This window comes from Paenibacillus sp. FSL A5-0031 (assembly GCF_001956295.1).
Classification (GTDB): domain Bacteria; phylum Bacillota; class Bacilli; order Paenibacillales; family Paenibacillaceae; genus Pristimantibacillus.
Window position 1 is genome coordinate 749,731 of sequence record NZ_MRTD01000001.1, and the last position, 57,671, is coordinate 807,401.

The 57,671-nt window shown below is 41.0% G+C and carries 52 protein-coding genes and 1 pseudogene (2 of these 53 only partly in view); 51 read left to right on the top strand and 2 right to left on the bottom strand.

The window, feature by feature from the left end:
* The 36 genes and pseudogenes from BK120_RS03305 to BK120_RS03480 all read left to right on the top strand — a co-directional run.
* On the top strand, positions 1 to 1,065 hold the 3' portion of the coding sequence (locus BK120_RS03305; protein WP_083681541.1) for an NAD(P)-binding domain-containing protein. 279 nt of this gene lie to the left of the window's left edge; the window shows 1,065 of its 1,344 coding nt (coding positions 280–1,344); the start codon falls outside the window, past its left edge; the stop codon is at positions 1,063 to 1,065.
* Positions 1,066 to 1,367: 302 nt separating this feature from the next.
* Entirely contained in the window at positions 1,368 to 1,700 is a 333-nt protein-coding gene (locus BK120_RS03310) for an ArsR/SmtB family transcription factor (protein ID WP_076266011.1), read from the top strand.
* Positions 1,697 to 3,133: an arsenic transporter gene (locus BK120_RS03315; protein WP_076266012.1), complete on the top strand. Its 1,437-nt coding sequence runs from the start codon at positions 1,697 to 1,699 to the stop codon at positions 3,131 to 3,133. Before BK120_RS03310 ends, BK120_RS03315 begins: the two co-directional genes overlap by 4 nt.
* A gap of 13 nt (positions 3,134 to 3,146) precedes the next feature.
* A complete protein-coding gene (arsC, locus tag BK120_RS03320) occupies positions 3,147 to 3,572 on the top strand; it encodes an arsenate reductase (thioredoxin) (RefSeq protein ID WP_179089730.1) in 426 nt (141 codons plus the stop codon).
* 567 nt (positions 3,573 to 4,139) lie between these two features.
* Positions 4,140 to 5,663, top strand: a complete 1,524-nt coding sequence (locus BK120_RS03325) for an MDR family MFS transporter (protein ID WP_076266139.1) — start codon at positions 4,140 to 4,142, stop codon at positions 5,661 to 5,663.
* Positions 5,664 to 5,936: 273 nt separating this feature from the next.
* Positions 5,937 to 6,341, top strand: coding sequence for an Rrf2 family transcriptional regulator (locus BK120_RS03330; RefSeq protein WP_076266014.1), 405 nt, complete (start codon positions 5,937 to 5,939; stop codon positions 6,339 to 6,341).
* A 177-nt stretch (positions 6,342 to 6,518) separates the two neighbouring features.
* Positions 6,519 to 7,390: pseudogene (locus tag BK120_RS03335) on the top strand (NAD(P)/FAD-dependent oxidoreductase).
* 43 nt (positions 7,391 to 7,433) lie between these two features.
* On the top strand, positions 7,434 to 7,856 hold the full coding sequence (locus BK120_RS03340) for an RrF2 family transcriptional regulator (RefSeq protein WP_076266015.1): 423 nt from the start codon (positions 7,434 to 7,436) through the stop codon (positions 7,854 to 7,856).
* 37 nt (positions 7,857 to 7,893) lie between these two features.
* Positions 7,894 to 8,214 carry a thioredoxin gene (trxA, locus tag BK120_RS03345; protein ID WP_076266016.1) on the top strand — a complete coding sequence of 107 codons (321 nt, stop codon included), beginning with the start codon at positions 7,894 to 7,896 and terminating at the stop codon, positions 8,212 to 8,214.
* Positions 8,215 to 8,310: 96 nt separating this feature from the next.
* Complete coding sequence (locus BK120_RS03350) at positions 8,311 to 8,799, top strand: SRPBCC family protein (protein ID WP_076266017.1); 489 nt, start codon at positions 8,311 to 8,313, stop codon at positions 8,797 to 8,799.
* A gap of 392 nt (positions 8,800 to 9,191) precedes the next feature.
* Positions 9,192 to 11,585: a polyprenyl synthetase family protein gene (locus BK120_RS03355; protein WP_076266018.1), complete on the top strand. Its 2,394-nt coding sequence runs from the start codon at positions 9,192 to 9,194 to the stop codon at positions 11,583 to 11,585.
* Positions 11,586 to 11,742: 157 nt separating this feature from the next.
* On the top strand, positions 11,743 to 11,970 hold the full coding sequence (locus BK120_RS35855) for a hypothetical protein (RefSeq protein WP_256710767.1): 228 nt from the start codon (positions 11,743 to 11,745) through the stop codon (positions 11,968 to 11,970).
* Positions 11,967 to 12,665, top strand: coding sequence for a GNAT family N-acetyltransferase (locus BK120_RS03360; RefSeq protein ID WP_256710768.1), 699 nt, complete (start codon positions 11,967 to 11,969; stop codon positions 12,663 to 12,665). The genes BK120_RS35855 and BK120_RS03360 overlap by 4 nt, the downstream gene beginning before the upstream one ends.
* Positions 12,666 to 12,825: 160 nt before the next feature.
* Positions 12,826 to 13,158, top strand: coding sequence for a hypothetical protein (locus BK120_RS03365; protein ID WP_083681545.1), 333 nt, complete (start codon positions 12,826 to 12,828; stop codon positions 13,156 to 13,158).
* 742 nt (positions 13,159 to 13,900) lie between these two features.
* Positions 13,901 to 15,400, top strand: a complete 1,500-nt coding sequence (locus BK120_RS03370) for a malate:quinone oxidoreductase (RefSeq protein WP_076266019.1) — start codon at positions 13,901 to 13,903, stop codon at positions 15,398 to 15,400.
* A gap of 253 nt (positions 15,401 to 15,653) precedes the next feature.
* Entirely contained in the window at positions 15,654 to 16,133 is a 480-nt protein-coding gene (locus BK120_RS03375) for an RNA polymerase sigma factor (RefSeq protein ID WP_076266020.1), read from the top strand.
* A gap of 2 nt (positions 16,134 to 16,135) precedes the next feature.
* Complete coding sequence (locus BK120_RS03380; RefSeq protein WP_076266021.1) at positions 16,136 to 16,720, top strand: hypothetical protein; 585 nt, start codon at positions 16,136 to 16,138, stop codon at positions 16,718 to 16,720.
* 491 nt (positions 16,721 to 17,211) lie between these two features.
* Positions 17,212 to 18,282, top strand: coding sequence for a polysaccharide deacetylase family protein (locus BK120_RS03385; protein ID WP_076266022.1), 1,071 nt, complete (start codon positions 17,212 to 17,214; stop codon positions 18,280 to 18,282).
* A 258-nt stretch (positions 18,283 to 18,540) separates the two neighbouring features.
* The gene (locus BK120_RS03390; RefSeq protein WP_076266023.1) at positions 18,541 to 19,482 is read left to right on the top strand and encodes a hypothetical protein; all 942 of its coding nucleotides are present in this window, start codon (positions 18,541 to 18,543) and stop codon (positions 19,480 to 19,482) included.
* Positions 19,483 to 20,126: 644 nt separating this feature from the next.
* On the top strand, positions 20,127 to 20,651 hold the full coding sequence (locus tag BK120_RS03400) for a GNAT family N-acetyltransferase (RefSeq protein ID WP_076266025.1): 525 nt from the start codon (positions 20,127 to 20,129) through the stop codon (positions 20,649 to 20,651).
* A gap of 22 nt (positions 20,652 to 20,673) precedes the next feature.
* Entirely contained in the window at positions 20,674 to 21,120 is a 447-nt protein-coding gene (locus BK120_RS03405; protein ID WP_076266026.1) for a DinB family protein, read from the top strand.
* 222 nt (positions 21,121 to 21,342) lie between these two features.
* Positions 21,343 to 22,611, top strand: a complete 1,269-nt coding sequence (locus BK120_RS03410; protein WP_083681547.1) for a glycosyltransferase family 39 protein — start codon at positions 21,343 to 21,345, stop codon at positions 22,609 to 22,611.
* A gap of 42 nt (positions 22,612 to 22,653) precedes the next feature.
* Positions 22,654 to 23,139, top strand: coding sequence for a DUF5412 family protein (locus tag BK120_RS03415; RefSeq protein WP_076266028.1), 486 nt, complete (start codon positions 22,654 to 22,656; stop codon positions 23,137 to 23,139).
* Between the two features lie 384 nt (positions 23,140 to 23,523).
* Positions 23,524 to 24,792 carry an FAD-binding protein gene (locus tag BK120_RS03420; protein ID WP_076266029.1) on the top strand — a complete coding sequence of 423 codons (1,269 nt, stop codon included), beginning with the start codon at positions 23,524 to 23,526 and terminating at the stop codon, positions 24,790 to 24,792.
* Positions 24,793 to 24,866: 74 nt separating this feature from the next.
* Positions 24,867 to 25,346: an SRPBCC family protein gene (locus BK120_RS03425; RefSeq protein WP_076266030.1), complete on the top strand. Its 480-nt coding sequence runs from the start codon at positions 24,867 to 24,869 to the stop codon at positions 25,344 to 25,346.
* A gap of 92 nt (positions 25,347 to 25,438) precedes the next feature.
* Positions 25,439 to 25,753, top strand: coding sequence for an ArsR/SmtB family transcription factor (locus BK120_RS03430; protein ID WP_076266031.1), 315 nt, complete (start codon positions 25,439 to 25,441; stop codon positions 25,751 to 25,753).
* An 815-nt stretch (positions 25,754 to 26,568) separates the two neighbouring features.
* Entirely contained in the window at positions 26,569 to 27,000 is a 432-nt protein-coding gene (locus tag BK120_RS03440) for a hypothetical protein (protein ID WP_076266033.1), read from the top strand.
* A 159-nt stretch (positions 27,001 to 27,159) separates the two neighbouring features.
* Positions 27,160 to 27,300, top strand: a complete 141-nt coding sequence (locus BK120_RS35140; RefSeq protein ID WP_179089731.1) for a hypothetical protein — start codon at positions 27,160 to 27,162, stop codon at positions 27,298 to 27,300.
* Positions 27,301 to 27,317: 17 nt separating this feature from the next.
* The gene (locus BK120_RS03445) at positions 27,318 to 27,917 is read left to right on the top strand and encodes a dienelactone hydrolase family protein (RefSeq protein WP_076266034.1); all 600 of its coding nucleotides are present in this window, start codon (positions 27,318 to 27,320) and stop codon (positions 27,915 to 27,917) included.
* Between the two features lie 416 nt (positions 27,918 to 28,333).
* Positions 28,334 to 30,949, top strand: a complete 2,616-nt coding sequence (gene ppsA, locus BK120_RS03450; protein WP_076266035.1) for a phosphoenolpyruvate synthase — start codon at positions 28,334 to 28,336, stop codon at positions 30,947 to 30,949.
* A 47-nt stretch (positions 30,950 to 30,996) separates the two neighbouring features.
* Positions 30,997 to 31,626, top strand: a complete 630-nt coding sequence (locus BK120_RS03455; protein ID WP_076266036.1) for a class I SAM-dependent methyltransferase — start codon at positions 30,997 to 30,999, stop codon at positions 31,624 to 31,626.
* 258 nt (positions 31,627 to 31,884) lie between these two features.
* Positions 31,885 to 33,228 (top strand): FAD-binding oxidoreductase, encoded by a 1,344-nt coding sequence (locus tag BK120_RS03460; RefSeq protein ID WP_076266037.1) that lies wholly within the window; start codon positions 31,885 to 31,887, stop codon positions 33,226 to 33,228.
* A gap of 293 nt (positions 33,229 to 33,521) precedes the next feature.
* Positions 33,522 to 33,851: a PadR family transcriptional regulator gene (locus BK120_RS03465; protein WP_076266038.1), complete on the top strand. Its 330-nt coding sequence runs from the start codon at positions 33,522 to 33,524 to the stop codon at positions 33,849 to 33,851.
* 13 nt (positions 33,852 to 33,864) lie between these two features.
* Positions 33,865 to 34,731 (top strand): pentapeptide repeat-containing protein, encoded by an 867-nt coding sequence (locus tag BK120_RS03470; protein WP_076266039.1) that lies wholly within the window; start codon positions 33,865 to 33,867, stop codon positions 34,729 to 34,731.
* Between the two features lie 14 nt (positions 34,732 to 34,745).
* Entirely contained in the window at positions 34,746 to 35,507 is a 762-nt protein-coding gene (locus BK120_RS03475) for an ABC transporter ATP-binding protein (protein WP_076266040.1), read from the top strand.
* A complete protein-coding gene (locus tag BK120_RS03480; RefSeq protein ID WP_076266041.1) occupies positions 35,508 to 36,275 on the top strand; it encodes an ABC transporter permease in 768 nt (255 codons plus the stop codon).
* A 113-nt stretch (positions 36,276 to 36,388) separates the two neighbouring features.
* Here the strand turns inward: BK120_RS03480 and BK120_RS03485 are convergent, their stop codons facing one another.
* Positions 36,389 to 37,741: an MATE family efflux transporter gene (locus BK120_RS03485; protein WP_076266042.1), complete on the bottom strand. Its 1,353-nt coding sequence runs from the start codon at positions 37,739 to 37,741 to the stop codon at positions 36,389 to 36,391.
* A gap of 139 nt (positions 37,742 to 37,880) precedes the next feature.
* Between BK120_RS03485 and BK120_RS03490 the strand changes: the two genes are divergently transcribed.
* From BK120_RS03490 to BK120_RS03515, 6 genes are all read left to right on the top strand, one after another.
* The gene (locus BK120_RS03490; RefSeq protein ID WP_076266043.1) at positions 37,881 to 38,561 is read left to right on the top strand and encodes a TetR/AcrR family transcriptional regulator; all 681 of its coding nucleotides are present in this window, start codon (positions 37,881 to 37,883) and stop codon (positions 38,559 to 38,561) included.
* Positions 38,562 to 38,742: 181 nt separating this feature from the next.
* Positions 38,743 to 38,928 (top strand): hypothetical protein, encoded by a 186-nt coding sequence (locus BK120_RS34790; protein ID WP_144376669.1) that lies wholly within the window; start codon positions 38,743 to 38,745, stop codon positions 38,926 to 38,928.
* Positions 38,929 to 39,069: 141 nt separating this feature from the next.
* Positions 39,070 to 39,639: a cysteine hydrolase family protein gene (locus BK120_RS03500; RefSeq protein ID WP_076266045.1), complete on the top strand. Its 570-nt coding sequence runs from the start codon at positions 39,070 to 39,072 to the stop codon at positions 39,637 to 39,639.
* Positions 39,640 to 39,671: 32 nt separating this feature from the next.
* Positions 39,672 to 40,730: a M56 family metallopeptidase gene (locus tag BK120_RS03505; protein ID WP_076266046.1), complete on the top strand. Its 1,059-nt coding sequence runs from the start codon at positions 39,672 to 39,674 to the stop codon at positions 40,728 to 40,730.
* A gap of 228 nt (positions 40,731 to 40,958) precedes the next feature.
* The gene (locus tag BK120_RS03510) at positions 40,959 to 41,558 is read left to right on the top strand and encodes a TetR/AcrR family transcriptional regulator (RefSeq protein ID WP_076266047.1); all 600 of its coding nucleotides are present in this window, start codon (positions 40,959 to 40,961) and stop codon (positions 41,556 to 41,558) included.
* 33 nt (positions 41,559 to 41,591) lie between these two features.
* The gene (locus BK120_RS03515) at positions 41,592 to 42,722 is read left to right on the top strand and encodes a cytochrome P450 (RefSeq protein ID WP_256710769.1); all 1,131 of its coding nucleotides are present in this window, start codon (positions 41,592 to 41,594) and stop codon (positions 42,720 to 42,722) included.
* Between the two features lie 377 nt (positions 42,723 to 43,099).
* Here BK120_RS03515 and BK120_RS03520 read toward each other — a convergent pair whose 3' ends face one another.
* Positions 43,100 to 44,341, bottom strand: a complete 1,242-nt coding sequence (locus BK120_RS03520) for an MFS transporter (RefSeq protein WP_076266049.1) — start codon at positions 44,339 to 44,341, stop codon at positions 43,100 to 43,102.
* 244 nt (positions 44,342 to 44,585) lie between these two features.
* On the opposite strand from BK120_RS03520, the gene BK120_RS03525 reads away from it, so the two are divergent.
* The 9 genes from BK120_RS03525 to BK120_RS03565 all read left to right on the top strand — a co-directional run.
* Complete coding sequence (locus BK120_RS03525) at positions 44,586 to 45,350, top strand: DUF4304 domain-containing protein (protein ID WP_256710770.1); 765 nt, start codon at positions 44,586 to 44,588, stop codon at positions 45,348 to 45,350.
* Positions 45,351 to 45,626: 276 nt separating this feature from the next.
* Positions 45,627 to 46,574, top strand: coding sequence for an ABC transporter permease (locus BK120_RS03530; protein WP_076266050.1), 948 nt, complete (start codon positions 45,627 to 45,629; stop codon positions 46,572 to 46,574).
* Between the two features lie 13 nt (positions 46,575 to 46,587).
* On the top strand, positions 46,588 to 47,457 hold the full coding sequence (locus BK120_RS03535; protein ID WP_076266051.1) for a carbohydrate ABC transporter permease: 870 nt from the start codon (positions 46,588 to 46,590) through the stop codon (positions 47,455 to 47,457).
* A gap of 65 nt (positions 47,458 to 47,522) precedes the next feature.
* Positions 47,523 to 49,112: an extracellular solute-binding protein gene (locus tag BK120_RS03540; RefSeq protein WP_076266052.1), complete on the top strand. Its 1,590-nt coding sequence runs from the start codon at positions 47,523 to 47,525 to the stop codon at positions 49,110 to 49,112.
* 77 nt (positions 49,113 to 49,189) lie between these two features.
* Entirely contained in the window at positions 49,190 to 50,929 is a 1,740-nt protein-coding gene (locus tag BK120_RS03545; protein ID WP_076266053.1) for a sensor histidine kinase, read from the top strand.
* Positions 50,929 to 52,551: an AraC family transcriptional regulator gene (locus BK120_RS03550; RefSeq protein WP_076266054.1), complete on the top strand. Its 1,623-nt coding sequence runs from the start codon at positions 50,929 to 50,931 to the stop codon at positions 52,549 to 52,551. Before BK120_RS03545 ends, BK120_RS03550 begins: the two co-directional genes overlap by 1 nt.
* A 99-nt stretch (positions 52,552 to 52,650) precedes the next feature.
* Entirely contained in the window at positions 52,651 to 54,876 is a 2,226-nt protein-coding gene (locus tag BK120_RS03555) for an FAD-dependent oxidoreductase (RefSeq protein ID WP_256710771.1), read from the top strand.
* A gap of 7 nt (positions 54,877 to 54,883) precedes the next feature.
* Positions 54,884 to 56,092 carry an SGNH/GDSL hydrolase family protein gene (locus BK120_RS03560; protein WP_076266055.1) on the top strand — a complete coding sequence of 403 codons (1,209 nt, stop codon included), beginning with the start codon at positions 54,884 to 54,886 and terminating at the stop codon, positions 56,090 to 56,092.
* A gap of 338 nt (positions 56,093 to 56,430) precedes the next feature.
* Positions 56,431 to 57,671, top strand: partial view of a golvesin C-terminal-like domain-containing protein gene (locus BK120_RS03565; protein ID WP_076266056.1) — the start only. The gene runs 4,405 nt beyond the window's last position; 1,241 of the gene's 5,646 nt are visible here — the first part of the coding sequence; it begins with the start codon at positions 56,431 to 56,433; its stop codon lies beyond the right edge, outside the window.

The window sequence follows — 57,671 nt, forward strand, 5'->3', positions numbered from 1 at the left end:
CAAAATACGGATATTCCAACTGGGAAAGAACTCGTAGAACAATATTTAAAGCCTCTGTCAGCGCTCTCTGAAATAAATCCATCTATTCATTTGAATATGAAAGTGACTGCCATTAGCCGTAAGGGTTTAAGTAAAGTCAAAACGAATGGTCGTGGTGATTTGCCTTTTGCCATTCACGCCACCCACAATGGCAGCCACCATCTTTTTGAAGCAAGAGCGGTTATTGATGCTACGGGAACATGGTCAAATCCAAACCCGCTTCGTTCGGATGGTGTGTTCTTAATAGAAGAAAAAGCGCTTAGCAATCAAATATATTATGGTATCCCAGATTTGCTCGGAAAGGATGAAGAACGTTACCGCGGAAAAAAAGTCCTTGTCGTTGGAAGCGGTCATTCCGCTATTAATACACTTTTGGAACTTGGCGAACTTCAAAAGCAAACTAATGAGACTGAAATTGTATGGGCAATACGAAAACATAATCTTGAGGATGTTTATGGCGGACGTGAGTTAGATGGATTACCGGCTAGGGGTGAACTCGGAAAACGAATTCAAAAATTAGTTGAATCGGGAATCTTGAATGTGATGACCTCGTTTTATATTGAAGAATTAAAACAGAGCAACGGGAAAATTCATGTTATCGGTACGGTTGGATCAGAGAAAGCTTTTATTGACGGTGTCGACGAGATCGTATGCAACACGGGCTCACGTCCTGATTTATCATTTGTCCGTGAAGTAAGAGTGATGATGGACCCGAGTCTTGAAAGTACATATGAGTTAGCGCCACTAATCGATCCAAACGTTCATAGCTGCGGTACAGTTAGACCTCATGGTGAACTCGAATTACGTCAACCTGAAAAAGATTTTTACATTGTTGGTGCCAAAAGCTATGGAAGAGCACCCACCTTCTTAATGGCAACCGGCTATGAGCAAGTTAGATCGATTGTAGCCGCTTTAGTGGGGGATATGGAGTCTGCTCGTAAAGTAGAGCTGGAATTGCCAGAGACAGGTGTTTGTAGCATTGGTGTCGGCGGCGGAGACAGTTGCTGTGGACCAGATCAAAAGTAGAAATAATATACGATGTTCCAGCAAGTAATTTGCCAAGTATTCTAGAAGTACCGAAATGTTTCCGTCTACTTTCGTAGCCAGTATGAGCAACGTTCTACTTCAAACAACCTAAAACAAAGGGCATTTATTCAATCTAATGCCCTTTGTTTTGTTTATTTAGGAAGAAGGGGCGACTTTGAATGGTTATAAACACTCAAAATTTTCAAATCGGATTATATTCGCCATTGATTATATAAGTAGTTGGTTATATAATTACGAGGTCGAAAGAAGCCAACGGGGGAAAACAGAGGGAGGTACTACATATGGAGCAAAAGATACAGGAAATGGCCGAGGCTTATAAATTATTAGCCGATAAAACGCGGTTAACCATCGTGGCACTGCTCAAAGAAAAGGAACTATGTGTATGTGATATCACTGATATTATCGGGATGTCTCAGCCAAATGCCAGCCAGCATCTACGAAAATTAAAATCAGCCGGACTTCTAAATGAAAAGAAAAAAGGGCAGTGGGTATATTACTCCCTTAATCCGGATGTGGAAGCCTATGTACAGTGCGTGTATCCGTACCTGCCTTCCATGAAAGAAAAAATAGCAGGCTTAAAAAATAACAGCTGTGATGCACAGGGGGAAGTATGACACTCATTGCCGTTTTAATTTTTTTGCTTACACTCACGTTTGTAATCTGGCAACCGAAAGGACTTAGTATTGGTTGGTCAGCAGCTGCCGGAGCTATTCTGGCACTTCTGTTTGGCGTCGTAAACTTTGCTGATGTTGGTACGGTTACGGGTATTGTATGGAATGCTACCCTTGCCTTTGTTGCTATTATCGTAATATCGCTTCTTTTAGATGAAATCGGCTTTTTTGAATGGGCGGCGCTTCACATGGCGCGGCTCGCACATGGCAATGGAAAACTTATGTTTGTTTATGTCGTTCTTCTTGGTGCAGCAGTATCGGCATTCTTTGCCAATGACGGCGCGGCGCTTATATTAACACCTATTGTGCTTGCGATGGTGCGTGCACTCAAATTTGATCAGAAAATGATTTTGCCTTTCATTATGGCCAGCGGTTTTATCGCAGACACGACTTCGCTCCCTTTTGTAATAAGCAACCTCGTTAATATCGTTTCCGTTGATTTTTTTGAAATCGGCTTTATCGAGTATGCTAGCCGGATGATTATTCCGAACTTTTTTTCGCTGCTGGCGAGCCTTCTAATCTTGTATTTGTTCTTCCGTAAAAGCATCCCAGGTCATTACGATTTAAAACAGCTCAAAAAGCCGTCTGAAGCCATAAAAGATAAGAAACTGTTCCAAATTTCGTGGGTAATCTTAGCCATGTTACTTCTCGCATACCTTGTAATTCAATACATTCATGTTCCAATTTCCGTCATAGTAGGCGTCGCTGCAATCTTGTTTATTTTAGCTGCTCGCCGCAGCCCGGCTATTCAAACTTGGAAGCTGGTCAAGGGCGCTCCTTGGGCAGTTGTCATCTTCTCCATTGGCATGTACGTGGTTGTTTACGGACTTCGTAATGTGGGACTGACAGATGAACTAGGAAAAGTCATTCAAGCCATCGCCGACAAGGGACTATTCATCTCCACTATCGGTATGGGATTCCTTGCTGCGATATTGTCTTCGGTCATGAACAATATGCCAACCGTGATGATCGATGCTCTAGCCATAAAAGGAACAGCAACGCAAGGCGTGATTCGTGAATCTTTGGTGTATGCCAACGTTATCGGCAGTAATTTGGGACCTAAGATGACACCGATCGGCTCGCTCGCGACACTTTTGTGGCTGCACGTATTATCGCGTAAGGATGTAAAAATCACATGGGGAAATTATTTTAAAACGGGTATTATTCTCACGATCCCAACGCTCTTTATCACGTTAACAGGGTTGTATTTGTGGCTGCATTTCATCCATACAACAAGCATTAATGTATGGGTGTTGATTGCCGTAATTACAGCAATATTGGTTCTAATCGCCATATTAATAAATGCTTGGATTAGCTCGAAAATGGGCAAAACGAAATTTCAAGAAGAGATCGTAAAAGTTAACTCGAGAATATAGGAGACCGATTATAATGAACAACAAACCACTCGTTTATTTTTTGTGTACTGGAAACTCTTGCAGAAGCCAGATCGCCGATGGATTTTTGAAGGCACTGGGTAGCGATAAATATGAAGTGAGGAGTGCCGGTCTAGAAGCTCATGGCTTAAATCCCCGTGCGGTTCAAACCATGAAAGAAGCAGGCATCGATATCTCCAATCATACTTCGGATGTCATTGATCCTGAGATTTTAAAACAAGCAGATTATATCATCACGCTTTGCGGTCATGCTAACGATAACTGTCCGGTTGTAAGTAACGACAAAGCGCAAAGATGGCATTGGGGCTTCGACGACCCCGCAAAAGCGACAGGTTCAGAAGAAGAAATCAAAACTACATTCGCAGAGGTCCGTGATTCGATAAAAAATCGAGTTGAGTTGTTTGTGAAAGAAGGGAAGTAACAAACCGTAATAGTTATGTACTTACGAATATATTCGATGATTTAGGAACTGTTTTTGTGCCATTTATAACTATAATACAAAAGAAGCAAGCCCTCAGGGCTTGCTTCTTTTTCATTTAAAATTGCTAATTATTTGGTCTTGCTGAATTTCGTCATCTCTAATGATACCTACTCCTGCGTATAAAATATAAATAATGCCGCCAACGAAGCACGCACATAAAGTTAAGAAGGAAATCATATGTTGTCATCCTTTCTAATCGTGATTACATCAATCGTACAGTGACCCTCAAGCCTTGTGACCCTCCAATCCAATCTGATATCTCCCATCCAATAAAATTCAACGTTTCGAATCCAGATAATTGAATTGAAATATTCATATTGATCTGACGGTGGATACTGATTGCTTGACACAAAAATGAAACTTCTCTCCCTATAATTTTATCTTGATAATCAAGATACTTATAACTATAATTAAAATAATTCAAGACAATTGGTTGTCGAGATAAACAATGGGAGTGGCAATTACATTGTCAATTAAACAAAGTGGAGGGAACGAGAAACAATGGAAATGGCAAAAGGAAATAAAGTAGGTGTAATCATTGCAGCACTTCTGCTGGCTACACTTATGGCATCGATGGATAACACCATATTAGCAACTGCGATGGGAACAATCGTAGGGGACCTTGGCGGGTTTGACAAATTAATGTGGGTGACTTCTGCTTATATGATCGCAGAGATGGCTGGTATGCCGATATTTGGTAAGTTATCTGATATGTATGGTCGCAAGCGTTTCTTTGTATTCGGAATTATCGTATTTATGATCGGTTCAGCTTTATGCGGTACAGCGGAATCTATTGTACAGCTGAGTATTTATCGCGCGATACAGGGTATTGGCGGCGGAGCTCTAGTACCTATTGCATTTACAATTATGTTCGATGTGGTAGCACCTGAAAAACGGGGGAAGATAGGCGGATTATTTGGCGCTGCATATGGTATTTCAAGCATTTTCGGGCCTCTAATTGGCGCTTATATTGCAGATTATGTTCATTGGTCCTGGATTTTCTACATCAATTTACCAATAGGAATCATTGCATTTGTAATGATTGCTTATTTTTACAAAGAGTCTGTTGAGCATTCTAAACAAAAAATCGACTACATGGGCGCAATAACGCTCGTAACTTCAATTCTTTGTCTCATGTTCGCGCTGGAGCTAGGAGGTAAAAAATACGACTGGGACTCCTTCACGATCGTAGGTTTGTTTTTAGCTTTTGTCGTATTATTGATCACTTTTATCTTTATTGAACGGCGCGCACAAGAACCAATCATCACTTTCAGCATGTTCAAAAATCGGCTTTATTCCACAAGTAATTTAATGGCTATTTTTAGCGGCGCAGCGTTTATAACAGCTTCCGTCTATATCCCAATCTATGTTCAAGGGGTACTTGGAGGCTCAGCTACCAACTCGGGGCTCGTGTTGCTTCCAATGATGGTCGGATCTGTTGTTACCGCTGCTGGCGGCGGTATTCTGCTCTCCAAGTTTAGTTATCGCTCCATCATGATTTCGACGTTGTTTCTGCTAGTGGGCGGCATGGCTCTACTGACTACTTTAACACCCGATTCATCCCGATTTATGGTTACAATCTTTATGATTTTAGTTGGTCTTGGCATCGGCTCATCGTTTTCTGTGCTAAGCAATTCCGCCATACATGGATTTACTGCTAGGCAGCGAGGATCTGCAAGCTCTACACTTAGCTTCACTCGGGAACTGGGAATGACGCTTGGGATTACGGTATTCGGTATTATTCAAAGTCACTTATTTGCAAATAAACTTTCTTCATCGTTCGGCAGCGGCGGTCAAACGTCGGAGTTCATTGATCTAAATGATCCAAGTAAAATTTTAACACCTGAGACAAGGGAGAACATTCCTTCTCAGATTCTTGATAAAATAACTGAATCACTGTCCTCGTCACTCGTTCATACTTTTGCTTGGGCTATTATTCCATCCGTCATTGCTCTGTTAGCTGCCTTTGCGATGAGCAAGGAGAAGTTTGATCCAGCTTCCGAGCTAGAAGAATATTCGGCATCTCATTAAAAAAAAACCTCGTTATTCGTAGCGAGGTTTTTCTTTTGTACATTAAACTTTTGCAAATAAATCTCTAATGACGCTTGCGTCAAGCTCATTCGTTATTTTATAGAAATTAGCAGCATTTTTTGAAGCATTGTAATTAAATACAACTACAAAATGATAATCATAAAATGTAATAACCAAGAGCCTACTTTATTACATCATAATATTTCACAACTTGACATATTAGCGACTTCGTAGGTATTATAGACACAATAAGTCTGTAATTGAGGTGAGAACATGAAATTTTCCAAAGCGACCAATTATGCACTTCACACCATGCTCATGCTTGTAGAAGCTTCTAATTTGAAGCCCATAGGCGTCAAGCAGCTGGCGGAATCCCAAAACGTTTCACCTACTTATCTTTCCAAAATTTTAACGAGACTCGTCAAAGCTGGGATGATTGAATCCGTTTCTGGGGCAAACGGAGGTTACCGGCTATCACGCAAAAAGGACGACATTACGTTTTTGGATATTATCCACGCTATTGAAGGAACAACATCATTATTTGAATGTGATTTTGTTCATGGTGAAGAATGCTTGATTCAAGCTGCAATGAAAGAAGCGGAAGAGAAGATGGAACAACATCTGAAACAAACGAAATTAGCTGACGTTGCAAAAAAACAAACCAAACTTAAAAGTTAAGAACATTTTTCTGAAAAAGGAGAAGTACAATTAACATCGTATTAAATCCTTTTTTCGAATCAATTGTAGATATAGCGAGTCTTCAATGTCGTATTTAAATTTGATAATAAGCGTTTTTTTTCGCATTATTATAGATATAAAGAGTCTTTAATATCCCATTAGTAGGAGATGAGCTACATGAATTATGATTGTGCCATTATTGGCGGAGGACCAGCAGGGTTAAATGCCGCACTTATGCTTGGCAGGGCAAGGAGAAGCGTTGCTTTGATCGACAACAATCGTCCAAGAAATGCTGTTACTCATTCATCGCATGGCTTTATAACAAGAGATGGCGTTACACCAGCTGAGTTTCGCCGCATTGCTTATGAAGAGGTGCTGAGTTATCCATCAGTCGATCATAGGCAAGATGAGGTGATTTCGGTCAGCAAAATTGAAGCCGGATTTGAGCTTTTGATTCATCTGGATTACGCATTCCTACACGTAAATTGATCTTGGCAACAGGAGTAAAAGAAATATTTCCTGAGATCGAAGGCTTTTACCCGCTTTATGGAAAAAGCTTGTTTAATTGCCCTTATTGCGACGGTTGGTCGGAATATCCGGCTGTTTTTCATACAGCGAAGCTGCTTCTCAATTGGAGCAAGGATTTAGTTGTCTGTACAAACGGGAATGAAAACCTGTCGAACGAACAAAAAAAACAGCTCCAACGAAAGGGGATCGCAATCATGGGGCAGCCCATTGCAGCATTCGTCGGACAAAATGGGAAGCTTGAGCATATTCGTTTCTCAGATGGGACTACCATCGAAAGAGCTGGTGGTTTCGTTACTCCTAAGTTTATTTCAAGCACGCGGTTCGGAGAACAATTGGGCTGTGATAAAACGGAGTTGGGAGGAATTCAAACGGATGGAAAGGGAAAAACCTCAGTACCCGGTCTTTATATCGCTGGTGATGCTTCCTATTTCATGCCATCCCAATTGGTTTTTGCTGCGGCTGACGGCAGTCGAATAGCGATGAGCGTAAATTTGGAGTTAGCAGAAGAAGACTTCATTTAACGAAACTTAAATGCAGTCACACTACGATAGGAGGGAGCACTATTTGCAAATAAAAAATCATTTGATTGGGTCTTCAAAATTTCGGGCAGCTTTATGTGTCATCTTGCTACTTACAGAGCATGGTGGAACGTTGACTAGCTCAGAAATGGCACAACAGCTGAATGTCCATGCCGCTTATTTACGAAAAATCATGTCCGCATTGCAGAAAGCTGGGATGGTTGAAGCTAAGGAAGGTCAAGACGGCGGATATAAACTAAAGCATCCTGGATCTGATATAACATTGGCTGATGTTTACGATGCAGTAAGAGAGGTAAAGAAAAGCCAAACCGTTACATTCTGTCAATGGACAACATCTATAAATGACAGCTTAGCGAAATTAATGCTTGGAGTCGATGAATGTACGATTTCATACTTAAAGGAAATTAAAGCAACTGACATGATAAGCAGCTTAAGCAATTCGAATTAAACAAATCTATCATCTAACTGGAGAGGAAGACATAACCATGACAATTATACATGGAACGGATACAACACTAAAAAATGAAATTCAAAACGAGGGGCTAACCATAGTTAATTTCTGGGCTCCTTGGTGTGGACCATGTTTTATGTTCGCGCCCATTCTTGAAACATTTAATTCGGCAGGAAGCCATAATGTAAAAATTGTGAAAGTAAATGTGGATGTTAGTGAAGCGATGGCTTCACAATTTGGAATTATGAGTATACCTACTACAATCCTCTTTAAAGATGGAATACCTGTTGATAAAAGGAGCGGAGTCCTTACAGTAGAAGGCTTGGAACAATTTATTTCTGGTTATATTAAATAATAGCCCGCATTATAGGCTTAATCGATCATGATAGAGGAAACAGGTGTGTAGTACTCACCTATCAAAAGGTTAATATAATCGCAATGGAGGATTCAGATGACTACAAAAATTAAAATGACTCATACATTTAATGCTCCTCGTGACCTTGTTTTTAAGGCTTTTACAGAATCAGAACATTTACTGAATTGGTGGGGACCAAAAGGATGGGCTTTTGACATTAAAAAATTCGATCTCCGCCCAGGTGGTTTATTTCATTACAAACAGACCGCACCAGACGGAACCGAGATGTGGGTCAAGTTTATCTATCATGAAGTTAATTCACCTGAGAAAATTGTGTATACCAATTCCTTTTCCGATGAGAAAGGTAACACCGTGCGTGCACCCTTTGACGCCAATTGGCCTCTTGAATTTTCAGTCACTTTTATTTTCAGTGAAGATGGAGACAAAACCATTCTTACTATGGAAGGGGCAGCAGTATCTCCAACTGAAGAGGAAGCCAAAACGTTAGAGGCATCACAAGATATGGTTCACGAAGGATATAAAGTGACGTTTAATCAACTGGCAGATTACTTATTAATGGTATAAACCAACTAGTTAACGTGATACAAAAAAAACTCTTAACGACAAAGGTTAGTTTGATCTCACATTGTTGATGATCATCCTGACCTTTGTTGTTTTTTTGTTAGTTGGGCTCAAATGGAACGGGGTCGAGCCTTTTTGCGTAATGTATCTCAGTACTTTGTACAACATGTGCAACTTGATATTCTCGCTACATATTTTTACCAAAAAATTGTTGAACCACCAACAATCGTGTAAAATATAACTTATTTGCTCGACGCATATAGTTCCAAATTCCTCGAAGGAAGTGAGTCAACATAATTTTTAGTCTTATGTGCTTCAGGAAACTATACTAAGGCTTCAAATCAGTTATTTTGTTACATTTCCCAGTCATTTTATTATAACTATAAGTCGAGGTTATGCGTCGTATGAATGATAAGTATACAGCTCAAGCAGATACTTGGTACCAGCTTGCAGAGCAAAAGGCAGCCCAATATTTTGAAACATTGAATGAACAAGTGAAAAATAAAACTTATGTAACTACACTAACCGAAGATATTCAATTGTGGAAAAAGAACCATATCCAACATTATTCATTGTTATCCTTTTTTTCGAAAGGAAAGAAAAAACCGGATTCTCGGGATTATCATAGATACATATGGTGGCTGAATTATTCGGGAAAACTGGATGAATATTTGGATCGAAGCGTTTCCTATATTTATATGAGGGATTTAGGCAAAGCTTTGGATTCTCCAGAGACACAATTGAGAATTCAACGAGTGATTGCTGACGTCAAAAGTCACTTTATTCAACCCTCTTCAACTAACGGGGGAGAGCAGCCTGATTTTATGACCTTGGCGGGGCTGTATCGGTGGGCACAGAAGGAAGGCATAGAAAACGCCATAATCTGGGTAATAAATAAACTAAAATCCGTATCCTCTAATATCCCAAAGGAAATGAGTTCCGAGCATGCGGTGCGCAAGCTGATCAAAATCATAATCGGCGTAATGCTTCATGTAATTGAAGAAATGGATGATCAAGTATTGCCTGCTGAGCGTGCCCGGAGACTAGACGAATCCGTCAGACTTGGTTACTCCTATGGACTAACCTATCCTTTTATCGACGATCTGCTTGATTCTGGTGTCCTAAAGGCTGAGGAGAAAGAACAATATTCCACTATGATCCGTACTTCACTTCTAAGCGGATCTGTTCCACAATTAGGTGAATGGTCCGGCAATAACTTTAAATTTGTCCAATACGTACACGCGGAGCTTAGTGACGCTTTTGAGTATATTAAAAAATATCAACGACCTGAAACACAACAAACCTTTTTCGAGCAATCTTACGTGTTTTTTCATTCTCAGGATTTGGACCGTGTCAAGGATCTAACGAATGTAACTTACACCAACAAAGACCTTTACCTGCCTATCATTTTAAAATCCTCATCTTCAAGGCTCATCGTCCGTTCTGTCATTAGCGCTTCATTGGATGAAGGCTTTGATAATCGAACATTTTATTATGGCATTTATAATCAGCTGGCAGATGATTTAGCAGATATGTTTGATGATATGAAAGACGGGGCGGTAACACCCTATACCTATTATTTGAAATACCATGAGCAGCGCTCAGATCTAATCAATCCCTTCGAGTTATACTGGTCCGTCATCTCTTATTTAATTCACAGCGTATACTACTCCGATGCCAAAACCCGAGAAGTGATTCTTGATCGTGCCTTCAATGGTCTAAAGAGGTTGAAAGAACGTATAGGTACTGAGAAATATAACGAAATTATGGCGGTGTTTGCTTCAGGAGATCCAGACTTCAATCGTCTTATCCAACATGTGGTTCAAAAAGCGGATGATGTGGATTTCTTCGATAAACTGCTCCGGGATCAGATGGTAACGGTGTTAAAAAGCAATCGCAATGAAAAGGAACAATTCCTTTCAACTGTCAAAGCTGCTCGCGAGCAAATCAACAATCTATTGCCGATTCACAAAAGTAATGAAATACCTCCAATGAAAGAGCTGCTTATTGATGCTGCAAACTACAGTCTTGAAGGAGATGGCAAACGATTACGGCCAATATTGGCTTGGGTCATGGGTATAAATGAATATGGACTGCATGCTTCGACGATCGTGCCGCTTTTAAAATCATTAGAGTATATGCATACCGCATCTTTAATCTTCGATGATCTCCCAACGCAGGATAATGCCTCTACTCGCAGAGGGCGTCCTACGCTGCACCAGGTCCATGATAGTGCCACCGCGGAATTAACCGGCCTATTTCTTACCCAGAAGGCGATTGAAGAGCAATCATCGCTTGAACAGTTTGATCCTAAAACCGTACTTACTTTAATGCAATATTCGTCCCAAAGAGCTGGAGAAATGTGCATGGGGCAGGCGATGGATTTGCATTCCAAAGGAAAAGCATTAACATTGGAGCAGCTGAATATGATGTGCTTTTACAAAACCGGAATTGCATTTGAAGCTTCACTTGTTATGCCTGCTATTCTCGCTCAGGTTAAACCGTCAGAAATTGCGATTTTGAAAAAGTACGCCTATCATGCGGGCATAGCCTTTCAAATTAAAGATGATTTGCTTGATTCGGAAGGAGATTTACAGTTACTCGGTAAACCTATTGGCCAGGATGTAGAGAACAACAACTCGACTTTTGTAACCATCCTTGGTCTTGATGGAGCTAGAAAAGAGATGTGGGAACACTTCTGCCTTGCAATGGAAGCATTAAAGGAGATGCCACGTAATCCTGCTTTTCTAAAGCAACTGCTGAATTATATTATAAGTCGGGATTTTTAAATTACATTCGAACGCCTTGAGGAAGACTCGAGCGATCATGTTAGATAGTGCGACAATTTGAATAAGCAAACAGCAGTCCATCGGTGACACATGGTCACTGTGAGACTGCTTTTTCTTTTTAATGGTGTTTGAAACAGTCAGCAAAAGGTTGATGAGGATGGAAGGGGAAGATAAAGTGAACGAAGTTAATATGACTAATTACCAATTCATTAATGACTATAAAGACATTTCAACCTACAAAGAAAGCTTTAATGAGTTGGCTAAAATGGTATTTGGACTTGATTTCGAAAAATGGGATGAAAAAGGGGCTGGAACGAAAATTATATATGTTATTCCTTTATCGATAAAGGTAAAGTCATTGCCAATGCCTCAGCAAGCAAGATGACGGTTATATGTAACAGTGAAGAGTACAAAGCCATTCAAATCGGTACCGTTATGACGCATCCCGACTATCGAAATCAAGGATTATCAGGCAAACTGATGAACCATATTATCGAGAAATATGAACAAGAATATGACTTTATCTACTTGTTTGCTAATGATTCGGTTCTAGACTATTATCCTAGATTTGGGTTTAATAAAACGCAAGAAAGTAGGTTTACGCTAAACATTTCAGGTTTAGAATTAAAACCAGAAGCAACCCGTCCCTACCGCAAGCTACATACGAATAACTCCAATGATTATCGGTTGATGGAGCTGTTTGCTAAGGAAAGAATACCTGTATCCCCAATAATGGGTGTAAAAAACAATGAACATCTATTGCTGTTTTATTTTATTTATGCATTCAATGATGCGATTTATTATGTCGAGGAAGTTGATGCCATTGTTATTTTTAAGCACGAGGATAAACAACTTCATCTTTATGATATCATCAGCGTTCAAAAAGTTGATTATGATGTTATTTTAAACAGCCTTGTTACTGCTGATACAGAGATTATTCATTTTTACTTTACACCCGATTACGATAATGAAAACATTCATGTCGAGTTATTAGCAGAGAGTGAGGACACATTGTTTGTGCGTCCTTCATTGGAAGATAAAACAGAACATATTTTGTTTCCATTAACTTCTCATTCATAATGAAACACTTTTTTCAAACATTATCAGTACAAGGTAAATATCATGCTCTACATCCTGCAGGAACAGCATAGGCCATCGTCTTCCATGTCAATCGTACAGGTCGTTTTGTCTTCTTGAGAATACAATATGGTGTATTCCAAAACAGGAAGGAGATAATTCTGTGAACCGTAACGATTATAATAACATGAGTAATAACATGAACATGGGTAGTAATATGGGTAGTAACATGGGTATGGTAGAAGGTGCGAATTCGGCTAACTTTTGTCCGGATTGTCCAACGCAAACGATTTATGATCCTCCAATTACGCAATATGAGGACATCTACCATCCGCAGCTTGTAAATGTTATTCAAAATATTGAAACGGTGAAGAAGCATCATTGTTGTCCTGTCTATCAGCATTATTACACGCAATCAGAAAAAAATGTCATGGTTTCAGGCTTAAAACGCAGAAAACGTGCTAAAATATCTTCCAAAAAACGTTCCAAAAAATAGTTCTAAAATTTTAAAAAAGACCCGTAAGAGCCAACGCTTCGCAAATGAAGCGGTTGCCTTATGGGTCTTTCGCTTGTTTTCAAGATTACTTTAACTGATCAAAGTGATGATTTCTTCTTAAATACATATACAATACATACAGAATACGACAGACAGGCAAAACAAACAGAAAATTACCTTAAATGTTGTCAAAAAGGCTCCAGCCTCAATAAGATATGAATATAAATTGTTGAAATTCTAAAGGTATTTAATGGGGAAGCTGAACAACTTTGTGAAATATATCTACTCCTTCATATAAACGTTGCAGATTATTCACAATTTGTATACTTGAAAATCTCAGAAGCAGAGAAGTAGCAACGTTTAGATTGAAACTAATAGAAGATTAGTTTAACATCAAATACAGTGAACCATACCGCAAGTATCGGAAAAAATGTAATGATGCTAGTAACACATGGCGGCAAACAAAAGCTTCAATCGATCCATTAAGCTTTGTTATTGCCTTTGCTTTGTGTGTTCCTAGAGCCTTGTAAACGGACTTTTCACTTTTCACCAGCTTTCAAATAGCTTATAATTATCTGATAATCGCAGATCATTTAATCTATAATCAATTACAAAACAATATGATATGGTTTTAATTGAAACAGAAAAGGTGTGTGACTGGGTCGAGCATTGGCTTAGTGTAACGCCTATACAGAAGCGCCTACATGCTTTATGCAAATTTTAGGATATAAGGATGGTAAAAATGAGCAACGGAGAAAATAAAACAGACGTCATCTTGATTGGTGCCGGAATCATGAGTGCGACTTTAGGGACACTTCTGAAAGAATTGGTACCGGAATGGAAAATTACCGTGTTTGAGAAGCTCGAGAGTGCTGGAGAAGAAAGCTCTAACGAGTGGAATAATGCAGGAACAGGGCATGCAGCACTGTGCGAGCTTAACTACACTGTAAATAAGCCAGACGGATCTGTAGATATTAGCAAAGCGATTCAAATTAATGAACAGTTCCAGCTTTCCATGCAGTTTTGGTCTTACCTTGTAAATAGTAAGCTAATCCGTAATCCACAAGATTTTATTATGCCATTACCTCATATGAGTATGGTCCAAGGCGAACAAAATGTAACGTTTCTAAAGAAACGTTTTGAAGCCATGTCCACTAATCCATTGTTTAAAGGGATGGAATTTTCCGATGACCCTGCAAAATTGATGGAATGGATCCCACTTATTATAAAGGATCGTAAATCAAATGAAGCTATAGCAGCAACCAAAATTGACTCTGGTACGGATGTCAACTTTGGTGCTTTAACGCGCATTCTGTTTGACCACTTAAAAAGTAAAAACGTTGATCTCAAATATAAACATAGCGTTGATAATATTAAACGTGCTAGCGACGGCTCGTGGGAATTGAAAGTACGCAATGGCAGCGGCAACGTCGAACGGCATACTGCAAAATTTGTTTTTATCGGAGGCGGAGGCGGAAGCCTGCATTTATTGCAAAAATCCGGTATTCCTGAAGGTAAACATATTGGCGGATTCCCAGTAAGCGGAATATTTATGGTTTGTAATAATCCGAATGTTGTGGCACAGCATCATGCAAAAGTTTACGGCAAAGCCAAAGTTGGAGCTCCTCCAATGTCGGTCCCACATCTGGATACAAGATTTATCGACAATAAAAAATCTTTGCTGTTTGGTCCATTTGCCGGATTCTCACCTAAGTTTTTGAAAACCGGTTCAATGTTTGATTTGGTTACTTCCGTAAAACCGGATAATCTCATCACAATGTTATCCGCAGGCGCAAAAAACATGTCATTGACAAAATACCTAATTGAACAAGTTATGCTATCCAAAGAAAAGCGCATGGATGAGTTGCGCGAGTTTATCCCTAACGCCAAAACGGAAGACTGGGATTTAGTAGCAGCTGGTCAGCGTGTGCAAGTTATCAAAGATACTGAAGCTGGCGGCAGAGGAACACTTCAATTTGGTACGGAAGTTATAACGGCTGCTGATGGTTCGATTGCAGCATTGCTAGGCGCATCGCCAGGTGCTTCAACTGCTGTTCACGTTATGCTTGAAGTATTTAAAAAATGTTTCCCTCAACATATCAAGGAGTGGGAACCCAAAATTAAAGAAATGATTCCTTCTTATGGCGTTTCACTAATGCAAAATCCAGAGCTTCTGCACGAAATTCATACTTCTACAGCTGACTCGCTAGGCCTGAGTGAAAAAGAGCTGGCTTTTAGTTAGTTTTTCTGATGTGAATTATTTAATATCATTAAAATAAATATAGAACCTTTGATCTAATTATAGATTGAAGGTTCTTTTTTTATTGAATTTACAGGTGCTGCAGTTAATATTGCTTGAATGTTACCATTTTTGGTGAGAGGACATACTAATAAAAAACTTGTTGCTCCCTTTTAAAGCAATTTCCCCAAATTTTTTTATAGCGTGAAAAATAACGGGCTGCTCGATTGTATTACTAGTGAAAGGGGGACATCAAGTGAACGATTCATATGAGCTCAATGAATCCGTCCGCAAAGCCGTGGTCAACTATTCCGACAGCCTGGTCAAGATAGCTTTTGCTTATCTCAAAAATATTGCTGACGCGGAGGAAGTAGCGCAAGAAGTATTTCTAGCCTATCTCCAAAAATCCCCCGTCTTTGATAGTGACGAACATGAGAAAGCCTGGTTAATCCGTACAACGATCAATAAATGTAAAAACTTGCTCAAGACGGGGTGGTTTAAGAGTCGAAACCCCATACCGGACAACCTGTCTAACCTACCGAAGGATGAATACATGGTCATGCAGGCTGTATTATCATTGGATAAAAAATATCGGGTCCCGATCCATTTGCATTATTACGAAGGTTATTCCTTGGAAGAAATAGCGGATATACTTCATGCCAAACCTGCGACGGTAGGTACTTGGCTCGCTCGAGGGCGTAAACAGCTTAAAGAAGTGATAGGCGGTGATTTGTGAGAATGAAAAAATCAAGTTATAAATCGGCCATGTCCAAAGTGAAAATAAGTGAAGACTTTCAAGAACGTACACTTGAACGCTTAAGCCAGGAGAAGCACAAACAAATTGACAACAATAATAACAGCATACGAAATGGAGAGATTCCTATGAAAACAATTAATTCTAAAGTAAAGAAAAACAAAGTGATGATCTGGGCAACCAGCATTGCGGCTTGTGCGGTATTGACTCTAAGCGTTTATGCAGTAAACCAAGACGCAGGCAGTAATTCTCCTGGTGCGGTCACGAACAATCCAAGCGGCACCGTTGAGAATAAAGGTCCTGGACCAGCGACCTCAGCAAAACACAGGGTAAACATTGATGGTGTGATTGATGAGGTAAGTACCGACGGCCAAAGCTTTCGAATTGGCGAATTGTGGGTGACAGTTACGGAACAAACGACTTACGGCATAACAGGCCCAACTGCTCCTGATATTTCAGAGCAGCTGGTAAGCAAGGAATTTAAAGTGGGCAACACGGTATCTGGCTTCACCTCGGGAGACGTCACGAGCGGAAAGGTAACAGCCGACGTCATTTTCAATAATTTTTGATCTATCTGCTGTTAACATACTAACCGCATCCTCCTATGGATGCGGTTTTTTGCTAGCTGCATTATATAAAATAGACGATCAAATATCAAAAAAAAGACCGCTCAGCGTAAATGCTTTTTGGGATCGCTCCATTTCCAGTGTCAACCACCAAAAACTAAGTTTTTTACAGTAGGAACTAAATTCTTACAGGTAAACGATTAAGAAACGTTTTGTTAAGATAATTATTGTAATCGCTTTCAAATTAATATATGGAAGGGCGTGAGGCTTGAGCAGCCTATTGCAGGCTGTACAGCATCATGTGGGACTAATTGCAATTTAAAAAAAGAGGAGGAATACAGATGAAATAATTGTAACTTCCGATGACGTGACATGGGACGCTTACCTAGACTATTTAGAAATTCAGTAAAAACCCCAAATCTAGTAGAGAGAGTTAAGCGGTACGGAGTGACGCGAACAACCATACTCGTATTTTAATACGAGGAGGTACTACCATGTTCAAAGCAAAACTAATAAAAGGGGCAGCGGCCCTAGCACTCTTCAGTTCGTTGTTCTCCATCCCGATAATGCCTATTGCCAGTGCAGCCGATGCCAACTGCCCGAATGGATATGTAGGTCTGACATACGACGATGGCCCAAATGCCAGTAACACTACATCTCTGCTCAATGCTCTGAAGCAGGCTGGTTTGCGTGCAACGATGTTCAACCTTGGGCAAAACGCCCAAAATAACCCTTCACTCGTGCGGGACCAAGTGAATGCGGGCATGTGGGTCGGGAACCACTCTTATACACATCCTCACATGACCACATTGAGCAGCTCGCAGATGTCATCAGAAATTACGCGGACACAACAAGCGATCCAGTCAGCTACCGGAGCTGCACCAAAATTGTTCCGCCCGCCGTACGGCGAAACTAACGCAACTTTGAAGTCAATCGAGAGTCAAAATGGTCTAACCGAGGTGCTGTGGAACGTTGACTCACAGGACTGGAATGGCGCCACCACCGCACAGATCGTAGCTGCTGCGGGCAGACTGCAGAACGGCGATGTCATCCTGATGCATGATCAATACCAGACTACGCTCCAAGCAATCCCCCAGATTGCTCAGAACCTTAAGAGCCGTGGACTTTGCCCTGGTATGATTTCAACAAGCACCGGCCGAGCGGTTGCGCCTGACGGTGGCGGTACAACTACTCCTCCAAGCACAAGTACAAAAAAGGAAGCCGAAAGCATGACCAAAGCTGGTCAGTACACCGGGAATATCAGCTCGCCGTTCGCTGGTGTTGCTTTATACGCCAACAATGATTTGGTCAAATACACACAGAGTTTCACGAGCGGAACTCATAGCTTCTCACTCCGTGGTGCTTCAAATAATTCCAATATGGCAAGAGTTGACTTGAAAATAGGCGGGGTGACGAAGGGGACCTTCTACTTCGGAGGCAGTAGTCCCGCGGTCTATACCATAAGCAATGTCAGCCATGGAACCGGTAATCAAGAAATTGAGCTCGTTTGCACCTCCGATAACGGGACATGGGATGTTTACATTGATTATTTGGAAATTCAGTAAATAACTCGAACCAGTAAAGGAAGCGATTTAGTTATTGATTTAAATTCAAATCGTATTTTCCACTAAATCCCGGCGGGAGCTTCTCCGTCGGGATTTTTATGATTAGCACTGTTGAAAAACTGAAGAAAACTTATCGTCATTTTTCAAGCTAAAAGATTGATCATTTACAATATTGGTTTAGTTCTTGACCTAAAGTAATGTCACCCATATAATTATCCATTAATAACCAATAGATTGTTATCAAGGAGAGTGAAGTTAATGGAACCTACCCTTACAGCCGATCTTGAAAGAATACTGCGAAAACTAGATCAAGCTGATTTAATTAATCTTTTAGTTGATCGGATATCCTCCAGTGACTTGAATTCACTTCTCTTAAAAGTATTCAGCGAGAAAACAAAAACATCTTCTCCAAATGATCTTTTTAAAAGATACAAGAATAACCGTTTTGTGCACCCAGCTGACGTCGATGTGCTATTGCTTAAGAGGTTGGAGTTGGATGTTTTAGATATTGCTTCAAAACATTCTTTTTCGCCAATTCAATTATCTCCCGTAGCACCATTGGGCTGTTCGTCTGTGCTAGGAACGGTTGATCAAAACAAAGCAATTTCCGCTTTAAGAGGAACGGAGGTTGTATCAGATGCAACTAATCTCTTAGCCCTGCATATCAGTAAATTACTTAAATCAAATGATTCAAATGATAAGAGAGATAATTTTATTCGCTTCTCTACAACCCATAGGCATGTCCGAGCGCAATTCTTTGGAGATGCTCCAGGGATGCTGCCTCATTTCCATTTATTTTGTATGGTGACGTCTGGATTAGATGAAGGTTCCTATAGCTTCGAAAAACAATCATTATGGGAGCATATAAAAGTGTATCAAAATATATTTAAAACGCTGTTTGGATCTGACATCGAGATCATTTTAAGTGAACGCAGTGGTTACAAAGATTCAGCTGGTTTAATCTCAAGGCTAATAAAACATGGAAATGATCTGTCAATGAATGTGTCGGTAAGCAGGGGTGAGCCGAATATGGAAAACCAGTATTACAAAGGATTACAATTCACATTAAAGACAATAATAGGCGAAACGGAGTATTTTATTGGCGATGGCGGTTTTGTAGATTGGACACAAAATATGTTAGGCAGCAGGAAAGAGCGGCTTTTAATTAGTGCAATTGGTCTGGATAGGCTCATTTTGTGAAGTTTCGGCCTTTCTCAAAGGACTCGAAATTATCGAATTCCTACTAAGCAGGTGATTATCATTTTTGAGAAGATGTATGCTGCAAACGTAATGGATTCATTGACTTATCTTTTCATCTTTATTAGGACTGATCCAACGAACCCTTTACTTTTTCAACTTTTACTTAAGTATCGATGCTGGTTACATGAAGAAACCAAATTTAATTTTCGCTCAATTAAGAGGTTACTTAATGAATTGAATTTAATTGAAGATCCTCGATACAAAGCAACTATTATCTCAAAACTCAAAAGAATAAGGTTGTACAATAGGGTTCATAACATAGAAAGGGTATATCAGAGCATGGGCCCGATCAAATACATAATAGAAAGTTTAATACATGTGATTGATCATCAGGATACAAAAAAAATAAGCATTATGGCTAGTTCAGTCCATAATTATCCATCATTCATTTTAGGTAAATACAAATGCAACTCTGTAGATTTCTGGGATGAACAGATTTGCTTTTACAATAGAATTTATCAAAGTGACTTCATGAGTGATTGGAAATATTTGTTTTTTGAATATTATCCAAAACATGAGCAATCACTGCTGCGCTAACCATCTAATAGGAATACATATTAATATTATATAAATGGAGTGATAGAGTGTTTCCGATTCTAGAGACAGAAAGATTGCAATTGAGAGAAATCGTTAAAGAAGATGCTCACAGCATCTTTCATTGCTTTTCCAATCATGATGTGACACGATATTATGGACAAGATACGTTAATAAATATCGAACAAGCAGAACCGTTCATTGCGTTTTTCGCGAAAAGCTACCAAGAAAATCGAGGCATTCGATGGGGAATAGATATAAAAAGTAAAAAAGAAATGATTGGGACCATCGGTTTTAATGTTTTGTCTTTAAAACATAAGAGAGCTGAGATAGGCTATGAGCTTCATCCTGATTATTGGGGAAACGGATATGCAACAGAAGCCATTTCAAAAGTTATAGCATATGGTTTTAGCGAACTTGGGTTAACACGAATTGGCGCGATTGTTTTTATTGATAATAAAAAATCCAATCAATTATTAACAAAACTAGGTTTTGAAAAAGAAGGAATTTTGAAAAACTATATGTATCAAAATGGTATTGCTTATGATACAAACATTTACTCTTTGATAAAGTGAAGTTAATGAAAGGATGGAATCAATGAAAACAATCCAAAAGATGTATGATCATCTAAACTGGGCAAATCAACGTATTCTAGAAACTTTGCAAAATGTAGAAGTCGAGGATCAACTCGTGCGGTTATTTTCTCATATTTTATATGCCGAACAAGTTTGGATTGCTAGAATACAAGGAATGGACAGTTCACAAATGCCTATCTGGTCAGATGGTGATCTAGAATCCTGTGCAACACTTATTAAACAGAATGAAGAAAGCTTCAAAAATATTCTCACTAAAATCACAAACGCTGACTTAGATAACTTAGTATCATATTCAAACAGTAAAGGTAAAGAGTTTATAACTTCCACACGAGATATTTTAACTCATGTAGCACTACATGGTCAGTATCATCGAGGACAAATTAATTTACAAATTCGAGCAAATGCTTTTGAACCTGTCAATATTGATTATATTTCTTTTGTGAGATAGAAATATCAATAGTTACTATTTGAATTACGGGTAATCGATAGTTATACTTTAGTTCTGGAGCAGTTTGCCATGGCAGCTGCTCTTTATTATTTATTAAAATTAAGGACCGTATGGCTCCAATACTTGGTCATAGTGATATATGATAAAAATAGTCTGTACCCCTCGTATTTGTAAGAGAAAGGTGTGTAAATCCTGTTTAAACTTAATCATGTCTCTCGTCCTATGCGCACTACTTTATTCATTGTTATCGTTCTCGTTTTTTCGATTAGCACCGTATCTGTTTTGTTGTATGGCGATCACTTTCTCATTGGGTCATATGATAAACAAAATAATGACGACGTCAAATATATAAATAGCGCTAAAATTTTATTGAATAAGCACACGATTACTTATAACAGCGGCGATGAGCCGTCTGCTTTCATCATGCCAGGTATGCCAATTGTAATGGCTGGTCTCATGCTCATCTTCGGACAAGGAGATGGAGGGGTTGCGGCATTCCGAGTCCTAATGGCAGCCCTGCAGGCGTTCTCGATCTATTTGATTTTTATAGCGGCTAATCAGCTGTTTAATAGTAGAGCTGCTATAATAGCCAGCATCGCAACCGCGCTTTATTTGCCCGATTATTTTTCTTCAGGCGCCATTTTGTCGGAGACAATGTTCCGCACGCTGTTCATATTGCTTATTTGCTTTAGCCTTCTTGCCTTAAGGAGACAGGAAACGAGGTATTACGTTATTTCGGCCGCTATTGTTGGGCTAGCGTGTTATTTCAAACCGCATGCGGTACTTTTTCCCGTTGTCTGGTTCATTTTATGGCTTGTGCAAAAGATATCTTGGAAAATTATAGTGAAGTATACATCAGTTATTTCGCTAACGTTGATCCTTTTGCTATCACCATGGTGGATACGGAATTACGTCACATTTGATAAATTCATTCCATTCACGCAGTCAGCAGGCAATCCGATGTTATTAGGCGCACTTATTAATAACAAGGCACCCTCAAAGGCCTTCTTCGACACCCATCTAGAATACGAGGGCATCAGTGAAAATTTATTTGCAGGCTCTGACGCTGCTCAAGCCGAAACAGCACAAAAGATTGTAAGCTTCGGCTTTAAAAATCAACCATTAAAATACTTGAAATGGTATACGATTGATAAAATATTTGGATTATATACGGCTCCTTATTATTGGAAAACGGTATTTGGTTTAAATATTTGGATCGCGGGCATCTATCATGTCGTATTTATGCTATTTGGAGCAGCAGGTTTACTGCTTACACTTAAACGAGCCTTCCGGCAAAAGAAAATTGCCTATTTATTTTTATTGCTTTCATTGGCTTACTTTACTGTAATCTATATTCCCTTTGTCGCATTCAATAGGTATGGTTACCCGAATGTGTTTCTTTTCTTTATGAGCGCAGGTTTTTTTATCGACTGGGCGATTGCAAAGTATCAAAGTACGACTGTGAAAAATAATGTTACTGCCAACCTTTAAAGGCTTCAACTTACACGGGAATCGAAATAGATCGGAGGATTTATGAAAAAAAGATATGCTTTCTTGCTATTTATTGCAATCAGTATTTTATTATTAATAGGTTATAATCGATACTTTTATAGTTTTCAAGCTCTTAATAATAATGCTGTCATATTTAGTGGTCCGACCAAATCTCCGAATGGTGAATATAATGCAAGTGCATATTATATCCCTTATGGTGGCGCAGCAGGTGGCGTTTTGTATCTTGTCGAGGTTGAAGAGAGCCAAACAGGCGAGAAAAAAACGATTTATTCAAGCAATCATAAAGACATTTTTTCTATGAATTGGAAATCCGCAGAAGTTCTTAAAATTAAGAATGAAAGTCCGGAATATAATGACCATAGGAATATAGAGTTGAATGTGAAGTCCGATATTTATGAAGAATCTGGAGCTGCTTGTCGAAGTCTATTGTTAAAAGACAAGTTTGAAAATTGTTATAAGGCCGATGACATTCAGGTGCCATTTATTCTTAAAATGATTGGTTTCTGATATTAACGTAAAAAGAGAAGGACAGCTATCCTTCGGGAAAGTACGTCTCTACTATTTTACATTTACAAATGTTAAGATACATTGGCTTGATTAATTATGGTCTTAGTATTTAGCATACTTCATGTTGCAAACGGTACACCAAAGCTTAATGCTCAAATTATTCCGAGAAAAGGTACAGCCCCTCTAAAAATATGAGGAGCTGTACCTTTTTTTTCTAAAGCTGCTTCTAAGCATGAGAGACCTAGGGGCATTACAGGTATAATTGATGTAATGTTCACCAGAACGGCTCTGCGTGCAGGATACTTCCAAAATATATAGAATGTTTTTATAACATATCGATATTTTTGACAAATCTTTCATCAGAAGTAGTGGGGGTATATGTTTATGGAAAATAATCGAAATTGGGCAGGTAACTATAGGTATAGCGCATCAGAACTCCTTGTTCCGGAAACATTGGAGCAAATACAAGAAATAGTAGCACGAAGCAATCGAATTAAGACACTTGGCACTCGTCATTCGTTCAATGGAATCGCTGATTGTAACGAGAACCTCATCTCTCTTCAAAAGTTTAACCGAATCCTTGCATTAGACACTAAACACAATAAGGTTACAGTCGAGGGAGGTATTAGATACGGAGATCTGTGTCAATATCTGTATGAATTCGGTTATGCTTTGCACAACTTGGCGTCGTTGCCCCATATTACTATTGCAGGCGCATGCCAAACGGCCACACATGGTTCCGGTGACCAGAACGCTAATCTTGCTTCGGCGATTCATTCCATGGAAGTTGTCAAAGCGGATGGGAATAAGGTCATATTCTCCCGTGAACAACAAGATGGACTCTTTGCCGGGGCGGTAGTGGGGCTTGGAGGGCTCGGTGTGATTACGAAAATCACTCTAGATATAATCCCTACATTCCAGATGAGTCAATTTGTATTTGATCATTTGCCTTTAGTTCAACTTAAAGACCATTTTGACGAAATATTCTCTAGCGCTTATAGTGTTAGTCTTTTTACGGATTGGAAAACTTCTACATTCAATCAAGTCTGGCAAAAGCATAAGTTACCAGGTTTTGAACACGCTGAAGTGGAATCTGAATTTTTTGGATCCAAGCTCTCAAGTGTACCACGACATCCAGTGCCAGGTTATTCTGCAGAGAATTGCAGTGAGCAGCTTGGTATTCCCGGGCCATGGCATGAAAGGCTACCGCACTTCCGCATGGATTTCACGCCAAGTGCTGGTGAGGAACTACAGAGTGAATATTTTGTGCCGCGCAAAGATGTCTATCAAGCACTATGTGCGATTGACCGGATACGTGATTTCATATCGCCACATCTTTATGTGTCAGAGGTCCGTACGATTGCGGAAGACAATTTGTGGATGAGTCCTTGTTATAAGCAGGAATCCGTTGCTTTTCACTTTACATGGAAGGCGGATTGGGAGGCAGTCAGACAAATTCTACCGATGATCGAGGAACAGATTGCGCCTTACCATGCTCGTCCACATTGGGCAAAGCTGTTTGCCACGCCGCCAGCCCATCTTCAATCACTATATGAGAAGTTGCCTGACTTCCGGCAATTACTACTTCAAAACGATCCTCAAGGAAAGTTTTGCAACGACTTCTTGAAAAACTACATTATGGAGAAACATTAATTCCTTTACAGTTATATAACCATATGGTAATGTATATAATATAATATGGTAATTATAATTCTGGAGGGGATTGAATGGACGGTAAGCTTCTACAATATGAAGGAAGAAGTGTAGTTCGGTTCGAGCGTTTTCTGAATCATTCGATAGAAAAAGTATGGAGGGCGATAACAAGTCCCAATCAGATTGCCAATTGGTTAACTGCGAATGCTGAATTTGATCTGAATGTTAACGGAAAGATTACATTTCGTTGGGAGAATGGGGATCTGGTTCATGGAAAGTTCACTATGGTCAATCCCCCAAATGAGCTCGAGTACACTTGGATAGAGAAGTCTTCAGGAGAATCAGTGGTTCGATGGGAGCTGCATGACGATGATAAAGGATGCCATCTTCATCTGACTCATACGTTTTACGAGTCCGCTGAAGTTGCTGATTTTCTGGCAGGCTGGCATGTGCATCTAGACATGATTGATATGATTCTTCATGAAAAGCATGTCGACTTCCCTTCGGATCGATTTAAAGACTTGCACAAGAAATATGCTTCGATAATGAATTGAGTTGTATGGAAGACAATGCTGATGCTCTTGGAGCGATTAGAACATCAAATTAAAATCCATTGTCTATTGCGCATTCGAGTAGAGAGGATCAAATGATGAGTAATAATATATTTGAAGTTTTGTCGGAACCGCACAGACGGTCTATGCTGGATCTATTGCGCATTCGCGAGCGATCAGTTGGAGAACTTGTAGATAAGTGCCAATTAAGTCAACCGGGCGTTTCTAAGCATCTAAGAGTATTGCGAGAAGCTGGATTGGTAGAGGTACGATCTGTATCCCAAAAAAACATCTATTCCTTACGCCCAGAGCCGCTTCAAGAAGTCGATAGGTGGCTGGAGTCATATCGTCATTTCTGGTCCAGCAAGCTTGACGATCTCCAGTCATTCCTTGACCAAGAGGAAGAATAGATACTCGATTAAAACTTACATTAACCATGATTAAGTCAGGAGATTATCCTGGCTTTTTCTGTGTTACACCATAGAAGAAGACAAAGTTTCGAAAATCGATTCTTATTGAACTAATGGATAGCTAAGAACAATGATAATTTTGGATGAGCAGACGCTTCGACGGGCTGCTTATTTTTTTATCTTTAAAGAATAGAGAGAGAAAAATGACAGGGTACTATTAATGATAGAACTATTAATTACGTTGGGAATGGGGATATAATTCAGGAAACAATAACACTTTTTTAGCAATTTTCGCTTCTTGACCTTAAGAATTAGAATAATTCATGAGGCTAACAAATAACGCAAAGTAAATTTTTCATATTGAAAATTTCGATTGGGATGAAGGAGGGAGTACCGTTGGAGAGAGTTCATGATGCTGCATTAAATAGTTTCTGGGTTGCAGTGGTTGTTTCGTTGATCCTTATGTGTATTTATCCGTTGAGCTTCTTAATTGAGGTCCATATAATGTTCTTTGTGTACGTGCTGTCATTTTTGATATTGTCACTGTGGATATTAATTCTTTTGTGCTTATGCCCTGCTTTTTATTTAATTGATCTGTTACTCAGAATTAAGAAAAGGAGATTAATTTCGTCCATGCTTGCTCACGCATTTACCGGGTTGATGATTTCCACAATGATTTATTCCCTCTGTGTCGGCAGATTAGAATGGAATTACTTCTACTGCGTACCCGGAATTCTAAGCGGCTTTCTGTTCCCAGTAATGGAGCGTTGGAATTAGAGTCTCATTTCTTGATTTTGCAGAAAGGATTGAACTACATGAAGCCTATGATCATATTATGTATATTTCTTCTGTTCATAATGGGATGTCGAAGCAAAGATTACAAGCCAATAATTAAGGAGGTTTCGTCCGAATCCATTACAGTTCGAGTCAAAGTGGAAAGAGAAGAAGCTTCGAAAATTAAAATTCACACCGAATTGGTAAATACAGGTGATAGTTCAATCGGGATCATCCATGGTGACCCTTTGACTGGAGCAGTCGTCGGAGAACGATCTAATCGCCCAGATATTATTTATAGTTTTGTTGGTATCTCAAAGCCATTAGCTAACAATGAAGTATACAGTTTCGATAAGGACAAAATGATTAATATTACACCTGAAGATCAAATTCTTTACACTCAAACCATATTTTCCATTAATGGTGAAAGTAAGACCATAGAATTAAATATTAATTTAGATGAAGTTGATTGAAAGGCATCTTTAAATTCCTAATTCAAAACTTTAATATTGGAGGCGTGTATTTATGAACTATTTTTTAATAACCGGCACATCAAGAGGAATTGGACAAGAACTCAAGACCAAGCTACCTTCCCGTCTGCACAGCTATTCGGAATGGCCAAAGATGCCGGCATGCTGACGACACCAGAAGAAACCGCACAACAAATAATAGCGTTTTTGTTTACAGAGCATTTTGAACATGGTGCTATCGTTGATATTTATGACTATTCGAAGCTTCAACAACCTGTTGACACTCCAAACAAAAATAATTAACAAAGGCGGCTGAAATAATGATTAGTATAATTAACGGTTCTGAAACTTTAATCATAGTCATTCATGAAATCTATGGCATTAACCGTCATATGCAACATATTTGTCAATCACTAGCGGATCACGATTTTGATGTTATTTGTCCAAATCTTTTGGAACAAGAAGTACCTTACGATTATGCCGAAGAGGAAACTGCATATCGTCATTTCGTAGAAAATGTAGGCTTTATTAAGGCTTCGAACCAAATTAAGCATCTCGTATCCGACAAGAGGGCTAATTATAAAAAAGTTTTTCTTGCTGGATTTAGCGTAGGAGCAACAACTGCATGGTTATGTTCAGAGGAACCGGAGGTTGATGGGATAGCAGCATACTATGGTTCACGCATTAGAAACTACACGAAATTATTGCCTAAATGTCCAACGATACTATTTTTCCCACAAGAAGAATTGTCATTTCATGTAGATGATTTAATTTCGATTTTAAGTAAAAACGATGCGAATGAAATCCATAAATTCAGCGGACAACACGGCTTCAGTGACCCGTATTCTAGCAAATACAATGAACAATCCGCACAAATGGCCTTTTCTGAGATGGCAGGCTTTTTCCATAACATAGAATGATTTTGATAGGAAGCAATACACTTGGTTGTTTGTATGTGATTTTATAGCTGCCTGATATCGAAGTTTAACTTTAAGAGGGCTATCATCGGTAATTTTACAATAACTTTTTTATTATTGGGACGATAGAGTGGAAGAGAACAATTCATATCCTATTAGGACCCGAAGGTGATATGAAGTGACGGAGCTCGGCACGAACTCTGATTTTAATGCGATGATGTTAGAGGGAATCAAAAAAGAACCTCGATAATTTAATCAGGTTCTAAACATTTGCATATAAACAAGCACGATGATATAATCATTTCACGTCTTTCAAAAGAAATATGAACATAAATGTTACATCTTACAATTTTATTTTATCACGCTGGCAAGCTCTTGTCAAATCTTTTTCTCAGTTTATTGGATAGGGGAGATATTGAATGAGTACTTTAGTTCTCGGTTTTCAGGAAATGGAAAAAACGCAATTTTCACTCGTTGGAGGAAAAGGGTTGAATTTAGGGGAATTATCAAAAATCGAAGAAATTCAAGTACCAGAGGGATTTTGCGTTACAACTGAAGTTTATCAAAGAGCCTTCGAGCATAACGAAACGTACCATGCATTGTTGGATCAACTGACAACGTTAAAAATAGTAGATCGAGACCAGATTGGTGAAATCAGCAGAAAGATTCGACAAATCATTATGGAGGTAGAAATCCCTTCTGAAGTTGTGAATGCAATTACTCACTATCTCTCACAATTTGGTGATGAACATGCTTATGCCGTACGTTCTAGTGCGACTGCTGAAGATTTACCACATGCTTCTTTTGCTGGACAGCATGACACCTATTTAAATATCATCGGCAAAGAAGCAATCATTCAGTATATCGGTAAATGTTGGGCATCTCTATTTACGGATCGCGCGGTAATCTACCGTATGCAAAATGGATTTGACCACAGTCAAATTTATTTATCCGTTATCGTTCAAAGGATGGTTTTCCCACAGGCTTCGGGCATTTTATTTACTGCTGATCCGATCAGCTCTAACCGAAAGCTGCTCTCCATCGATGCCAGCTTTGGACTTGGAGAAGCGTTGGTTTCTGGCCTAGTTTCTGCCGATTGTTATATCGTACAGGGAGGGGAAATCGTCAACAAAAGGATAGCAACCAAAAAAGTCGCTATCTATGGATTAAAAGAAGGAGGAACAGAGACAAAGCAAATTGATCCTAATCTACAGGATACACAAACACTTACTGAACAACAAATTTTACGATTGGCACTCATTGGAAGACAGATCGAAGCTTATTTTGGTTGTCCACAAGATATTGAATGGTGTTTGGCCCATGATACATTTTATATTGTACAGAGTCGTCCAATCACAACGTTATACCCGATCCCTGAAGTGAATGATAAAGAAAATCATGTCTATGTATCAGTTGGTCATCAACAAATGATGACCGACCCCATGAAACCACTAGGACTGTCTTTCTACCTGTTAACGACCCCAGCAACCATGAGAACAGCTGGTGGAAGATTGTTTGTTGATATCACACATAGCCTGGCTTCCCCTGTCAGTAGCAATATTGTAATAGATGCCTTGGGAAAATCCGATCCCCTCATAAAAGACGCGCTTATGACTATCGTAGAGCGAGAAGATTTTATAAAATCAACTCCTGATGTTAAACAAGTACCCAGTCCCATTAAAAGCAGTAAAGCTAAGACGTTTTCTGATATTCAAGCACAAATCAAAAATAACCCGACAATCGTTACTGATTTAATTAAAAGTAGTCAAACATCGATAGAAGAGTTAAAACAAAACATCCAAACGAAATCAGGATCAGATTTATTTGATTATATTTTAGAAGATATCCAGCAATTAAAGAAAACGCTATTTAACCCACAAAGTTCGGCTGTTATTATGACTGGGATGGATGCTTCATCATGGATTAATGAAAAAATGAACAAGTGGTTAGGTGAAAAAAATGCAGCAGATACGCTTTCGCAATCTGTACCAAACAATATTACTTCGACAATGGGTCTGGCGCTAATGGATGTCGCTGATGTGATTCGTCCTTATCCAGAAGTAATTGATTATTTGCAACATGTAAAAGAAGATAACTTTTTGGATGATCTGGTTAAGCTTAACGGTGGGAAGGAGACTCAAGACGCTATCTCTGCTTATCTCGACAAATATGGGATGCGATGTGCCGGTGAAATCGATATGACTAAAACTCGTTGGAGTGAAAAACCAATTACACTTGTCTCGATGATTCTAGCCAACATCAAAAACTTTGAGCCTAATGCTGGCAATCGAAAATTCGAGCAAGGGCGACAGGAAGCTTTGGAAAAAGAACAAGAGTTATTAGACCGATTAAAACAATTACCGGATGGTAATCAAAAAGCCGCAGAGACCAAACAAATGATCAGCTTAATCCAAAATTTCAGCGGGTATCGTGAATATCCAAAATACGGTATGATTAGTCGATATTTCGTATATAAGCAAGCTTTATTGAATGAAGCCGAACAGCTCGTACAAGCAGGCATTATTCATGAAAAAGATGATGTATACTATCTTACTTTTGAAGAATTTCGCGATGTCGTAGCCACAAATTCACTGGATTACCAGATCATCAACAATCGAAAAGACGAATATAAACGATATGAAAAACTGACTCCCCCACGTGTTATTACTTCTGATGGCGAAATCATTGCAGGGAAGTATGAACGGGAAAATCTCCCAACCGACGCTATTGCAGGTCTGCCTGTTTCTTCTGGAGTAATCGAGGGACGAGCACGTGTTATCTTAAGTATGGAGGATGCTGACTTAGAAGATGGAGATATTTTAGTCACCTCCTTTACTGATCCTGGCTGGACACCTTTGTTTGTATCCATTAAAGGTCTAGTTACCGAAGTTGGTGGGCTGATGACCCATGGGGCAGTTATCGCGCGTGAGTATGGCTTACCAGCAGTAGTTGGGGTGGAGAATGCTACCACATTAATAAAAGATGGACAACGAATACGAGTGCATGGAACTGAAGGGTTTATCGAGATCTTGTAATGGCTAGCAAGATAATATTTAATTTAAGACATAAAGGAGATAGAGATATGACGGAATTTTGGGAATCAAGTTTTATAGAAAAACAAACGATGTGGGGATTTGAACCTACAGACTCCGCAATCGTAACAAAGGACTTTTTCCTTGAAAAGAATGTTAAGGACATACTGATACCAGGTATTGGTTATGGCAGAAATGCAAAGGTTTTTATTGACAATGGAATAAAGGTAACAGGTATAGAAATTTCAAAAACAGCGATTGATTTGGCGAAGGATAACGGGCTTGATATTAGTATTTTACATGGTTCAGTAACGGATATGCCCTTTGATAACAAGCTCTATGATGGTATATTCAGTCATGCGCTTATTCACTTATTGGATAATCGCGAGAGAGAAAAATTTATTCAAGATTGTTATGATCAGTTAAAGCCAAATGGATATTTGGTTTTTACAACGGTTTCACAAAAAGCCCCGATGTTTGGCAAGGGTAAACAATTGGCTAAAGACTATTTCGAGATAATGGAAGGCGTGAAAATGTATTTTTATGATGCTGACTCCATAAAACAGGATTTTGAAAAATATGGACTGGTAGAGATTTCAGAAATTGACGAGCCAAATAAGAACACAAAAAATGCACCTCCAATCCATTTTTTAATTATAAAGTGCAAGAAAACATCGTAATGATAATCTTGTATTTTCAATCAAACAGTGACAGTCTAGGACATTATTTATTGGTCCATGACTGTCACTGTTTTTAGTTTGGAACAGTAACAAGAACAGCAACAACTTGTAAAGTAACAAATAATGAAAACCATGATCATTCGAGATCTGCTTTAAATATACTTTATCAGCTGTAGTCTATACCAACCGGTTACACCTATCATACGATACATGGCAACTGTCTAAATTGCGGGAGAAATGAACAAAGGAGTTGGATACATGAAATCAATAACGAAACTTACGGGGCGAGTGATTTTCAAGGGAAACCCTGGTTATGAAACGGCTCGTAAGAATTGGGATCCTCATACCGACAGATTTCCAAAAGTTTTTGTTTTTGCCCAAAGAACACAGGATGTTGCAAACGCTATAAGATGGGCTCGCAAAAATAATGTTCCCATTCGCCCGAGAAGTGGACGACACGCCTTGGAGACCAACCTTTCTCAAGTTAACGGAGGCATTGTCATCGATGTTAGCGAAATGAAGAAAATCAAATTAAATAAAAAATGCAGAACTGTTGTGGTTGAGTCGGGCAATCGGGTAGGAAGAGTCGTAAACAAACTGGCACAGCAAGGATTTATCGCACCGTTTGGTGATAGTCCCTCGGTTGGTATCGGCGGAATTACACTAGGTGGAGGGATTGGTCCACTCCAAAGGACGACTGGCCTCATTAGCGACAATCTAATCGGACTAGAAATGGTTGACGCCAAGGGAAGAGTAATCCGGGCAAACAAAAAACGCAATTCCGATCTCCTATGGGCTTCCCGCGGTGGAGGAGGCGGTAACTTTGGCGTATACACAAAATACAAGTTCAAAGTACTGCGTGCTCCAGCCACAGCTACCGTCTTCAGCGTAACGTGGCCATGGGAGCAGTTCGAAAAAGTCGTAAAGAAATGGCAAGTCTGGGCTCCTCATGCCAGCACCAGATTGGGCAGCGAACTAAGTGTCGGTCCCAAAAAAGGTGGAAATGTTAGCATGCTCGGTCTATTTCTTGGATCTAAAACGGAAGCCCTGCGTCAATTAGAGCCTATTCTAAGCGTGGGGACGCCTACGAAAAAAACCATCCGATTGTTGCCATATATTGAAGCTACAAAGTTTTTGTTAGCTCCCGATCCAGTGCTGACACAAAAGTTCAGCAACCAGTTTTCCAGCGGCTTCGGTAGACGTCCTTTTCCAGATAAGGCCTATAAAGTTATGCGCGAGTTTCTAGAAAACGCTGAGGGAGGGACTCCGGCCGGCTTCTTCTTCCTTAACTGGGGTGGTGCCATAAGCCGTATCGCACCTAAAGCTACAGCATTCTACTGGCGTAAGGCTCAATTTTATGTCGAATGGAACAGCTCATGGGTTAAGCCATCTCATGCCGCTAAAAATATTGCCTTAGCACGGAACACAAGGCATAAGCTGCAGCCATATATCGTAGGCTCGTATATCAATGTCCCTGACCAAGGCATCAAATGTTCTGGTCCTGTTTATTATGGTAAAAACTTTCCTAGGCTGCGTAGAGTAAAAGCTAAGTATGATCCAAATAATGTGTTCAACAATCCTCAAAGTATTCCACCGGCTTGAATGAGAATGAATTGAAATAAGATACTTTCACACAGTTAAGTTGTGGGGGGGTACCATGTCACATGCCATGCTGCAAAGACACACAAGTCAACTAATCGCGTGAACCCAAGGGGAGCCTTGGGTTCATTTTTCATTTTACAACTGCTATCGATATGGCTAGAGGCATTCATTATCTTAAGAACACACAATATTCCCTCTCCAAGCTTCCCAAATCACAGAAACAGTATTTTGATTAAAATAGTACCTTGACAGTCACAGTAGTATATCGTATTATACAGTTGCGGGGTGATTAAATGAGTGAAAACAAAATTACATCCGACCTGCTGCGCGGACATACCGATACGATGATATTGCGACTATTATCCGAAGCTGATCGCTACGGATACGAAATTGTCAAATTGATTGCGGAGCGCTCAGGCGGTGAGTATGAACTAAAAGAAGCGACCATGTATTCCAGTGTCAGACGTCTTGAGACAGACGGTGATATCGAGTGGTATTGGGGCGATGAATCACAGGGCGGACGGCGCAAATATTTTAGAATTACCGAGAAGGGCAAGGAAACCTATGCCCGCAACAACAGCAACTGGGAGTATGCAAAACGCGTGCTTGAAAACTTATTATAGGAGGTTTGATGTGATGAATCAGAAATTGACGAATTATTTGAACGACGTTTTTACACCATACGATGGGGTGAAAAGCGTCACCGAATTAAAAGCAGACCTGCTCTCCGATTTACAGGAGAGGTACCGTGAACTTAAAACCGAGGGCAAAGACGATGAAACAGCGTTTAATATGACCATTGAGAGCATCGGCGACATCGAGGAAACGATACTGGAAGTCGCCAATCTCTCCCGCTCGCTGGAGAGGCAAGTACTGACAAACTTTAGCGCGAGCAATTTGCCAAAGAGTGACTTTGCAGGTGTTATTGCGCATAAAGGAAATTTCACCTCGAGTGCATTACACGGATCTGACTTTGCAGGTGCAGATTTGACCGGAAGCACATTTAAGAGCAGCGACATACGTGAAGCCAATTTTAACGGTGCAAATCTGACCGACTGTACCCTATCTGTCAATGATCTTTCCAATGCGAGCTTCAATAAATCGATCCTTGTACGTACCAACTTCAGCATTTCGGGGATGGAAGGAGCAAAATTTACAGGTGTAAAACTGACCGACGTTACGCTAAACAAGATCGACCTTAAAAAAACAATTTTTGAAGGTTGTATCTTTGACGGCGTGGACTTCAAATATTGTGACCTGAGTGGGCTATGTCTTGACGGGCAAACCTTTATCGGCGTTAAGTTTGATAAGTCTGCTATAAATGAAGTTTCATTTAAGGGCGCTACACTCAAGAATGTTTCTTTTCAAGCATTTTTTTCCTTGACTAATAAGTATTACCGCTCCATTAAAACCATCTGCTTTGACGATGCAGTCATGGATAAACTTACCTATGCTGCGCTTAAAGGCATGGGAGCCGAATTGTCTAAGGTTACAGTTCGATAAGGAGGGGAAAAAACATGAAAAAGAAATCAATTCAAGTTATAGGTCTGCAAAAGTCTTACAAAGAGCTTGCCGTCCTTCAGGGAGTAGATTTCGAAGTGGAACAGGGCAGTATATTTGCACTGCTCGGTTCAAACGGTGCAGGTAAAACGACGGTTGTCAAAATCCTCACCACGCTGCTCAAACAAGACAGTGGTACCGCCGTCGTTGAGGGATTCGATGTGGCGACCAAACCTGATCATGTGAGGCAGGCGATTAGTTTAACCGGACAATTTGCCGCCGTAGACGAACTAATGACCGGTCGAGAAAACCTAATCATGATTGCCAAACTACGATACCTGAGTAATCCGCGGCAAGTTGCGGACGACTTACTTAAACGCTTTGGCCTGACAGAAGCCGCCAACCGAAGGGTATCTACTTATTCGGGTGGGATGCGCCGCAGGCTCGACATCGCATTGAGCTTTGTAGGGAAACCGCAGGTTATTTTCCTCGACGAGCCGACCACTGGCCTTGATCCCGAGGCACGCATCGAGGTTTGGAAGATCGTGAAGGAGCTTGCAGACAGCGGCACTACGGTATTTCTAACTACGCAGTATTTGGAAGAGGCAGAACAGCTCGCTGACCGAATAGCTATTCTGCACAAGGGTAAAATCATCGCCAGCGGCACGCTTTTGGAGCTAAAAAAGATGTTTCCATCAACGAAAGTGGAGTATATTGAGAAGCAGCCGACATTGGAAGAGATATTCCTCTCCATTATTGGCAAGAAGGAGGGAGCATAAATGGAGACGGTAAAAAAACATTTTTTTAACGATTTGGGTGTTATGCTCGGACGTTCGATGCGCCATATTTCCCGCAGTATGGACACCATCGTCACGGTTTGCATCACTCCGATTGCGATGATGCTGCTGTTTGTCTATGTGTTTGGCGGTGCAATTCAAACTGGTACGGATAACTACGTTAATTATCTATTGCCCGGAATACTGCTCATTGCGATTGCTAGCGGGATATCCTACACGGCTTTTCGTCTGTTTACCGATGTGCAGCGAGGTATTTTCGAGCGGTTTCATTCCATGCCGATTTCGCGTTCTACCTTACTATGGGGGCATGTGCTGACCTCATTGGTATCCAATGCTATCTCGGTTGTCGTTATCATTCTCGTAGCGTTGATTATGGGTTTTCGTTCTTCGGCCGGGATACTAGACTGGCTAGCAGTAGCTGGCATTCTCATGCTGTTTACGCTGGCATTAACCTGGGTCGCTGCCATTGCAGGATTGTTGGCAAAATCGGTGGATGGGGCAAGCGCTTTTTCCTACCCGATCATCTTCCTTCCGTTTATTAGCTCGGCATTTGTGCCTACCGAATCGATGCCTTCGGTCGTTCGTGCCTTTGCCGAAAACCAGCCGGTAACTTCCATCGTTGAAGCCATTCGAGCGTTGCTGTCAAACCAGCCGGTGGGCAATGATCTGTGGATTGCGCTTGCATGGTGCGTTGGGATCTTGTTTGTAGCTTACTTCTTTGCGATGAGGGTTTATAAAAAACGGTTTTAAATGAAGAAGTGCGACCCAGTACTGTATCGGTACTGGGTTTAATTTACGATTTGACTCGAAGAAAGGCAAGATCAAGGAGTGCCCTTATCCTGCCTCATGGGTATTATTCGTTACTAGTGCACTAGACTTTCCAAATCCGGCTGCAATTTATTCCGTAAGACATACAGCATGATGGCTCCAACAAGGAACGCGACGGCATCCGCTATAACAAGCGACCAGACCACCCCATGAAAGCCATTCAAGCGATTAGCTATAAACAACACAGGAATCAGAGTAATTCCTTGAATAATTGACATAATAAACGCGGCGGTTCCTTGCGCTGTTGCTTGGAAAATTCCCGTAAACAACGAGGTCATTCCTGTAATAAACAAGGATAAGAACGTCACATGCAGAATGTAGCTGCCCATTTCAATTAATTGCGGGTCATTCGTAAATATACCAATTAAATGGTCGGAAATCAGATAGACGATAACACCGAACACGACTGCTAACGCAACAACCACTTTAATTGTGAATGTAATGGTATGCTTCATGCGTAATTTATTCGCTGTAAAAGAGAAAGCAATCATTGGCACGACTCCCTCACATAATCCCATCAAAATAAACTCTGGAAATTGCAGCAAACGCGATGAAATACCGAACCCCGCTATAGCTTGCTCCCCATATTCGACAAGAAAATGGTTAAAGATGAGCGACATTGCCCCCATGAAGATACTCATAACAAAAACGGGAACTCCGATTTTGAATACATTGCTTAGAATGTCCTTGGTAGCCTTAAACCATTTTATCGAAATGGTCAAAAATTGGCTTTTATATCTAATATGAAAGGCGTAGTATATACTCGCAACCAAATTAGAAATGACTGTAGCAGACGCAACGCCGATTACGTCCCAATGGAAAACGAAGATGACTAGCGCATCTAGAATAATATTTACGACAACACTGATAATCATACCGATCATCGACGTGGTAGCTGATCCTTCCGAGCGCACAATATTCTCCAGCGTGAAAAATAATACGACGATAGGTGAACCAATAAGCATAATCGTGACATAGTCTTTTGTAAATCCAAAGGAGTCAGGCGTTGCCCCGAGGCCATGAACGATTTGATCAATCAACGGGAGGCTAACGGCCATCACAATAAAACCGAGAACTAAACTGCTGTAAAAGGCGAATGAAGACACATGCTTAACATCATCATATTTTTTCTCTCCCAGCAATCGAGAGATGAATGCACCGCTACCGATGCCAATCAAGTTACCTAGTGCCATAATGGCCGCGAATAACGGCAAGGTGAGTGCGAGTGCAGTCAACATAGCTGTATTGTGGAGTGTACCAAGGAAATAGGCATTCAAGATGGAGTATATGACACTCATTGACATGCCTAGCATCATCGGTACAGCGAAGTGAGCTACAGCTTTTGAGACGGGTGCTTTTTCAAAATAATGGAGGTTTTCTGTATCCATGTGTATCACTACTTTCTTTATTTATTTTGATCTTCAATCTAACAGTGTTAGTTTGTGTCTTACAGTGTTAGATGATATCATGAACCTATAAACCTGTAAAGCAAAAACTTACACTGTTAGATAAAAAGGACGGATACCAATGAAAAAAAAGCAGCCTCAGATTTCGGAGGATAAAATTTTGGAAACCTCGTGGGAGCTTCTTGGAGAGGAAGGCATTGAGAAATTCAGCATGAGACGCTTGGCCGATCGTCTGGGCATTCAGGCTCCCTCTCTGTACTGGTATTTCAAGAGCAAGCAGAATCTCTATCAGCGCCTGGCCAACTATGTATCGAAGATCATTTTGGAGGAGTTTCACTCTGAGGGGGATTGGAGGGAGCAGCTAGTAGAATTTGCGGTAACCGTACGGAGTGTGCTCAGACGATATCCCTGCTCCACGCAGCTCATGATGCTGACGCTGCCCCACGAACCAGACATGATCCGGTTCACCAACCGAATGCTGCTCTGCATGGAATCGACGCCACTTGAGCAAGAGCAAAAATTACAAGCCGTGCTTACGCTGGTAAACTATGTCTTCTACTTCGTTTTGGACAATTATCAGCATGAGCGCGTTGTATCCACTATGCTAGAGGAGCAGGGAGGGCTACGCGATGGAGAGATAACCAGTCTTCTGGACTCCATGAGCGAGACAGATGCGGGAATGTTTCGAGGGATGTACAAAAATGGGCTATTCAATCTGATAGGGACCGATGGAGCGTTTGAATTCGGCATGCAGCTGATTCTGAAGGGGATTGAGCAGGTGATAAAGGAACAGGATAGGTAGTATGTAAAACACGCTAGGTTTTATTAGGTACGATTACATTTTGAGGAAAGGTAATATAAAGGTGATCTACAAAGGGATATTCTTGGCTTTCGTAATCATCCAAAATATTTATTTACTCATAACACAACCAGATAAATATAAACTGTGGATATCAGTATTTAATATATCAGTAGGTACCCTAATGACATTAATGGCTGTTTTTTATTATTTTGATGCTTATAAACCTAAAGTTGGTCCAGTAGGAAATGGTCCTAAACCTGATTTAATTTTGACTAATTTTCTTGGCATGATAGTTACGGGAGGATGCTTTATAATTATCGGTTTAATCGGTGTTCATATTAAAAGAAAGTTGAAGCACAAGAAATAATAGGAGAAGCTATTCCTGGTTTGATTTACGGCCCGCCTTGATAAACGGAGAGTCCTCCACTTAGAATTAAATGGAGACCTCTCCGTTTATTTCTGATATATAAATAGGAGACTACTAATCAAATTAAGGAGCGTACACCTTATGCAAAATAAACATGCTACTACCGCACTATTGCTAATGGATATGCAGAACGGGTTTGTTTCCCGTTTCTCAGATAACGAGGAGGCACTTGTTCCTTTTCAGAAAGCATTACATGCAGCACGTCAAAATAACATACAGGTTATTTTTGTGAGGGTCGCCTTCCGTGAAAGTTATCCAGAGATCAGTCCTCGCAACAAGTCTTTCTCGCGAATTGCTGAATTTGGCGGCATGACTATAGATGACACAGCTACACAAATTCATGACTCTTTACAGCCTCAGCCAGGTGAGCCGATTGTTACAAAGCGTCGCGTTAGTGCATTCGCTGGCAGCGACCTTGAAGTTATCATCCGTGCCCGCCAAATTGACACGTTGATACTCAGTGGTATTGTTACAAGCGGGGTCATTCTTTCCACTCTGCGAGAGGCAGCAGATAAAGATTTTGCCATTAGTGTGCTTTCAGATGCTTGTCTGGATGCTGATCCGGAGGTTCACCGTGTACTTATGGAGAAGGTGTTCCCACGACAAGCCGATGTTTTGAGCGTCAATGCGTGGATTAATACTTTAGAATAGACAGAAGGCCATCACTATTTCCACGACCAAAGATTTATTTACCTAATGGGCTTCATGATGAGGAGCGCAGCTATATTCTATTGCACGAACAGACTCATATTAAACGATATGATCATATTATTAAGCCAGTAGCCTTCTTGATATTATCCGTGCACTGGTTTAATCCTCTTGTATGGATAGCATTCATGTTAATGAGTAGGGATATGGAATTCTCCTGTGATGAACATGTACTGAAAAAGATGAATTCTGATATGGATATAAAAAAATCTTATGCGTCATCATTATTATCGCTTGCTACTGATAGACATATTTTGAATGGAAGTCCGCTTGCATTTGGTGAGGGGAATGTAAAAGGGAGGATTAAAAACGTGTTGAATTACAGAAAACCGAGGTTTTGGTTACTTTTTTTCTCAATTGTCATTATGATAGCAGTTGGGATTGGATTGCTATCAAATCCTGTAATAAAGGGGAAAGATGCATTAGGACAAATTGCTGACTCAAATAATATACCATTAAGTGAAGAAGCTTCTTTGGAACTACCAGAGACATCAGCAGCGGAAATATTAAGTGACCTATCCAATCTGCAATTTTCAATTAAAAGAGATCAAATTAGTGATGACGATCGAGAAACCGTTGTCACATTTGGAAAAGCTTTTGTGAATTTGTATACCGGTGCTATTGCAGAACAAAAAGCAGTCACATTTAAAAATTACATATCTAACGAGAATCTTCTAAAATACACAAATAAAATGCTAGAGCTAGAACAAAGAAAAGAATTAAAAGGAGAGTTTAGTGTTATTTTCGGTCTGGAAAATGAATTTACGGAAGCAGAATTCAAGCAACTAGATGAAAATCTCTACTATGTAAATTTACCTTTTTCGAACCAAGGATCTGGTATGAGCTTTAAGATGCTAGTTCAAACAGAAAATAAAATATTAAAAATCGTTGATTTGTACTTTGGAAACAAAGATGGTGTAGATACGATTGTAACTGGACATCCCGCTGTTAGAAAACTTCATGATTCAAAACGATGGGAAGACCAAGAATGGGTTGATGGTGTTTTTGAAAAACTTGAAAAAATAGAAATCTGAACGGATCTCTTGAGCATGCATAAATAGAAGACAAGCTATTAAAAACCACGTATATCGTGGTTTTTTTGTTTTTTTCGGTACATATACTTAGCAATGTGCTATGTCATGAAATAGTACCGAATACCGAAAAAGGCAATTATAATTGACAATCATTTTACCAAGTGTTAGCATAAGCATATTAGTTGTACTGACTAGTCAGTTTATTGCGAAAAGGAGAGACATTACGCATTGAGCAAAACGAAAATCATGTCAGCAGCAATAGATGTTTTCTCTGAGAATGGATACCACCGAGCAAGTATGGACGATATCGCGCTTAGAGCAAAAGTCGCCAAAGGGACGCTGTATTATCATTTTCCAGGAAAAGCACAGCTGTTTAAGACGATCGTAATGGATGGACTGCAGGTCATTACCGATCGAATACGGAATGAGCTGCAAACTGATCTTTCGTTGGAAGAGCAAATCAGGCGAATCATCCGGCACAATCTCGACTTGTTTCTGGATTCCAGCGGATTCGCGCATATCGTTTTCAACGAATTGTCGAACGGAATCGATCAGGAAGTACTAGAGGAATTGAATGAACTGAAGCTCGGCTATATTCGTTTTATAGCAGAGGTGCTCGAAGGAAGCCGGAAAGAGGGGGTAATGATTAATGTCAATTGCAGCTTGGCTGCTGCGGGGATTGTCGGATTGCTCAACGGTTCCTGCGATTACTTTCTAACCTATGGCAGTAGTATGAACCGCGACGATCTTGAACATTTTCTTTATCAGATTATTACGACCGGGTTGTTTTTGACCCCCGGCGGCAAGCCAGATGGTATGTTGAACTGATTTCATCCTAATCGGAAAGCGGCGATGCGAAGTATGAATTGGAAAACAGATAGCGAACTGATACCTTTGTCTTGGTTTAAAGAAATGCGAAACTCTTCCCCTGTCGTGTTCAATTCGGAGAAAAATACTTGGGACGTGTACAAGTACGAAGATGTAAAGAAGATATTTGCCGATCATGAGCATTATTCTTCAAAAGGGACGGAAAGCGCCATGGAGCCGATCAACTCAAGCATTCTTAGGCAAGATCCACCTAAACACCGACAGCTGCGTATGCTCGTTTCGCAAGCTTTCACGCCTCGGGCAATCGAAGCGCTCGCACCGAAAATTGAATCGATTGCGCAGCAATTGTGCGATCAAGCAGAAGAGAAGGGGGAGATGGATGCGCTTCTCGATTATGCGAGTCCTCTGCCGATCATCGTCATCGTCGAAATGCTGGGCATTCCGTCCGTGGATCGCGACCGGTTCAAGGAATGGTCGGATTCGCTAGTTGGGAATGACGGCGAACGTTATTTTCAATGTCAGAAGGAAATGAGCGACTATTTCTCTGACATCATGAATCGAAGACGGCTTGACCCGCAGGATGATCTCATCAGCAATCTCGTTCATGCAAAGGTCGAAGGCAATCAATTAAGTGACTTGGAGATCATCGGATTCTGCATTCTGCTGCTGGTGGCGGGGAATGAAACGACGACCAATCTTATAACGTCAGCCTTACTGTGCCTAGATAGCGACAGAGAGGCAAGGAAAAGTCTCATCGAGGAACCTTCCATGATTCCGCAAGCCATCGAAGAGGTGCTGCGCTATTGCTCTCCCGTTCAAACGATGATTCGAATCGTTAAAAAGACGACTGTTCTGCACGGCCAAACGCTTTCGCCCGGACAAATGGTCAACCTCTGGATCGGGTCGGCCAATCATGATGGAGACCAATTTGATACTCCAGAACAATTCGATATCCATCGCAACCCGAATCCGCATCTGGCATTGGGACACGGCATACACTTCTGCTTGGGCTCTCAGCTTGCCCGCTTGGAGAGCAAGATCGCCATTCAAACACTTCTTAGCAGGTTTCCTGACTACGCAAGAGATCGTTCGCACACGCTGGAGCGGTTGGACAGCTGGATGATGTTCGGGGTCAATCATTTGCCACTGGTTCTGACGAAATAACCTTACTTTAACAGGCGCTTTATTGCATATTCAACACCGATAGGAAGTCGTATAGCTTATATTATCATTGGTTCTACGATAAGACGAGGCTGCCGGTATTAAACGGCAGCCTCACTGGATGATATTGATGGGCAGATTTTGAAAAGTCTAAGCTACTGTAATTTCATATTGTGTTATACACCATTTATGGACATCCGTTTTAGAAGAGCGGATATGTCCATTTTTTATTGTAAAGATAATAAGAGACAGAGATCGTAAGTCTTTGTTTTTTCATGTATTTCGTCCGGTGAAAGTGAACAGTAACATATAATTGATTCCGAGTTTCTTGGTTATAACCAACGAGGCACTCCAAGAAATTTCAAGGTTCTTCACACAATCTATAGCCCGGCATTCCGCTCTTTTCTTAAATTACTCGTACGCTGTACACGCTTGTTTCCTGTTAACAGAGTAAGCCCGAAGCTTAGTATGAGGACGATTCCGGCAACCACATATGGAAAGTTTACATTTACATCGAACAGTATTCCGGCTGCTATCGGTCCGATAATATTGCCCAGGCTGGTAAAGGCAGAGTTAAGTCCTGCCACATACCCTTGCTGTTCTTGCGCGACCATGGACATTTGCGTGCTGATAGCGGGGCGTAAAATATCAATGGACAAAAATATAACAAAAGTAACTGCAAAAATCAGCCAATATTGATGAACGAACAACGTCAGCAGGACGAACACCCCTGAAGCGAGCAGACAAAGTGTAATGACTCGCTTTTCGCCGAAACGGTTGATGAGCCAGCCGAAAATGGATAACTGAATGACTGCGCCTCCAATGGAGGCAAAGGTGAATATGAAGGCAATATCCTTCGGTGTGAAGCCGAGCTTATGGTCGACAAAGAGGCCGAATACTGCTTCATAATTGGCAAGCCCAAAGGACATGACGAAAACGAGGATCAAGCTTATAAAATAGGGTTCGCGGTATGCGAAACGCAGCTGTTGGAGCAGACTCTTTTGGGGTTCCCGATTAAACATTGCCTCTTCGCTAATCTCATCTTTTTTTACAGTAGATGGCATTGATTCCCGCAGAACAACTGTTGTAAGAACTGCAGCGACCAGGCCGGCAATCCCTGCAGCATAGAACGGTACGCGAATGCCGAACTCCGCAAGATAGCCTCCAATACCAGGACCAATAATGTAGCCAGTCAAAAAGGAAGCATTGATAAATCCCATCCCTTTGGCACGTTCTTCCTCGGTAGTAACATCTGCCGCATAGGCCATAACTGCGGGCATGATGAACGCTCCGCTAATGCCGCCCATCATCCGGGAGACAAAGAGCAGCAGAGCAGAATCAGCCAAACCGAATATAACTTCGGCGCAAGCGAAGACCATCATTCCGGCAACAATGATGCGCTTGCGTCCGAAGGAATCGGATAACCGTCCCGCCAGTGGTGAGAAAACCAGCTGTGTAAATGCGAAGGAGGCGGTAAGCAAGCCGGCAGTGCTACCGTTAATATCAAGCATTGTGATGTATTTAGGTATAACGGGAATGACCAGTCCGATACCAGCAAAGACCAAAAATAAATTAAACATCAGAAGCAGCATGGCTCCCCGATTTTTGAGCAATAAAGCCATCTAAATTCTCCTCTAACTCGCTTACTAAGTATTTACTTCAAATACATTTCTTTCTCAGATGCCAGCCTAACCTATTGCAAAGACCACCCATAATAAACCTATCCATTTTCACTCCTAACTTTATAAATATAAATGTATATAAAGTATATAAACAAATGTATTACACAATTATTTCAGTGTCAACAAATACTTTGTAAAATAATTTGTTTACTATGTGGAGAAAATTCATTAGCAAATCAATTTTATGTTTGGACAAGCGGAAAATTATGAAGTAATATTCAATAATTATCTTCCGTTTTATTTGCAGAAGTATTTAGTAGATATAATAAAAGAAAATATCTTTGAAACTCTTAACAAAATTGTAATGGAAACGATTAATCTTATAGGAGGGATCATGTTGCAGCAGCTCTTTAACGATATGATTAAGCTTGACGTTAAGCCTTTCCTTTCCAAGCGTGGCTTCGTGAAGAAGAGCTTGAATTTCAATAAGACGACAGAAAACCTTATCTACATGTTCAATTTTCAAAAGTCTTCTGGCAATTCAGCGGACAATGTAATGTTTTATGTAAACTGCGGTATTTATGCACCGGATTTGGCACTGATACAATCGAGGGAAATTCTGACTGCTCCACAAGAAGCGGAGTGTCACTTCAGAGCAAGAATTGGAGAAATTGTTACGTCTGTACCAGATCGTTTTTCAATCACTCCTGATACGAATATGGATGATTTAAGAAAAATGCTTTTAAGTGGAGTAGAAGAGGTTATTCATTTCTATGATACGATGACCAGTGCCAGATCCCTTGTTGATTATTACACTTCAGGTCCTTTTTTACATCTGGGTGAAGAGAGCTTTCATTTACTGTTACAATCCAATGATATAGCAGCGGCTAAACATTATTTGAAGGCATTGCAGGAAAAGTACGGAACAGAAAAGCGATGGACTATATTCGAAAATAAATATAAGGCCATCTTCAATAAATACGATGTGGAATTTGATAAACACCTCTGATCTGATACGAACAGATGAATAGTGCAAATAGAAGTTTTGCCGCCTATAAGGCGGTTTTTTTTATTTTTAAGGGATAAATAATCGATTGGCGCCTTCACCTTCGTTGTAAAGCACAGTAGAGAATTACTTTATTTGGCAGATCTCAGTAGAAATCTTTTACTTAGAACTATCGAAGGCCCACTTACTTAATATCTTATAAGAAATTCTTGAAATGACAGAAATTTATCAGATAGGGGGGTGCTATTATACAAATATAAATAAAGAAGAGGTGATGACATGCAATCGAAATTGGCAGCGGAAGCTATTCCCCTCTCCAAAAAGCGGAATTCGTGGTTAAGGACCATACAAAAGTATAAAGTGATGTACCTTCTATTAATTCCGGCATTGGTTTATTTTGCCGTATTCAAATACATCCCATTGGCCGGAATCATTATTGCTTTTAAAAACTACAATCTGGCTTTGGGGTTATGGGATAGCCCGTGGGTCGGATTTAAAAATTTTAAAGATTTTATTAACGGCGTTTATTTCTGGGACATCATGAGAAACACGATAATTATATCGTTGTATAAGCTATTGTTCGGTTTCTCCGCTCCCATCGCACTTGCTTTGCTTCTTAATGAAGTTCATACCCAATGGTTTAAGAAAATCGTACAAACCATTACTTATTTACCCCATTTTCTGTCTTGGGTCATTGTTTATGGATTGATGGTTGCATTGTTGGCTCCGGGTGATGGCCTCTTTAATATGATTTTGAAGGAAAACGGTTTTGATCCCATCTCCTTCTTAACGGAGCCTGCTTGGGGAAGACTGCTGGTCATCTCGTCTGAAATATGGAAGGACATCGGCTGGGGAGCGATACTATACCTTGCCGCATTATCAGGGATTGACCCAAGCTTATATGAAGCAGCTCGAATGGATGGCGCTTCCAAATCGAGACAGCTCTGGCATGTAACGTTGCCCGGCATTCGAGGAGTCATTATTCTGATGCTCATTCTTAAATTGAGCCATATTCTGGACGCTGGTTTTGACCAAATCTTCATGTTTGCCAATACTTTTAACCAGGAAAAAATCGATATTATCGACACATGGGTATACCGCGAGGGGCTGGAGCGTCTTAAGATTGGCCTCGCAACTGCTGTGGGATTGTTTAAAGCTGTCATCGGATTTATTTTAGTATTGGCTGCAAACAAGATTGCCAAAAAATTCGATGGTCAAATTTGGTGAGGTGGTATGAGATATGGTTAAGCTGACGATCGGGGAAAAGGCATGGCAATCAACCGTTTATTTTATTCTTATTGTGCTATCGCTGCTTTGCTTGCTTCCCTTTTTATATGTGGTCGCTGTTTCGGTAACACCGGAATCGGAAGTTTTAAGAAGAGGGATTGTGATTATACCAGAATCCTTTACCTTTGCAGCCTATAAGGAAGTATTCATTTCTAATGGTATAGGGCAGGCGTATAAAATAACGCTGTTCCGAACGATTGTAGGCACGGCGTTAAATGTGTTTTTTACGGTAATCGCGGCGTACCCGTTATCCAAAAAATATTTGCCGGGACGCAGTCCGTTTTTATTATTCATTGTGTTTACCATGATGTTTAGCGGGGGATTAATTCCGACTTATTTGTTAATCCGCTCTTTGGGGATGTTAAATAGCCCATGGGTTTTAATTATTCCGCATCTCATTAGTGCATTTAATCTGGTGATCATTAAAGGATTTTTTGAACAATTGCCTGCTGAAATTGAGGAATCGGCGAGAGTTGACGGCGCAAGTGAACTTCAGTCGCTATGGAAAATCATTTTACCGCTTTCCATGCCTGTCCTCGCCACGATTTCCCTATTTTACGCAGTAGGGCATTGGAACAGTTATTTCGATGCGATTGTGTATATCAATGATGCGAATTTAATGCCACTTCAAGTTGTCTTGCGCAACATTCTGCTTAACATTGCAAATCAAAGTGCTGAGTCGATGGCCAATACCGGAACGGTTAGCCAGTTCGCTGTTCAAATGGCCGCTGTTGTTGTGACTACGGTCCCCATTTTGATCGTGTATCCATTTATGCAAAAGCATTTTACCAAGGGTATGCTCATGGGATCGATTAAAGGTTAAAAAGCAAATCTTATCTAGGTTGTTACGGGAAACCGTGATAATATACAAGCAAAGGAGAGGTCAATATGCAAAGAACAAAGATATCATTTGCCATTCTGGCTGCTATTGTAGGGCTCGGAACGCTATTGTCGGGATGTGGGGATCAAGAAGAGGAGGTTAAGCCTACAGCTTCGAGCAGTTCACCATCTACGGATAACCCGTTTGCGAAAAAAATGAAAATCACAATGTTTAACCAAGGCACGTTCAACGCTGCCGCTCCGATTCCTCCACGCGATGAAGACATTCAACGGCAAATGCTGGAGAAGGCAATGAACATCGACTTGGATATGACGATTCCTCAGGCTGGGCAATCAACAACCAAACTAAATACGCTTATTGCAGGCGGTGATATCCCGGATTTGCTTTTCTTGAAGAGTCGGTCCGATCTCGCGCAATATTATGACCAAGGCGTTCTTGCGGATTTGACACCGTATCTGGATCAATTCCCTGAACTTCAGAAACGTTTTAGCAGCGACTCCTGGGAGGCGATGTCCTATCAAGGGAAAACTATTGGAGTTCCAGGTTATGATAATGTAAACGGTATCAGCCGAAGCTTCTTCATCCGCAATGATTGGTTGAAAAAGCTGAATATGGAAGTGCCAACGACACCTGACGAGCTGTTTGAAGTCATGAAAGCCTTTACAGAGAAAGACCCGGACGGAAACGGCAAAAACGATACGTACGGATTCATCGGCGGCATGAATAAAGAGGGCAGTTTGCAAACTTACGGCTTCGATAGCTTGATGTGGATGTTTGGCGTCAATCCTCCATCAGCCATTGAAGTAAAAGATAATGAACCGGTATTTCTATTTATCGATCCCAAAATGAAAGAAGCGCTTGCTTACATTAATAAAATGATGGCAGCCAATGTGGTAGACCCCGATTGGGTGACGATGACCTCGCCTGATTTGTTGGACCAAAAGCTATTTAAAGGGAAAGTCGGCTTCATGATCAGGGATGCGCGCAGGCTGGAGCCGGATTATCAGCAGAAAATGAAAGAAATCAGCGGAGAGGTGCCGGAATGGATCGTGATTCCTCCAATGGTAGGTCCTTACGGCGATCAAATCGTAGAGAGAAAATCGTTCCAAGGCAATTCATGGGCCATCTCCAAGAAAGCGGATAAGGACAAAATCATTCGGATCTTGTCCATGCTGAATTATCTCTTTACGGACGAAGAAGCCTATCCGAATTTTGCATACGGAATCAAAGGAATTCATTGGGATGTAGTGGACGGCAAGATCAAAAATAAAACGTCCGAATTATCGAAGGAAATGAAAGAAAAGTACTTATGGGTCGATCATTACAGAATGCCGCGCCGTGGTGACGATGCCGAGTACTTCAGTTTCCAGAATCCTAAGACGGCAGAAGCTTTCGTGAACAATCAGCAATATGTGGGGCCAACGTTGCCTGGAAACTTATTGACCGCAGACCCTAGCGATACCTTGGCAACTGACCGTTCGCGTTTCATTAATGAAAGCTTAGTCAAATTTATGACGGGCAAAGACCCTCTATCCAATTGGGACAATTTCCTCCAAACGTTGGATACCAAGTTTGACATGAAGAAATATAAGGAAACAGCAATCAAGCAATTTAAAGAAGCAGGCTTAATCAAGTAAATGAACGAAGAGAGTGGCTAATCGTAGCCCCTCTCTTTATTGTCATTTTAATACAGACTCAAAAAGGAAGATGCGCAATGCGAAGAAGAATCAGCTTGCCTTTAAAATTATTTTTTATCGTGTTTGCGTTTGTATTAGGCTGCATAATCTTGATAAGCCAATTGTCCTATCGCTATGTCCAAAAGGAAATAAGAACCAATGACATCTTCTACACCAACCAAATACTCGACAAGGTCGATCAGTATTTCACCGTTAATTTTTCCTCCTTCCAGACGATCCTGTTCTCGGTCGAAACATCGGTGAAAGCCAACATAGACAATACGGAAGTAATCAAAAAGCAATTAAGAGAGCTATATGAACTCAACAGCAATTACGTCAGTAATATTTATTTGATCAAAAGCGATTTATCCATTGTAGGCGGAAGCACGCCTACCCGTATTTTTGATGAACCGTTAGCGGAAAGAGAGCCTTTATTTCATGCGGCCGACAAGAACAGAAGGACGACCTTCGTCAGTGATCCTTACAAATCAAAGTATTCCGGCTGGACAGTTACGATGGTTCGATATCTGAATGGCGCTCCATTTCCGATGGCCATTGCCGTAGATTTGGATCTAAATGCTATTGAAGAAACCTTGTTCAAGATTAATAAGCAGGAACAAATGAATTTGGCTCTGATCACCGCATCGGGTAAGATCATTGCCGGATTTTCGGAAAATAGAGGACCGCTGAATGTTCAAGATCATACTTTTTCAATCGGGGAAACGTCAGCAGAACAAATTCTGGATACGGCAGAAACAACCCTTCAACTGCATACCAAGGATGGCCTGCCGGTCTCCCTATTGAAAAAACCGACGGAGAAATTTAATTGGACCATTATCTCGATCAATGATGAATCACGCTTGAAAGCCGCCTTGTCCAGATTGGAAACCTATTATATCGAGCTTCTAGCCGCAGGTCTTCTCTTAAGTTTGTTCGTTTCTTTTTTTATTGCCAAGTATATAAGGACTCCGCTCTTTGCGCTCAAATCAAAAATGAAACGAGTGGAACAAGGCATCCTTACAACGACAATAACGATTAACCGAAACGATGAGTTCGGAGATCTCTCCCGAGCCTTCGACCGTATGCTGCAGCAAATTGTAGAATTGATACGACGAGCGGAGGTTCATAATGAGCTTGAGAGGAAATTGGAGATTCAAGTGCTGCAGTCTCAAATCAACCCTCATTTTCTGTATAACACGCTTGGTTCGATCAGCAATGTTATTCGTCTCGGACAAATAGAGAAAGTAGATGTGGTGATCGGATCGCTCATTTCATTATTGGAATACGGGATTGATGACGCTTCAGAGAAGGTTTCGCTACACCAGGAGTTACGAAATGTAGCGGACTATATCGAAATCCAGAACATCCGCTATAACAGAAACTTCCACTTGATTGAAAATATCGAAGCAGGGTTAATAGATTTCCCCGTTTTTCGAATGCTGCTGCAGCCCCTTGTGGAGAATAGCATCTTCCATGGCTATAACGGAGGAGGGATCGAAGGCCCGATAACGATTCATGCGTACAGGGAGGGCAGCATCGTCATCATCGAAGTCATTGATCAAGGCGAGGGAATTCCACCTGATAAAATAAAGCGTATTTTAGTTTCAGAACCGAGTGATGTGGAAGTGAAAAGGAAAAGAATCGGTTTAAATAATATTCATGGCCGAATTAGACTTCACTATGGAGAACAATACGGGCTCCAAATCGTTAGCATACCTAAGAAAATAACCCGTGTACGCGCCATATTCCCAGCAGACTTGCTAAAAGGAGAAACATAATGGTGAGAAACTATACCTGCTTCATTGTTGACGATGAAGACCTAATCATTCAAAGATTGGAATTGTTTTTTAACGAGCTCTCCCATAGGGATAAGCGATTTGTTCTAGTGGGAAAAGCGAATAATGGTCTGAATGGGATCGAGGAAATTTTAAAGCTTAAGCCGGATATCGTAATATCCGATATCGTTATGCCGAAAATGGATGGAATCTCCATGATTGAGCAGCTAAAGCCGGAGCTCCCCCATACCCAATACATCCTTTTGACCGCCTATTCATCCTTTGAATACGCTCAGCGAGCTATTCATGCCAACGTATTGGAGTACATTGTTAAAGTTCCGCTGAGGGAAGCGGATTTGGATCGGGCCTTATCTAAGGCGGCTGGGATTTTAAATGAGGTGAAGAAAAAAGAAGCGGAATTTCAATCGTTAAACGTATCCGTGCTTGAAAATAAATATAGAGTCCGCAAGCAATTTTTTAACGAACTGATCAGAGGCGAAATTCCTTCCCATCGGGCATCGGATTTTGCCAATCGCATGCAGTTCCATTTCTTTCAAGCCAACTATTGCTGCTTCATTGTTGAAATGAATACGTATGAAAGTTTCCGGAACGAATACTCAGCAGCTGATCAAAACATCTTGAAATATGCGATGACGAATGTAATCGAGGAAACGGTGATGAATGGTGGAAGCGGCGTAGCTGCGGATCTGTCCGATAATCGTTTTATTGGCTTTCTTTCCTGGGAAAATAACCGCAGTGATATGGAAACGGAATATGCTTGCCAATCATTAGGAGGGCAGATCGTCTCTCATTTGCAACAATATTTGAATCAAAGGGTATCCGTCGCTTTCGGAGGTCCGCATCGAGGATGGGAATCGATCAAACAAGCGTACACGGAAGCTAAAAATGTGAGTGAGGATTTCTACTATCATACTGAGAAAGTCGTAAAAACACCCATGCATCGGTTCCATTACCATAATGACAAAAAAGCAGAATTTCAGCAGAAACTGGCTGATTTTCTTATATGGGTGAAAAGGAAGATTTCCAAGGAAGAGCTGGATAAAGAACTTGCTGATTTGAACCAATTTGTTTCAGACCATAAAATCCAAAAGTCTATCATGGCACCTATGCTTCGAGACTTGTATAGAGACATTACGTTGAAGTTTAAATCAGGGAACAAGCTGGCCACAGAAGCAGCTGAATTCCCCATGGAATTTATGGCATTTCAGGACCAACTTGCCTATATTGGCGACTTCACATTCGAATATGTACATGCTGGACAACTATTACATCGTGCAGAAATCATGAGTGCTATGCAGTTTATAGAGAAAAATCTGAAACAGCGTTTAACGCTGGAGGCTATTGCCGAGGATGTGAATTTGGCTCCGTCGTATTTTAGCAGCTTATTCAAAAAAACGATGAACGAAGGCGTGATCAGCTACATCAACCGTAAAAAAATCCAATTAGCTCTAGAGCTGTTAAATGTTCAGGATTATTCTTTATTGGAATTGTGCGAGGAAGTAGGAATCGTAAATGAAGGTTACTTTTGCAAACTATTTAAAGAGTATACGGGTGAGACTCCTAAGCAATACCGGATAAAAATAACGCGGTACGAATCCAAATAAGGTTGCAAAAAATGTATGATTTTTTCGCGAAATCATGTAAAAAAAAAGGGATCAAAACAATTACCATGATAGAAGGATCTAATCATGGAGGTTATCAAAATGGAGCTTATAAAAGCAGATGTAACCGTCGTAGGCGGAGGTATTGCTGGAATTTGTGCTGCTATTGCTGCCGCACGCCAAGGGCTGCAGGTATCACTAATTAATGATCGGCCGGTTCTTGGGGGAAATGCGAGCAGCGAGGTCCGGGTTCATATCAACGGGTCGGCATATCTCGGAAACAGTCCATCCTATTATGCTCGTGAGGGCGGGTTGGTAGAAGAACTCAAGCTGAAGATCTTTCATTATAATCCGTTATACAACAAGAAGCTTATGCTTTCGCTTTCGGATACGGTCTTGCTCGACATGGTTTATGCTGAGCCTAATATTTCTCTATTCCTCAATACATGCGTGCATGAAACGGGGATGGAAAACGACAGAATTAAATGGGTGGAAGGCCTTCAACTCGCTTCTGAAAGAAAATTTCGTTTTGAAAGCCGAACCTATATCGATTGCTCCGGCGATGGCATTGTTGGATATCAAGCAGGTGCTCACTTCCGATGGGGAAGAGAGGCGAAGCATGAATACAACGAGGATTTGGCTCCCGAAGTGGCGGACCATTACACCATGGGCGATACGATTTTGTTTCAAGCCCGTAACGTAGACTATTCCGTTCCTTACAAAAGACCTGGCTTTGCGTATGATATTACGAAGTTGCCCTTTTTCGATAGTATCAGAAAAGGCTTAAACCATCGCTCTTTTCCAAGGAAAATCAATGGACTTGGCGGATTGTGGTGGCTCGAATACGGCGGGCATATGGATATTATAAAGAATAACGAAGACATCGCATTGGAACTACGGAAATTGGTATACGGGATTTGGGATTATATCAAAAATAGCGGCGAGTTTGATGATGTGGACAATCTCATCTTGGATTATGTATGCCCGATTCCGGGAAAGCGGGAGTCGAGGCGGTTCATAGGGGAGCATATGCTGTCTCAGAACGATCTTACAGCAAAACCTCATTTCGAGGATGCAGTATCCGTTGGAGGCTGGTATATGGATCTGCATGCGAATAAAGGCATCTACGATGATGGGCCGGCTACAGCGTGGAATTTCGTGCCGGGATTGTATAATATTCCTTTCCGCAGCTTATTTTCACGCAATATTCCAAATCTCATGTTCGCTGGCCGCAATATAAGCGCTACCCATGTCGCTTTCGGGTCTACAAGGGTTATGGCAACCTGCGGTTGTATGGGGCAGGCGGTAGGAACGGCTGCTGCGTTATGCTTAAAATACGAGGCAGACCCCGCGGAAATAGTCACAGCCCATATGGGTGAGCTTCAAGCGCAGCTGCTTCGAGACGGGCAAACGATTGTAGGGCTTCAAGAGGAGTTGGATCCTTATTTCGCTGACGGATTAACGATTCATGCCTCGTCTCAGCGTAGCTATGATAATCTTCATTCAACCGAAGAGATTTCCTTGGAGAACGCGTTATGTTTGGTCTTGCCGATTCAGACATCCGTAGCAGAAAGCGTACGGATCAAAATTAAAAATAGGTCCGAGCATCCGGAGACTTTGCAAGTCAAGCTATTTGGCGGAGATCGGAAGGAAAACTATATTCCCACCAGCGAGCTGAAAGACTATCCCTTGGTTGTTGCAGGCGGTTATGACGACTGGATAACGCTGGACCTCAGCTGCAAGAAGCCGGCTGACGACAAAATCTACATTGTACTGGAAGGTGCGGCGAGCCTTGCTGTATACGGAAATGAAGAGAAGTTGACAGGAGCGGTCAGCTTCCATTATAGGCCAGAAGTTCCGTCAAAGCTGAAGAAGCTTAATAAAAGCATTTGCTTCAAAGACCTGGTGCCATCCCAAAATATGTATAGCCCAGAGAATGTCGTTAATGGCTTCTCCAGACCTTATGGTCAGCCGAACGGTTGGATATCTGAACGTACAGAAGGACAGGAATGGTTGGAATTCTGCTTTGCAAGCCCCAAAAATGTGGAAGAAATCCATCTTGTGTTCAATTCACGGCTGGATTTGGAGCATTTCGACGATCCGATCGAGCTCCTTATCCAAGATTATGATGTGACCTTGACCTTCGAAGACGGAACCGAGAGTGAAATCATCATCCGCGGTAATTATCTCACGCTGAATAAACATAAGGTGGATGCGAAACGCGTAACCCGAATCCGGATTCATTTCTGCGCAACCTACGGTTCTCCTTACTATGAAGTGTTTGCTGTAAAATGCTTTGCTCCGAAATTAATAAGTGAAGGCAGGTGAAGTCGCGATGAAGGAACTATTCCCTCGAAGAGGGCTGCCTAATGTCATTTCGAAGTTGGAAAATGGGGAAACCGTGACAATCGTCTATTTTGGCGGCAGCAATACGCGTTCTCAAGGATATAGGGTCATGACGGGAGATTGGCTTCGAGGTAAATATCCCAATGCGGAAATCCGCTCTGTGAATGCAGGCATTGATGGGACAGGATCAGACCTCGGCTGCGCACGTTTGGAGACGGATGTACTGCGTCATCAGCCTGATCTTGTGTTTGTCGAATTTGTTGGTAACGATGGCGGAGTCCCTGAATCCAAGGCGCGGATCGAAGGAATTGTCCGACAGATCCGCAAACGAAGCCCGTTCACCGACATTTTGTTCGTTTATACGATAAAGGAGCGAGATGTGGCCTTATTTCAAGCCGGCGAATACCAGAAAGGGGCTATTATGCAAGAGGAGGTGGCCGATTATTACGGTATTCCTTCCATTCATCTGGGCGTAGCGGTCAGTCAATTGGTTTCCGATGGAAAGCTCATTTTCACCTCAAGGGCAGATCAGTCCAATCCAGGAGCCGTTATTTTTACACATGATTCGGTCCATCCGACAATTCCCGAAGGGCATCAGATTTATACGGATACGATTACCCGGTCATTTGAGAAAATAAGCGAGCTACGCGATCATCAGGGAAGACTCGAATATCACTTGCCTCGGAATCCGTTGGTTCCGGCTAATCCTTGGGAGTATGCAGCCATGCTGCCGCTGGATAATCTTACTCTTTTTTCGGAAGGATGGTCTTACATGACCCCCGATGATTTTGCGTTAGTGCGCGAATACAATTGGTTGTTTCCTGGCCTATGGCGAGCTGTCGATCCTGGAGAGGCTATCACGGTGCAATTCGAGGGGACCCATATCGGGTTATTCGATATCGGGGGGCCTGATTCTGGCCGATTGAAGGTGTCAGTTGATGGAGGCGAACCCTTCCTTATCGATCGATTCACACCCTATAACGATCATAATCGAAATCAATATGTTTTCTTGCCGGAGCTGCCGAATGGGAAACATACGGTTCGCTTCGAAGTCGATCACGAGAAGACAGACAAAGCGGCCGTGTTTGAGGAAAGCGGCAATGCTAAAAGTATGGAGCATGTTCGGCAGCATCCAGCTTGGTATGATCAAACGGTCATTCAGCTTGGGAAGCTGTTAGTGGTGCAGCCGCCATTATAATAGATTTGTCCACTTGGAAAACCTACATTCTATCTGACTGCGATTGAGCGGTCAATTAGGATGTAGGTTTCTTTTTTAGACATATGAATTTTTGATAGAAGACTTTATAAGTTTTAGGCGATAAAGTATTATTCTATTTCTATGAGAAACGGATACCCTCCACTTACATATGACGGCGAAGCCGTTTCTTATCGCTTAAAATCTTATAAGAAATTGTTAAAATGAAAGAAATTTCAAGATGATGTGACGTGCTATGATAAAAACGAAGGAGCTGGATTAGCTGATGGAAAAGGCTAATTGCTTTTTACGAACATTCAAGCAAAGGGGGCATTATTATTTTGGAAGCGTTATCATTTATAGGAAAGGCTGTGAGTGGTTTGGTCAAAAGGAAGCTGTTTTTCTTCATCGTTTTCATGTTGACGATAGTAGTTCCTTTCAGCCTGGTTGGAATAACGACCGCTTATGCGGAGACCTTACCTTATCAGACGATTATCATCGATGATGGAAGCATCACGATCAATGATGTTGTGACACCTGATGCGGTTAACGAGAACAATGGATATTCGGCTCCAAATTGGACCACAAGCACAGGGGTGAAGGGGTATGATCATTCCAGCTCCAAATATACGAGTACAGCTGGCAGATCGATAACATGGAATCCGCGCTTGGAAGCAGGAACAGCGAAAATATCGTTATACAAGCTTAATTGGGAGGATAAGGCTGATAGCAATGTAAAAATCGAAATCGTTCATAATGGAACGACGGATGTAGTCTATCTGGATTTGAGACCCTCATCTGGCGCTCCTGCGGGATGGGTTGATTTGGGAGAATACTATTTTTCCGGAGTTGGTGAAGAATTCGTTAAATTGACACGGTCTACCAGCACCACGAGTACGATACTTACGCGAGCTGATGCGGTCAAGTTCGAAGGGAATATTCAGCAGAAAGAGCCGCATAAGACGATCATTATTGATGATGGAAGCCTCACGATTGATCATATCGTCACCGTAGATGCAGGTAACGCGAGTAATGGATTCTCCTCGCCTTATTGGACCACAAGTGCGGGAGTGAAGGGATACAATAATTCCAGTTCCAAATATACGGACGCAGTAGGTAGAAGCATCACTTGGAATCCACGCTTGGAGGCAGGGACGGCGAGAATATCGTTCTATAAGCTTGATTGGGCGGATAAAGCAGATAGTAATGTAAAGATTGAGATTGTTCACAACGGGATTACGGATGTTTTGTTTATGGATCTTAGACCTACGTCGGGTCCATCGGTCGGATGGGTGGATTTGGGGGAGTATTATTTTAGTGGTGATGATACCGAATTTGTCAGGCTGACTCGAATGCAACCTACGACGGGTACGATTATTACTCGGGCCGATGCAGTCAAATTTGAAGGGAATATCCGTCAGCAAGCTCCGCCGTTGCCCGCGCTGCGGAGCCGCACATTAGCGAATCTCATTTACACAGAAAAAGGCAGCATCGAAAATGCAAATTATAAGGCGACCTTCTATGAGGCAGCATGGGATGGAGGCAAATCCATCGTTCGTGACATGTTCTACAAGAACACGGA

What these genes read in the sequence shown, in the direction of transcription:
- BK120_RS03455 (WP_076266036.1), top strand. Translation starts at nt 30,997, where the DNA reads ATGACGGAATTTTGGGAATCAAGTTTTATAGAAAAACAAACGATGTGG.
- BK120_RS03470 (WP_076266039.1), top strand. Translation starts at nt 33,865, where the DNA reads ATGAATCAGAAATTGACGAATTATTTGAACGACGTTTTTACACCATAC.
- BK120_RS03515 (WP_256710769.1), top strand. Translation starts at nt 41,592, where the DNA reads ATGAATTGGAAAACAGATAGCGAACTGATACCTTTGTCTTGGTTTAAA.
- BK120_RS03425 (WP_076266030.1), top strand. Translation starts at nt 24,867, where the DNA reads ATGGACGGTAAGCTTCTACAATATGAAGGAAGAAGTGTAGTTCGGTTC.
- BK120_RS03485 (WP_076266042.1), bottom strand. Translation starts at nt 37,741, where the DNA reads ATGGATACAGAAAACCTCCATTATTTTGAAAAAGCACCCGTCTCAAAA.
- BK120_RS03355 (WP_076266018.1), top strand. Translation starts at nt 9,192, where the DNA reads ATGCGTCGTATGAATGATAAGTATACAGCTCAAGCAGATACTTGGTAC.
- BK120_RS03525 (WP_256710770.1), top strand. Translation starts at nt 44,586, where the DNA reads ATGTTTGGACAAGCGGAAAATTATGAAGTAATATTCAATAATTATCTT.
- BK120_RS03555 (WP_256710771.1), top strand. Translation starts at nt 52,651, where the DNA reads ATGGAGCTTATAAAAGCAGATGTAACCGTCGTAGGCGGAGGTATTGCT.
- BK120_RS35140 (WP_179089731.1), top strand. Translation starts at nt 27,160, where the DNA reads ATGCTGACGACACCAGAAGAAACCGCACAACAAATAATAGCGTTTTTG.
- BK120_RS03385 (WP_076266022.1), top strand. Translation starts at nt 17,212, where the DNA reads ATGTTCAAAGCAAAACTAATAAAAGGGGCAGCGGCCCTAGCACTCTTC.
- BK120_RS03390 (WP_076266023.1), top strand. Translation starts at nt 18,541, where the DNA reads ATGGAACCTACCCTTACAGCCGATCTTGAAAGAATACTGCGAAAACTA.
- BK120_RS03445 (WP_076266034.1), top strand. Translation starts at nt 27,318, where the DNA reads ATGATTAGTATAATTAACGGTTCTGAAACTTTAATCATAGTCATTCAT.
- BK120_RS03415 (WP_076266028.1), top strand. Translation starts at nt 22,654, where the DNA reads ATGAAAAAAAGATATGCTTTCTTGCTATTTATTGCAATCAGTATTTTA.
- BK120_RS34790 (WP_144376669.1), top strand. Translation starts at nt 38,743, where the DNA reads ATGACATTAATGGCTGTTTTTTATTATTTTGATGCTTATAAACCTAAA.
- arsC (WP_179089730.1), top strand. Translation starts at nt 3,147, where the DNA reads ATGAACAACAAACCACTCGTTTATTTTTTGTGTACTGGAAACTCTTGC.
- BK120_RS03420 (WP_076266029.1), top strand. Translation starts at nt 23,524, where the DNA reads ATGGAAAATAATCGAAATTGGGCAGGTAACTATAGGTATAGCGCATCA.
- BK120_RS03545 (WP_076266053.1), top strand. Translation starts at nt 49,190, where the DNA reads ATGCGAAGAAGAATCAGCTTGCCTTTAAAATTATTTTTTATCGTGTTT.
- BK120_RS03530 (WP_076266050.1), top strand. Translation starts at nt 45,627, where the DNA reads ATGCAATCGAAATTGGCAGCGGAAGCTATTCCCCTCTCCAAAAAGCGG.
- BK120_RS03475 (WP_076266040.1), top strand. Translation starts at nt 34,746, where the DNA reads ATGAAAAAGAAATCAATTCAAGTTATAGGTCTGCAAAAGTCTTACAAA.
- BK120_RS03350 (WP_076266017.1), top strand. Translation starts at nt 8,311, where the DNA reads ATGACTACAAAAATTAAAATGACTCATACATTTAATGCTCCTCGTGAC.
- BK120_RS03310 (WP_076266011.1), top strand. Translation starts at nt 1,368, where the DNA reads ATGGAGCAAAAGATACAGGAAATGGCCGAGGCTTATAAATTATTAGCC.
- BK120_RS03410 (WP_083681547.1), top strand. Translation starts at nt 21,343, where the DNA reads ATGCGCACTACTTTATTCATTGTTATCGTTCTCGTTTTTTCGATTAGC.
- BK120_RS35855 (WP_256710767.1), top strand. Translation starts at nt 11,743, where the DNA reads ATGGAAGGGGAAGATAAAGTGAACGAAGTTAATATGACTAATTACCAA.
- BK120_RS03380 (WP_076266021.1), top strand. Translation starts at nt 16,136, where the DNA reads ATGAAAAAATCAAGTTATAAATCGGCCATGTCCAAAGTGAAAATAAGT.
- BK120_RS03325 (WP_076266139.1), top strand. Translation starts at nt 4,140, where the DNA reads ATGGCAAAAGGAAATAAAGTAGGTGTAATCATTGCAGCACTTCTGCTG.
- BK120_RS03460 (WP_076266037.1), top strand. Translation starts at nt 31,885, where the DNA reads ATGAAATCAATAACGAAACTTACGGGGCGAGTGATTTTCAAGGGAAAC.
- BK120_RS03330 (WP_076266014.1), top strand. Translation starts at nt 5,937, where the DNA reads ATGAAATTTTCCAAAGCGACCAATTATGCACTTCACACCATGCTCATG.
- BK120_RS03550 (WP_076266054.1), top strand. Translation starts at nt 50,929, where the DNA reads ATGGTGAGAAACTATACCTGCTTCATTGTTGACGATGAAGACCTAATC.
- BK120_RS03440 (WP_076266033.1), top strand. Translation starts at nt 26,569, where the DNA reads ATGAAGCCTATGATCATATTATGTATATTTCTTCTGTTCATAATGGGA.
- BK120_RS03560 (WP_076266055.1), top strand. Translation starts at nt 54,884, where the DNA reads ATGAAGGAACTATTCCCTCGAAGAGGGCTGCCTAATGTCATTTCGAAG.
- trxA (WP_076266016.1), top strand. Translation starts at nt 7,894, where the DNA reads ATGACAATTATACATGGAACGGATACAACACTAAAAAATGAAATTCAA.
- BK120_RS03540 (WP_076266052.1), top strand. Translation starts at nt 47,523, where the DNA reads ATGCAAAGAACAAAGATATCATTTGCCATTCTGGCTGCTATTGTAGGG.
- BK120_RS03535 (WP_076266051.1), top strand. Translation starts at nt 46,588, where the DNA reads ATGGTTAAGCTGACGATCGGGGAAAAGGCATGGCAATCAACCGTTTAT.
- BK120_RS03315 (WP_076266012.1), top strand. Translation starts at nt 1,697, where the DNA reads ATGACACTCATTGCCGTTTTAATTTTTTTGCTTACACTCACGTTTGTA.
- ppsA (WP_076266035.1), top strand. Translation starts at nt 28,334, where the DNA reads ATGAGTACTTTAGTTCTCGGTTTTCAGGAAATGGAAAAAACGCAATTT.
- BK120_RS03370 (WP_076266019.1), top strand. Translation starts at nt 13,901, where the DNA reads ATGAGCAACGGAGAAAATAAAACAGACGTCATCTTGATTGGTGCCGGA.
- BK120_RS03520 (WP_076266049.1), bottom strand. Translation starts at nt 44,341, where the DNA reads ATGGCTTTATTGCTCAAAAATCGGGGAGCCATGCTGCTTCTGATGTTT.
- BK120_RS03465 (WP_076266038.1), top strand. Translation starts at nt 33,522, where the DNA reads ATGAGTGAAAACAAAATTACATCCGACCTGCTGCGCGGACATACCGAT.
- BK120_RS03430 (WP_076266031.1), top strand. Translation starts at nt 25,439, where the DNA reads ATGATGAGTAATAATATATTTGAAGTTTTGTCGGAACCGCACAGACGG.
- BK120_RS03360 (WP_256710768.1), top strand. Translation starts at nt 11,967, where the DNA reads ATGACGGTTATATGTAACAGTGAAGAGTACAAAGCCATTCAAATCGGT.
- BK120_RS03480 (WP_076266041.1), top strand. Translation starts at nt 35,508, where the DNA reads ATGGAGACGGTAAAAAAACATTTTTTTAACGATTTGGGTGTTATGCTC.
- BK120_RS03405 (WP_076266026.1), top strand. Translation starts at nt 20,674, where the DNA reads ATGAAAACAATCCAAAAGATGTATGATCATCTAAACTGGGCAAATCAA.
- BK120_RS03490 (WP_076266043.1), top strand. Translation starts at nt 37,881, where the DNA reads ATGAAAAAAAAGCAGCCTCAGATTTCGGAGGATAAAATTTTGGAAACC.
- BK120_RS03500 (WP_076266045.1), top strand. Translation starts at nt 39,070, where the DNA reads ATGCAAAATAAACATGCTACTACCGCACTATTGCTAATGGATATGCAG.